Source organism: Streptomyces sp. NPDC054932, from assembly GCF_053610205.1.
In genome coordinates this window covers 1-51,002 of record NZ_JBSGXU010000042.1, presented here as the reverse complement: position 1 = coordinate 51,002, position 51,002 = coordinate 1, and the positions used below count along the sequence as shown (strand labels likewise).

General features: G+C 72.2%; 49 protein-coding genes, 2 tRNA genes and 1 riboswitch. Of the genes, 15 read left to right on the top strand and 36 right to left on the bottom strand.

Annotation, left to right across the window (positions count from 1 at the left end):
• The 5 genes from ACWGE1_RS14795 to ACWGE1_RS14775 form a co-directional block, all read right to left on the bottom strand.
• Nucleotides 1-809, bottom strand: an 809-nt coding sequence (locus ACWGE1_RS14795) for an amidohydrolase family protein (RefSeq protein ID WP_453420886.1), incomplete at its 3' end; no start/stop codon positions are given.
• Nucleotides 810-856: 47 nt separating this feature from the next.
• Nucleotides 857-1,567, bottom strand: coding sequence for an urease subunit gamma (ureA, locus tag ACWGE1_RS14790; protein ID WP_453420882.1), 711 nt, complete (start codon nucleotides 1,565-1,567; stop codon nucleotides 857-859).
• A 579-nt stretch (nucleotides 1,568-2,146) separates the two neighbouring features.
• Entirely contained in the window at nucleotides 2,147-2,728 is a 582-nt protein-coding gene (locus ACWGE1_RS14785) for a TetR/AcrR family transcriptional regulator (RefSeq protein ID WP_453420881.1), read from the bottom strand.
• A 122-nt stretch (nucleotides 2,729-2,850) separates the two neighbouring features.
• Entirely contained in the window at nucleotides 2,851-4,020 is a 1,170-nt protein-coding gene (locus ACWGE1_RS14780) for an agmatine deiminase family protein (protein ID WP_453420880.1), read from the bottom strand.
• A 115-nt stretch (nucleotides 4,021-4,135) separates the two neighbouring features.
• Nucleotides 4,136-5,803 (bottom strand): serine/threonine-protein kinase, encoded by a 1,668-nt coding sequence (locus tag ACWGE1_RS14775; RefSeq protein ID WP_453420879.1) that lies wholly within the window; start codon nucleotides 5,801-5,803, stop codon nucleotides 4,136-4,138.
• A gap of 114 nt (nucleotides 5,804-5,917) precedes the next feature.
• Between ACWGE1_RS14775 and ACWGE1_RS14770 the strand changes: the two genes are divergently transcribed.
• From ACWGE1_RS14770 to ACWGE1_RS14740, 7 genes are all read left to right on the top strand, one after another.
• Nucleotides 5,918-6,523, top strand: a complete 606-nt coding sequence (locus tag ACWGE1_RS14770; protein WP_453420878.1) for a TetR/AcrR family transcriptional regulator — start codon at nucleotides 5,918-5,920, stop codon at nucleotides 6,521-6,523.
• Between the two features lie 189 nt (nucleotides 6,524-6,712).
• The gene (locus tag ACWGE1_RS14765) at nucleotides 6,713-7,870 is read left to right on the top strand and encodes an agmatine deiminase family protein (RefSeq protein ID WP_453420877.1); all 1,158 of its coding nucleotides are present in this window, start codon (nucleotides 6,713-6,715) and stop codon (nucleotides 7,868-7,870) included.
• A 30-nt stretch (nucleotides 7,871-7,900) separates the two neighbouring features.
• Nucleotides 7,901-8,782: a DUF4436 domain-containing protein gene (locus ACWGE1_RS14760; RefSeq protein ID WP_453420876.1), complete on the top strand. Its 882-nt coding sequence runs from the start codon at nucleotides 7,901-7,903 to the stop codon at nucleotides 8,780-8,782.
• A 119-nt stretch (nucleotides 8,783-8,901) separates the two neighbouring features.
• On the top strand, nucleotides 8,902-9,594 hold the full coding sequence (locus tag ACWGE1_RS14755; RefSeq protein ID WP_453420875.1) for a pentapeptide repeat-containing protein: 693 nt from the start codon (nucleotides 8,902-8,904) through the stop codon (nucleotides 9,592-9,594).
• A gap of 53 nt (nucleotides 9,595-9,647) precedes the next feature.
• Nucleotides 9,648-10,313, top strand: a complete 666-nt coding sequence (locus ACWGE1_RS14750; RefSeq protein ID WP_453420874.1) for a hypothetical protein — start codon at nucleotides 9,648-9,650, stop codon at nucleotides 10,311-10,313.
• Between the two features lie 84 nt (nucleotides 10,314-10,397).
• A complete protein-coding gene (locus ACWGE1_RS14745) occupies nucleotides 10,398-10,859 on the top strand; it encodes a hypothetical protein (protein ID WP_453420873.1) in 462 nt (153 codons plus the stop codon).
• A gap of 257 nt (nucleotides 10,860-11,116) precedes the next feature.
• On the top strand, nucleotides 11,117-11,908 hold the full coding sequence (locus tag ACWGE1_RS14740) for a hypothetical protein (protein ID WP_453420872.1): 792 nt from the start codon (nucleotides 11,117-11,119) through the stop codon (nucleotides 11,906-11,908).
• A gap of 101 nt (nucleotides 11,909-12,009) precedes the next feature.
• Here ACWGE1_RS14740 and ACWGE1_RS14735 read toward each other — a convergent pair.
• Nucleotides 12,010-12,083 (bottom strand) — tRNA-Pro (locus ACWGE1_RS14735).
• A 109-nt stretch (nucleotides 12,084-12,192) separates the two neighbouring features.
• On the opposite strand from ACWGE1_RS14735, the gene ACWGE1_RS14730 reads away from it, so the two are divergent.
• Nucleotides 12,193-12,684: a DUF309 domain-containing protein gene (locus ACWGE1_RS14730; protein WP_453420871.1), complete on the top strand. Its 492-nt coding sequence runs from the start codon at nucleotides 12,193-12,195 to the stop codon at nucleotides 12,682-12,684.
• On the opposite strand, the gene ACWGE1_RS14725 is transcribed toward ACWGE1_RS14730, so the two are convergent.
• The 4 genes from ACWGE1_RS14725 to ACWGE1_RS14710 are packed head-to-tail and all read right to left on the bottom strand — an operon-like array spanning nucleotide 12,681 to nucleotide 15,961.
• Nucleotides 12,681-13,073 carry a VOC family protein gene (locus ACWGE1_RS14725; protein WP_453420870.1) on the bottom strand — a complete coding sequence of 131 codons (393 nt, stop codon included), beginning with the start codon at nucleotides 13,071-13,073 and terminating at the stop codon, nucleotides 12,681-12,683. The two genes, ACWGE1_RS14730 and ACWGE1_RS14725, sit on opposite strands and share 4 nt — an antisense overlap.
• 4 nt (nucleotides 13,074-13,077) lie before the next feature.
• Nucleotides 13,078-13,734, bottom strand: a complete 657-nt coding sequence (locus tag ACWGE1_RS14720; protein ID WP_453420869.1) for a LutC/YkgG family protein — start codon at nucleotides 13,732-13,734, stop codon at nucleotides 13,078-13,080.
• Nucleotides 13,731-15,209, bottom strand: a complete 1,479-nt coding sequence (locus ACWGE1_RS14715) for a lactate utilization protein B (RefSeq protein ID WP_453420868.1) — start codon at nucleotides 15,207-15,209, stop codon at nucleotides 13,731-13,733. The genes ACWGE1_RS14720 and ACWGE1_RS14715 overlap by 4 nt, the downstream gene beginning before the upstream one ends.
• The gene (locus tag ACWGE1_RS14710) at nucleotides 15,206-15,961 is read right to left on the bottom strand and encodes a (Fe-S)-binding protein (RefSeq protein ID WP_453420867.1); all 756 of its coding nucleotides are present in this window, start codon (nucleotides 15,959-15,961) and stop codon (nucleotides 15,206-15,208) included. Before ACWGE1_RS14710 ends, ACWGE1_RS14715 begins: the two co-directional genes overlap by 4 nt.
• An 18-nt stretch (nucleotides 15,962-15,979) precedes the next feature.
• On the opposite strand from ACWGE1_RS14710, the gene cobF reads away from it, so the two are divergent.
• The gene (gene cobF / locus ACWGE1_RS14705) at nucleotides 15,980-16,732 is read left to right on the top strand and encodes a precorrin-6A synthase (deacetylating) (RefSeq protein WP_453420866.1); all 753 of its coding nucleotides are present in this window, start codon (nucleotides 15,980-15,982) and stop codon (nucleotides 16,730-16,732) included.
• Here cobF and ACWGE1_RS14700 read toward each other — a convergent pair.
• Complete coding sequence (locus ACWGE1_RS14700; RefSeq protein ID WP_453420865.1) at nucleotides 16,719-17,909, bottom strand: aminotransferase class V-fold PLP-dependent enzyme; 1,191 nt, start codon at nucleotides 17,907-17,909, stop codon at nucleotides 16,719-16,721. The two genes, cobF and ACWGE1_RS14700, sit on opposite strands and share 14 nt — an antisense overlap.
• A gap of 232 nt (nucleotides 17,910-18,141) precedes the next feature.
• The gene (locus ACWGE1_RS14695; RefSeq protein WP_453420864.1) at nucleotides 18,142-19,809 is read right to left on the bottom strand and encodes a glycoside hydrolase family 71 protein; all 1,668 of its coding nucleotides are present in this window, start codon (nucleotides 19,807-19,809) and stop codon (nucleotides 18,142-18,144) included.
• Nucleotides 19,810-20,232: 423 nt separating this feature from the next.
• Here ACWGE1_RS14695 and ACWGE1_RS14690 point away from each other — a divergent pair, with 423 nt between their 5' ends.
• Nucleotides 20,233-20,694, top strand: coding sequence for a hypothetical protein (locus ACWGE1_RS14690; protein ID WP_453420863.1), 462 nt, complete (start codon nucleotides 20,233-20,235; stop codon nucleotides 20,692-20,694).
• Nucleotides 20,695-20,817: 123 nt separating this feature from the next.
• Here ACWGE1_RS14690 and ACWGE1_RS14685 read toward each other — a convergent pair whose 3' ends face one another.
• The 8 genes from ACWGE1_RS14685 to ACWGE1_RS14650 all read right to left on the bottom strand — a co-directional run bounded on the left by ACWGE1_RS14685 (nucleotide 20,818) and on the right by ACWGE1_RS14650 (nucleotide 29,229).
• Nucleotides 20,818-21,594 (bottom strand): hypothetical protein, encoded by a 777-nt coding sequence (locus ACWGE1_RS14685; RefSeq protein ID WP_453420862.1) that lies wholly within the window; start codon nucleotides 21,592-21,594, stop codon nucleotides 20,818-20,820.
• 211 nt (nucleotides 21,595-21,805) lie between these two features.
• Nucleotides 21,806-24,025, bottom strand: a complete 2,220-nt coding sequence (locus ACWGE1_RS14680) for an NADP-dependent isocitrate dehydrogenase (protein WP_453420861.1) — start codon at nucleotides 24,023-24,025, stop codon at nucleotides 21,806-21,808.
• Nucleotides 24,026-24,238: 213 nt separating this feature from the next.
• A complete protein-coding gene (locus ACWGE1_RS14675) occupies nucleotides 24,239-24,592 on the bottom strand; it encodes a DUF805 domain-containing protein (RefSeq protein WP_453420860.1) in 354 nt (117 codons plus the stop codon).
• 412 nt (nucleotides 24,593-25,004) lie between these two features.
• Entirely contained in the window at nucleotides 25,005-25,820 is an 816-nt protein-coding gene (locus ACWGE1_RS14670) for a chitosanase (protein WP_453420885.1), read from the bottom strand.
• A 129-nt stretch (nucleotides 25,821-25,949) separates the two neighbouring features.
• On the bottom strand, nucleotides 25,950-26,618 hold the full coding sequence (locus tag ACWGE1_RS14665) for a GNAT family N-acetyltransferase (RefSeq protein WP_453420859.1): 669 nt from the start codon (nucleotides 26,616-26,618) through the stop codon (nucleotides 25,950-25,952).
• A gap of 69 nt (nucleotides 26,619-26,687) precedes the next feature.
• Entirely contained in the window at nucleotides 26,688-27,770 is a 1,083-nt protein-coding gene (gene corA, locus ACWGE1_RS14660) for a magnesium/cobalt transporter CorA (protein WP_453420858.1), read from the bottom strand.
• Between the two features lie 128 nt (nucleotides 27,771-27,898).
• Nucleotides 27,899-28,291, bottom strand: coding sequence for a TOBE domain-containing protein (locus ACWGE1_RS14655; protein ID WP_453420857.1), 393 nt, complete (start codon nucleotides 28,289-28,291; stop codon nucleotides 27,899-27,901).
• Nucleotides 28,292-28,320: 29 nt separating this feature from the next.
• The gene (locus ACWGE1_RS14650; RefSeq protein WP_453420856.1) at nucleotides 28,321-29,229 is read right to left on the bottom strand and encodes a LysR family transcriptional regulator ArgP; all 909 of its coding nucleotides are present in this window, start codon (nucleotides 29,227-29,229) and stop codon (nucleotides 28,321-28,323) included.
• Between the two features lie 69 nt (nucleotides 29,230-29,298).
• On the opposite strand from ACWGE1_RS14650, the gene ACWGE1_RS14645 reads away from it, so the two are divergent.
• From ACWGE1_RS14645 to ACWGE1_RS14635, 3 genes are all read left to right on the top strand, one after another.
• Complete coding sequence (locus tag ACWGE1_RS14645; protein WP_453420855.1) at nucleotides 29,299-29,922, top strand: LysE/ArgO family amino acid transporter; 624 nt, start codon at nucleotides 29,299-29,301, stop codon at nucleotides 29,920-29,922.
• Nucleotides 29,923-30,002: 80 nt separating this feature from the next.
• Nucleotides 30,003-31,046 carry an NUDIX hydrolase gene (locus ACWGE1_RS14640; RefSeq protein ID WP_453420854.1) on the top strand — a complete coding sequence of 348 codons (1,044 nt, stop codon included), beginning with the start codon at nucleotides 30,003-30,005 and terminating at the stop codon, nucleotides 31,044-31,046.
• A 57-nt stretch (nucleotides 31,047-31,103) separates the two neighbouring features.
• Nucleotides 31,104-32,294 carry an MFS transporter gene (locus ACWGE1_RS14635; protein ID WP_453420853.1) on the top strand — a complete coding sequence of 397 codons (1,191 nt, stop codon included), beginning with the start codon at nucleotides 31,104-31,106 and terminating at the stop codon, nucleotides 32,292-32,294.
• 149 nt (nucleotides 32,295-32,443) lie between these two features.
• Here the strand turns inward: ACWGE1_RS14635 and ACWGE1_RS14630 are convergent, their stop codons facing one another.
• Nucleotides 32,444-33,889, bottom strand: coding sequence for a glyceraldehyde-3-phosphate dehydrogenase (locus ACWGE1_RS14630; protein WP_453420852.1), 1,446 nt, complete (start codon nucleotides 33,887-33,889; stop codon nucleotides 32,444-32,446).
• Between the two features lie 131 nt (nucleotides 33,890-34,020).
• Nucleotides 34,021-35,649 carry a phospholipase D family protein gene (locus ACWGE1_RS14625; protein ID WP_453420851.1) on the bottom strand — a complete coding sequence of 543 codons (1,629 nt, stop codon included), beginning with the start codon at nucleotides 35,647-35,649 and terminating at the stop codon, nucleotides 34,021-34,023.
• Between the two features lie 238 nt (nucleotides 35,650-35,887).
• On the opposite strand from ACWGE1_RS14625, the gene ACWGE1_RS14620 reads away from it, so the two are divergent.
• The gene (locus tag ACWGE1_RS14620) at nucleotides 35,888-36,334 is read left to right on the top strand and encodes a DUF7144 family membrane protein (protein WP_453420850.1); all 447 of its coding nucleotides are present in this window, start codon (nucleotides 35,888-35,890) and stop codon (nucleotides 36,332-36,334) included.
• A 102-nt stretch (nucleotides 36,335-36,436) separates the two neighbouring features.
• Here ACWGE1_RS14620 and ACWGE1_RS14615 read toward each other — a convergent pair.
• The 10 genes from ACWGE1_RS14615 to ACWGE1_RS14570 all read right to left on the bottom strand — a co-directional run bounded on the left by ACWGE1_RS14615 (nucleotide 36,437) and on the right by ACWGE1_RS14570 (nucleotide 44,424).
• Nucleotides 36,437-36,510 (bottom strand) — tRNA-Pro (locus ACWGE1_RS14615).
• Nucleotides 36,511-36,627: 117 nt separating this feature from the next.
• The gene (locus ACWGE1_RS14610) at nucleotides 36,628-36,990 is read right to left on the bottom strand and encodes an MmcQ/YjbR family DNA-binding protein (protein ID WP_453420849.1); all 363 of its coding nucleotides are present in this window, start codon (nucleotides 36,988-36,990) and stop codon (nucleotides 36,628-36,630) included.
• A 73-nt stretch (nucleotides 36,991-37,063) separates the two neighbouring features.
• The gene (locus tag ACWGE1_RS14605) at nucleotides 37,064-37,642 is read right to left on the bottom strand and encodes a GAF domain-containing protein (protein ID WP_453420848.1); all 579 of its coding nucleotides are present in this window, start codon (nucleotides 37,640-37,642) and stop codon (nucleotides 37,064-37,066) included.
• A 30-nt stretch (nucleotides 37,643-37,672) separates the two neighbouring features.
• Nucleotides 37,673-38,227 carry a GTP-binding protein gene (locus ACWGE1_RS14600; RefSeq protein ID WP_453420847.1) on the bottom strand — a complete coding sequence of 185 codons (555 nt, stop codon included), beginning with the start codon at nucleotides 38,225-38,227 and terminating at the stop codon, nucleotides 37,673-37,675.
• 7 nt (nucleotides 38,228-38,234) lie between these two features.
• On the bottom strand, nucleotides 38,235-38,648 hold the full coding sequence (locus tag ACWGE1_RS14595; RefSeq protein ID WP_453420846.1) for a DUF742 domain-containing protein: 414 nt from the start codon (nucleotides 38,646-38,648) through the stop codon (nucleotides 38,235-38,237).
• Nucleotides 38,645-39,079: a roadblock/LC7 domain-containing protein gene (locus ACWGE1_RS14590; RefSeq protein WP_453420884.1), complete on the bottom strand. Its 435-nt coding sequence runs from the start codon at nucleotides 39,077-39,079 to the stop codon at nucleotides 38,645-38,647. The genes ACWGE1_RS14595 and ACWGE1_RS14590 overlap by 4 nt, the downstream gene beginning before the upstream one ends.
• A 35-nt stretch (nucleotides 39,080-39,114) precedes the next feature.
• Entirely contained in the window at nucleotides 39,115-40,977 is a 1,863-nt protein-coding gene (locus ACWGE1_RS14585; RefSeq protein ID WP_453420845.1) for an ATP-binding protein, read from the bottom strand.
• A gap of 213 nt (nucleotides 40,978-41,190) precedes the next feature.
• A complete protein-coding gene (locus ACWGE1_RS14580) occupies nucleotides 41,191-42,390 on the bottom strand; it encodes an MBL fold metallo-hydrolase (protein WP_453420844.1) in 1,200 nt (399 codons plus the stop codon).
• Nucleotides 42,391-42,488: 98 nt separating this feature from the next.
• On the bottom strand, nucleotides 42,489-43,274 hold the full coding sequence (locus ACWGE1_RS14575) for an SGNH/GDSL hydrolase family protein (RefSeq protein WP_351148926.1): 786 nt from the start codon (nucleotides 43,272-43,274) through the stop codon (nucleotides 42,489-42,491).
• A gap of 163 nt (nucleotides 43,275-43,437) precedes the next feature.
• Complete coding sequence (locus ACWGE1_RS14570) at nucleotides 43,438-44,424, bottom strand: M23 family metallopeptidase (RefSeq protein WP_453420843.1); 987 nt, start codon at nucleotides 44,422-44,424, stop codon at nucleotides 43,438-43,440.
• A gap of 2 nt (nucleotides 44,425-44,426) precedes the next feature.
• Nucleotides 44,427-44,602: riboswitch (cyclic di-AMP (ydaO/yuaA leader) on the bottom strand.
• Between the two features lie 315 nt (nucleotides 44,603-44,917).
• On the opposite strand from ACWGE1_RS14570, the gene ACWGE1_RS14565 reads away from it, so the two are divergent.
• Nucleotides 44,918-45,709 carry a tyrosine-protein phosphatase gene (locus tag ACWGE1_RS14565; RefSeq protein WP_453420842.1) on the top strand — a complete coding sequence of 264 codons (792 nt, stop codon included), beginning with the start codon at nucleotides 44,918-44,920 and terminating at the stop codon, nucleotides 45,707-45,709.
• 38 nt (nucleotides 45,710-45,747) lie between these two features.
• Here ACWGE1_RS14565 and ACWGE1_RS14560 read toward each other — a convergent pair whose 3' ends face one another.
• Genes ACWGE1_RS14560 through shc form a run of 4 tightly spaced genes read right to left on the bottom strand, consistent with a single transcriptional unit; the run spans nucleotide 45,748 to nucleotide 50,781 of the window.
• Nucleotides 45,748-47,166 (bottom strand): aspartate aminotransferase family protein, encoded by a 1,419-nt coding sequence (locus ACWGE1_RS14560; protein ID WP_453420841.1) that lies wholly within the window; start codon nucleotides 47,164-47,166, stop codon nucleotides 45,748-45,750.
• Complete coding sequence (gene hpnH, locus ACWGE1_RS14555; RefSeq protein WP_453420840.1) at nucleotides 47,163-48,194, bottom strand: adenosyl-hopene transferase HpnH; 1,032 nt, start codon at nucleotides 48,192-48,194, stop codon at nucleotides 47,163-47,165. Before hpnH ends, ACWGE1_RS14560 begins: the two co-directional genes overlap by 4 nt.
• 5 nt (nucleotides 48,195-48,199) lie before the next feature.
• On the bottom strand, nucleotides 48,200-48,865 hold the full coding sequence (locus ACWGE1_RS14550) for a phosphorylase family protein (protein ID WP_453420839.1): 666 nt from the start codon (nucleotides 48,863-48,865) through the stop codon (nucleotides 48,200-48,202).
• Entirely contained in the window at nucleotides 48,865-50,781 is a 1,917-nt protein-coding gene (shc, locus tag ACWGE1_RS14545; RefSeq protein ID WP_453420883.1) for a squalene--hopene cyclase, read from the bottom strand. Before shc ends, ACWGE1_RS14550 begins: the two co-directional genes overlap by 1 nt.
• Nucleotides 50,782-51,002 lie beyond the last annotated feature (221 nt).

Below are 51,002 nucleotides of genomic sequence, written 5' to 3'. Positions count from 1 at the left end.
CCCTCGATGTGGAAGGCATGGATGGTCCGCCCCTCCAGCACCCGCAGGGTGTCCTCCACCGAGAGACACTCGTTCAGACCGTCACTGTGCAGAGCCACCTGCACATCGAACTCCTCCGCCACCCGCAGCGCCGTGTCCAGCGCCCGGGTATGGGCCCCGAGGTCCTCGTGCACCTTGAACCCGGACGCACCGCCCTCGGCCAGGGCCTCCACGAGGGGAGCATCGTTCGAGGAGGAACCGCGGGCCAGGAACCCGATGTTGACCGGCCAGGCGTCGAAGGCGTTGAACCCGTGCTTGAGGGCCCAGGGCGAGTTGACGCCGACACCCCAACTCGGCCCGATCTCCTGGCCGATGATCGTGGTCACGCCGCTCGCGAGGGATGCCTCCATGATGCGTGGGGAGAGCAGGTGGACGTGGGTGTCGACGGCGCCGGCGGTGGCGATCAGCCCCTCGCCCGACACGATCGTCGTACCGGTGCCGACGACCACGTCGACGCCGTCGAGCGTGTCGGGATTACCGGCCCGGCCGATCGCATGGATCCGGCCCTCACGGATACCGATCGACACCTTCCGGATGCCGAGCACGGCATCGATGACCAGCACATTGCTGATCACGACGTCGCACGTCCCGCGGACCGCGGCCGCCTTCAGGTGCAGACCGTCACGCGCCGTCTTCCCGAAACCGGCCAGGAACTCGTCCCCCGGCCTCTGGGCGTCCGACTCCACCCGGACGGTCAGCCCCGAATCCCCGAGCCGCACCCGGTCCCCCGCCCGCGGACCGAACACGGCCGCGTACTCGTGCGGATCGATGTGCCGACTGCCCGGCGCACAGTGCGCGCTGTGCGGAATCTTCTTGCTCACGACCGGTCTCCGTCCTGGTGGTCGGCACTGACGCCGAGGTAGCCGCAGGCCGCGGCGCGCCGAAGGGCCTCTTCCTTGGCCCCGGGCGCATCCAGGGGCCCGTCGACCAGTCCCGCGAAGCCGATCGCGATGCGGTCGCCGCCGACCGGGACCAGGCCCACCTCGACGGTGGCTCCGGGATCGAAGCGGGTGGACGAACCGGCGGCGACGGCCAGCCGCAGCCCGTAGGCCGCGGCCCGGTCGAAGTCGAGCCGCGGGTTCGCCTCGAAGAAGTGGAAGTGCGAGGTCACGCTCACCGGCACGGCGGCGGTGTTGCGCACGCTGAGGACGACGACCGGTTCCGGCGCGGTGACGGTGTCCGAGGCGGGCAGGACCGCGCCCGGCGCCGAGTCGTCGCGCTCCAGGGCGCCGAAGGGCTCACTGATCGCGGCCAGCCGGGTGCCGTCCTCGAAGACGGCCTCGACCTGGATCTCGGTGACGATGTCGACGACCCCGGGGAGCACGTCGTCCGGCCCGAGGACACTACGGCCCCGCTCGAGGGCGTCGGCGAGGCGCATGCCGTCGCGCGCCGCCTCGCACACCGTGTCCGCGATCAGCGCGGTCGCCTCCGGGACGTTGAGCCGCAGACCGCGGGCGTGCCGGGCCCGTGCCAGTTCGGCCGCGGTGAAGAGGAGCAGCCGGTCGCGTTCGGTGGGGGTCAGGGACATGACGTCCCCCGGCCGTCCCGTCCGGCGTCCGGGCCGGTCGAAACCATCATGATCATTCCTTCCTCCGGAAGGCGGGCGAGGGTAAGGCCGGGGCCGGGGCATCGCCGTCCGGATGTGTGGTGCGCGAGGCGGCGGCCGAGGGCCGGTGGCGCGCCGGGGGACGCCTCAGGAGTGCGTCGAGGAGTGCGGGCCGGGCACGGACCGTGCGGTGGCACGGGCCGGCCGGCGGTCCGGAGGGCGGAAGGTTCGGTCCGCCCTGCTCGGAATCCTCACTCTGGCATTGACTGAAAATTCAGTCAAGAGCCTGAACGGGGTCGGGTCCGCAAGGAATCACAGGGGAAGCTCAGGCGGCTCGCAGGAGGCCCTCAGGGGTCACGGAGGAGCCGAGCGGGGGCCTGCGCGGCAGGAGGGAAACCGGGGGTGAGGGAGAACGGGCGGAACAGGCGGGACGGCGCCGGGGCGGAGTCGGCGACCGGGGCAGGACGCGGCGGGCCCGGACGCGGCGGGGGCCGGGCAAGGCGGCCGGGGACCACGGGCCGGGCCGCGGGGCGTCTCCGCTCCCGCTCCCCCGTACGTCCGTCAGCCCTGCCGGAGCCCCGCCAGCTCGGCGTCGATGGCGCCCCGCATCAGCTCACGGGCATGGCCGATCTTGATGCCGCCGCTCAGCCAGCGCATGCTCAGGCCCTCGAGCAGGGCCGTGAGCCGCTCGGCGGCAGCGGCGAGCGCGGAGGCCGGCGTCATCGGCTGGACCTGGCCCAGCAGCGCGGCCACCTCCTGCACCCACACCAGCGTGGCCCGTGCGAGGTCCTCGCGCAGGACCTCGTCGAAGACGGCGCTCGCCCGCAGTTCACCCCAGGCCGAGCTGTTCTCCCGTACCTCCACGGTGTCCTGGAGTTCCAGCAGGAGGGTCTCCTCCAGCTCTTCGCGCGGGGTGAGCGGCGGGTCGTCCGGATCCCGGTCGGTGGTGTAGCGCTCCGCCCGGTCGTTGATGAACTCGAGCGTCTGGCGCAGGACGCCCGTACGGTCCTTGAAGTGGTAATAGATCAGGGCGGTGGAGACTCCGGCCTCGGCCGCGAGTTCCTCCACGCGCAGCCCGCGTACACCGCGCCGGGCGATGACCCGGGCGGCGGCTTCGAGGATCTGAGTACTACGAGACGCCATGCTCCGCACCCTACCGGGGTGATCGGGCGCGTACGTACGCGGCCCGTCACCAGGAGTGCCGGCCGGCGCGCGGGCCGCCCCGGCGGGCGGTACCGGCCGCGCCGGCCCGGGCGGCCCTGCCATCAGGCGGCCGGCGGCACGGCCGGGTGCGACTGGGTGGCGCAGTGGATTCCGCCGCCGCCGGAGGCGATGCCGTCGATGGGGAGCTGCTCCACCCGGTGGCCCGGATAGGCGTCCTGGAGGATGGCGCGGGCGACGCCGTCGGCAGGGCCGTCGCCGAACTGGGGCGCGATGACCGCGCCGTTCGCCGTGTAGTAGTTGGTGTAGCTCGACAGGAACTCCTCGCCCCGGCCGCGGATCTCACGCCGGTCCGGTCCCGGCAGCTCGGTGATGGCCAGGCGGCGGCCGAGGGCGTCGGTGGCGCTCTGCAGGGCCCGCTTGGTCTCCTCGTAGACGGCGACCCACTTCTTGTCCGCGCCGGGACCGGGCTTGTCGAGGATGACGCGGCCCGGGGAGACGAAGCGGGCCAGGCAGTCGATATGACAGTCGGTGATGTCCTGACCCGCGAGGCCCGGCACCCAGATGACCTTGGAAATACCGAGTGCCGTCTTCATGGCCTGCTCGACCTGAGCCTGGCTCATGCCCGGGTTCCGGTTGGCGTTCACCATCGAGCTGACGGTGACCAGCAGGGTTCCCTCGCCGTCGGTCTCCAGCGAGCCGCCCTCGCCGACGAAGCCCGCCCGGATCCGGTTCACCTCGTACTCGGCGAGGAGCGTGCGGGCCGCCGCCGCGTCGTTGGCGAAGGACTGGGCGTACGAGGTACCGGCCTTGCCCCAGCCGTTGAAGTTGGTGTCCACGCCGGCCACGGCACCCGGGGCCACGACGAAGGTGGGGCCGAAGTCCCGGATCCAGAGGTCGTCGTTGGGGATGTCGATGACCTGGATGCCGTAGTAGGCGCCCATGCCGCACTGGTAGCGGGCCTCGGCGACCTGGCCGGGGCGGGCCAGGACCACGACGGGCTCGTAGCGCGATATCGCGTGCGCCACCTCGGCGATGTCCCGGCGTACCGCTCCGAGGCCGTTGCCCCACACCGACGAGAGGGCCGGCCAGGCCATGTACGTACGGACGTGCCGGTCCGTCTCGGCGGGCATGCGGAGGGTGCCGGTGCCGTTCTGTGCGGCCGAGGCCGACTGCGCCAGGGACGGGAGGGCGGAGCCGAGGGCCGCGAGCGGCAGGGCCGCCGCGCCGAACTGGAGGACCCGGCGACGGGACGTGCGGGGGTTCAGATCCATGGGGACTCCCTGATGAGGAGGGGCAGGATGTCTGGCATCCTCGCGTTAACTGAAAATTCAGTCAACCCTTCCGATGTGTTGCCCTGCCTCACCATCACGGTTCCGCTTCCGGGGATCAGCTCTTGCGGAAGTGCTCGACGGCGATCGTGACGGAGCCTGTCGAGGTCGCCTCGACGAGCCGCACGATCACCACTTCCCGCTGGTCAGGACTTCGCACGCAGAAGGGGCGCTCCTTCGCGAGCACCTTGAAGGGCAGGGCCGTCACCGGCCGGGTCTCGATCCCCCGCGCGCAGTCGTCGGGGGTCAGATCTCCGCTTCCGTCGGCGACGAAGGCATCGGACTCCTCGGACAACAGGAACGCGCCGGAGTCGCGTGCGAGGTACCAGGCGGCCGTCTCGACGGGGACCACCTTCCCCGCGCGCAGGTCGAACTCGTAACCGGAATCCGGTGCGGTGAGCTCGTCCTGTGTGTATCCGGGGACGTACGCGGAGGCCGTCGGCCGGGACGGGCCGGTCGCCGGTTCCCCGGCGGAACCGTCCGCGTCCTCCTCGGGGAAGCCGAACCAGTAGGCGGCTCCGCCGCAGGCCAGCACGGTCGCGGCGGCCAGGGCGACCACCGGCAGGCGCCGCCGTCCGCCCCGCTGGGCCCGGCGCGCCGGGCCGGGCGGGGCGGACGGGGCGGACGCGGGGACCGGGGCGGGTGCGGGGACCGACGCGGCCGGATTCGGATTCGGGCTCGGGCTCGCGGCGTAGGACATGGTCCCGCCGGGCCCGGACGCGGCGGGGGCCGGGGCGGAGGCGGCGGGGTACGCGGCCGCGGCCATGGTCGCCTGCAGGTGCTCCGGTACACCGGCCGGACCCGCCCGGCCGGTGTCCGCCCTCCCCCCGACCTCCTCCAGCACCGGCCGCGGCAGCCAGCCGTCGGTGAACTCCGGCCGCGGACCCACGAGGGGGTGCGCGTGGACGGCCGCGATCAGATCGGCGGTCGTGGGACGGTCCTGCGGACGCTTGGCGAGGCACCACGACAGCAGGTCGTGCAGCTCGTGCGGGATCCGGCCGAGGTCCGGGTGCTCGTGGACCACGCGGTACAGGGCGCCGGACTCCGGCCCGTTCCCGAAGGGCGGAACCCCGCCCGCGACGAAGCCGGCCAGCGCCCCGAGCGCGAAGACGTCGGTCGCGGAGGTCACCGGATGACCCAGCGCCTGCTCCGGCGCCATGAACGCGGCGGTGCCGATGCGCAGGCCCACGCCGGTGAGGGCGGCGGCGTCGGCGGCACGCGCGATGCCGAAGTCGATCACCCGCGGTCCGTCCCCCGCGATCAGCACGTTGGCCGGCTTGAGGTCCCGGTGGACCACGCCCACCCGGTGGATCTCCTGGAGCGCCTCGGCGATGCCCGCGACGAGCAGCAGCACGGTACGCACGGGCAGCGGCCCGTGCCGCTGCACCACCTGGTGCAGCGAGGGACCGGGCACGTAGGCCGTGGCGAGCCACGGGGTCCGGTCGTCCTCGCCCGAGTCGACGACCTGCGCCGTGAAGAGACCGTGGATCCGGCGGGCGCTCGCCACCTCCTGGGCGAAGCGCTCGCGGAACTCGGGATCGGCGGCGAACTCGCGCCGGACGGCCTTCAGCGCGATGGGCCTGCCGCCCGGCGTGTACGCCAGGTAGACCACCCCCATGCCGCCGGCACCGAGCCGGGCGTGGAGGCGGTAGCCACCGATCTCGTGGGGGTCTTCGGCGGACAGGGCCGTGAGGGCGGACTGTACGCCGGGAGGCTGAGCGAACATGGGTGGCTCTTTCAACGATGCGGCAATGACCTGGGGCGCATCGTGCCGCTAACTAAAGTTTCAGTCAATGTGTGACAATGCGAGACGCACACCGCCAGAAGGGAGGATCACCCAGTGTCGGATCGCAGAAGGGCCATCCTGGAGGGCGCCGCCCGGGTCATCGCACGGCGTGGGGTCCGGGGGCTCCGGGTCAGCGACCTGTCGGCCGAGGCCGGCGTGTCGACCGCCCTCATCTACTACCACTTCGAGAACCGGACCGGCATCCTGCGCCACGCCCTGGCCTTCATCAGCGACCGGGCCGACCGCTACACCGGCGCCGCGGACGGCGTGGGCGCCGCGCCCGCCACCACGGACCCGCGCCGGCTCCTGGAGCGCATCCTGCTGCTCGAATTCCAGGACCTGCCCGAGGTGCGGGAGAACAGTACGGCCTGGGGAGAGCTGCGGGCCCACGCGATCTTCGACCCGGAACTGCGCGACGAGCTCGCGGCGGCCGGCGCGGCCTGGGCGGAGGAGGTCGCCGGCCTGCTGGCCGCCCTGTGTCCGGCCGCACCCCCCACCGCCGTCACCGCGACCGCCGAGCGGCTGACCGCCCTCCTGGAGGGGCTGAGCGGCCGCTGGCTCAGCGGCCTGCTCCCGCTGGGGCACGCGCGCGACCTGATGCGCGAGGCGATCGGAGTCGAGATCGACCGGCTCGGTTCCCTCGATTCCCTCGATGCGTAAATTGACTGAATTTCCAGTCAATGCCACAGTGGACTGCATCCGGTCGCACCACTTTCCCGTGCGTACCGGCTGTTTCCGGTGCAAAGCATGCACCCTTTGAGTAGGGCGCGGCCCGCGGGCCTGTGCAAGCCTCCGTGCCCGCCCTGGCCTGGCGCCCCTCGCTCCGCCAGCACACGATCGGAGTCACCCGTGTCGTTCACTCCCCCCACCCGCCGGACCGTCCTCCGTACCCTCGCCGGTATCGGCGCCGCCGTCTTCGGCGCCGCGGCCTGCGGCCCCGCCGAATCCGGCGCACAGTCCGGAGCAAGCGGTTCCCCCCAGCCCGGTGGGGACGGGAAGCGCCGGTTCGGCGCCGAGTGGGAGAGCCACACCCGCACCTTCATGTCCTGGCCGGCCCTCGCATCGGTGTGGGAGCAGGACCTGCCCTACGTACGCGAGGACATCGCGCGGATCGCGCGGGCCGTCGGCGACTACGAAGAAGTGATCATGATGGCGCGGCCCGACCAGGTGGCCGCGGCCCAGAAGGCCGTCGGATCCCAGGTCGAGGTGATCCCCCTGGCCGTCGACGACCTGTGGGCCCGCGACACCGTCCCCGTGTTCGTCGAGGAGGGCGCCAAGGTCGTCGGCGTCGACTTCAACTTCAACGGCTGGGGCAGCAAGCAGGAGCACACGAACGACTCCCAGGTCGGACGCCTGCTGCTGGAGAAGTACCGGATCCCCCGGGTCCAGGCCCCGCTCGTCGCCGAGGGCGGTTCCTTCGAGACCGACGGCGAGGGCACGCTGATGGTCACCGAGAGCTCGATCGTCAACGACAACCGCAACAAGGGGAAGTCCCGGGACACCATCGAGGCCGAGCTCAAGCAGACCCTCGGCGTCCAGAAGGTCATCTGGCTGGCCGGCGTACGCGGCGAGGACATCACCGACGCGCACGTGGACAGCCTCGTACGGTTCACCGCCCCCGGTGTGGTCCTGCTGGACCGCGCCCACCCCAGCACCCCGCCGGACTCCTGGTCCCGCTCCGCCGACCAGGCGAAGTCCGTCCTGTCGAAGGCGACGGACGCCCGCGGCCGCCGTTTCGAGGTCATCGACCTGCCGCAGCCCGACCTGAACCGGATCACGGGCGAGGGTGACGACTTCGTCTCCACCTACGCCAACTTCTATGTCGCCAACGACTCGGTGTTCATGCCCCAGTTCGGGGACCGCAAGGCGGACGACCGCGCCCGCGGCATCCTGCGGGAGCACTTCCCCAAGCGGGACGTCGTCATGGTGAAGATCGACACCATCGCCTCGGGCGGCGGCGGCATCCACTGCTCGACCCACGACCAGCCCGGCAAGCCCGCCGCCTGATCCCCCACAGCCCGCACTACCGGAGCCACCGTGTCCGACTCCCGCCGCCCCGCGCGCCCCGCACGCCCCGCACGCCGCGTCCCGCTGCTGCCGGGCCTGGTCCTGATCGCCATCGTGGCGGCGGTCACCGTCGGAGCGTGGCTCCAGTTCGGGGAACGCCAGGCCCTGGACACGGTGTACACGGCGGGGCGCTCCGACCCGGACCGCATCGACGTCAGCGCCACGATCCAGCGCGTGGATGCCGCCGGCCGCGAAATGACCCTGCGCGTACTGGTCACGCCCCGGGGCGCCCTCGCCGAGCCCGGCGGGGTCTCCCCCGCCGAGGACCTCACCGTCCAGACCTCGACGGCCACCCGGGGCGACCTGACCTTCAAGGCCCACCAGCGCATCTCCACGATGGACGTCCCGGTGGCCCTGACGGGCGGCTCGATCACGGACTACCCGTTCGACGCCTACGGGGCGGACGTCGAGTTCGGAGCGGTGTTCGGCGGCGAGAAGGTCCCGGTCCGCGTCACCCTCTCCAACAACGACGTCCTCTTCTCGGCGGCGGTCGACCCCTCGACCACCCAGGGCATCGCCGTCCTCGACATCCAGCTGGCCCGGTCCAACAGCGTCTTCATCTTCGCGATCTTCATGATGCTCGCCATGTGGGCGCTCGCCGTATCGGTCCTGATCGGCGGCTGGTACCTGGTCACCCGCCGCAAGGGCCTCACCTGGCCCGCCCTCGGCTGGATGGCAGCGACCCTCTTCGCCCTGGCCGCCTTCCGCAACACCGCCCCGGGCGCCCCGCCCATCGGCTGCCTGCTCGACTACATCGCCTTCCTCTGGGCCGAGACGGTCATCGCGTTCTGCCTCATCACGGTGGTCATCACGGGCATCCGCGCCGAACCCCCCACCACCTCGGCGGACTGACCGGGCGGGGTCAAACGCTCGCCGGTCGGGGCGCGTTGCGTTTGCGATCACGTGATCGCAGGCGTAGAGAGGAAGTGAGGCACTTTCTGCCCGGTCCATGCGTATTGGGGATGATCCCCATGCCTGACTCAGGGTGGGCTCTGCTCGGGGTATTGATCCTGCTCGGAATTCTCGGTGCGGCAGGTGCGGCCTTCGCCTGGTGGATGGCCACCAAAGAGCCGGAGCGCGAACCGAAGATCGAGGTGCTCGCCGGTATCGGAGGCGGCTTGATCACCGGGATCGCCGTAGGTGTGTCCGCCCTGTTCCTGGAGCAGGAACTCGAAGAGTCCCAGAAGTACGCTGCGTGGCGCGCCAACGTGGAAATCGCCGCGACCATACCGGGGTTCTCCCCCGGCGATCGCGACATCGCGGGCATCAATTTCAGCGGCAAGTCGCTGCACAACGCGGATCTGACCGGAGTCGATCTGCGGAACGCCCAACTGCGGGACACCGACCTCACAGGGGCGGACCTCACGGACGCCGATCTGCAGGGCGCGAACCTGATCGGAGCCAACTTCTACCAAGCGAATCTGACGGGCGCTCACCTCGACAGGGCCGCACTCCAGAGCGCGAACCTCACCCACGCGGTCATCGACAGCGAGGGCACCAACTTCCACGGAGCGTCGGTCGACGCGCACACCTGCTGGCCCGTCGGCGTTGTCCAGGAGAAGATCGACTCGGTGATCGTCACGAACGACGGTCCGGACCCCTTCCACGGTGGGGAGAAGGCCCCCGACTGCTCCCTGTGGAAGGACGGAAACCGGCTGCGGTGAACGCGAAACCGGGCTCTGGCGCAGGTTCCGTGGTGAGACCCTAAAGTTGCGGCATGCACGACTCCCCCTGGTTCGAGACCGAGGACGAGGAGGACGAACCCTGGGATTTCTCGGAGGACGAGTCCGTCTTCGTCAGAGCCCTCCAGACCCGCGCCGCATCGTGGCGCGTGCCGTGGGCCTACAACAGCGTCCAACGCATGGAGGACGACTCGGCGCTGCTGGTCCATGTCTCTCCTTCTGACAGGCAGCGCACCACGCTTGGCGTATGGGCGGTGCACTTCCACGGCACGCACGTGCGAGCCGGCCAGGTCGTGGACCAGCTCTTCAGCCTCGACCGGATACCCGAGCTACAGGCAACGGGGCCGGCAGAGGAACTCGCAGATGTGTGTGCGACCTGGTTCGAAACCCTGCTCGACAGGCCGGTCAGCCGCACCGAGTGGCTTCACATGGGGCAGGAGAACGCCAGCACCTGGAGCTTCGCCGACTCGGGAGAGGTCCTGGTCGCCTCAGGCCCCCTCTTCCCGTCCTTCGATGCCTCCGCCGGAGGGTGGTCGTACCTTTCCCCTCGCACACGCCACGACCGCTGCACGCTCGTCCGCGGCGCCACACAACGACAGGAAGGCCCTCACTCCCCGCTCTGCCCGTTCGATCCGGAGACCGCCGACCCACATACGCACCGGAACTGGCCATGGCCCTTCGGCTCCCGTCACAAGGGCTGAGCCGGAGCCCGAAACCAGCACCGGAGGCTCCGGGTTCGCCGACCCGGTGCCGCCGGTCCACGGGTGGTGGCAGGATGCCCGGTCATGACAACGAGAGATGCCAGCGACGAGGCGTACGTCGTCGGGTTGTGCGAGCGGATCCTCGGGGAGGACGCCCTGACGCAGCACAGGTTCGACTGGCTGCTCGGCGATCCCGGGTCGGGAGGCCGCCGGGTCCGACTGCCGGTCGACGCCTACTGGCCGGGCCATCAGCTGGTGGTCGAGTACCGCGAACTGCAGCACGACCGGCCGATGCCCCACTTCGACAAGCCGCACCGCCTCACCGTCAGCGGTGTCCACCGCGGCGAGCAGCGCGCCCTGTACGACGCCCGGCGCGAGGAGCAGATTCCCGCGCACGGGCTGCGACTGGTCCTCATCCGCCCCGCAGACCTGCAGGCGGACGGCCGCGGACGACTGCGCCGCAACGAAGAGGCCGACCTTGCGGCGCTGAGGAAGATCCTGGTTCCCGCCGGTGACGAGGACCGGGCAACCGGGCGTGCCGACTGATCGGCTCCGGGTACCGCGTCGGTCTCGACTTCACCACCGAGGTGTCCTGCGAGGCCCACGCGCCGTGCGCTGCCGCCTCGTTGCAGGAGCCGGACACCGGGCGCCGGAGATCGCACCCCGCCCGCCGTGCCCGGATGCGAGAATTGCGGCTCCTGGCCGGAGAGTGCACCGGCTCGGCGCAGGGCACGAGCACCGGCGAAGCGGGGGTTGGCATGGCGTTGGCGATGTGTCCACTGTGCAGCGACGATGAGGACATCGTGGTGGTCCGCACGTCCGACGGCGGACGTCGGATCGTGAAGCACCGGTGCGGTTATGAATGGGAGCACAGGGAGCCCGTCGTCCCGCAGCGGGACCCGCTGCGCTCCTTCCACGACCTCAAGGCCCGTTTCCCGAACGCCGAGGACGTCGATCGCGAGCAGTTGGAGCGCGTTGCCCGGCTGAAGGAGCAGTACCTCGCGGTCAAACCGGACCTCGACCCCGCCGTGGCGGCCTACTGGTCGAAGTACCAGCAGATCTTCTCCCCCGACGGGCTGTGGACCTGCGCCCCCAGGGCCCTCAAGGACTTCGCCAACTCCGAGGTCGGAGCCCGCCCGGGCAATCAGGCCACCTTCAACTCCGCGTGGAACGACATGGGCGAGGCCGCGGCTGCGGATGCGACCCGCCAGACGATCGAGTACCTCCTGCGCGGACCTTCCGACCTGCCGCTCGAAGACCGGCTCCAGCACCTGCTGTCCGGCAGCAAGCCGTTCGCCATGACCGGCTTCAAGGAAGCCCTCCTCACGAGGGTCCTCTGCGTGACGGACCCCGCCCGCTTCCTGACGATCCTGAAGTACACGACCGAGGCCGGCGGCAAGCGCGAGATCGCGCGGATGGTCTACGGCCTGGAGCTGCCGTCCCCCGAGTCGGTGAACTGGACCCGCGGCCGGCTCATCCTGTGGAGCAACGACCTCCTGCTCGGCCTCGCGGGCGAGGGCTTCGCCAACCGACAGCACGCCGCCGCGTTCCTGTGGTGGGCCAAGGACCGGCCCGGAGTGCGACGGGCATCCTGACCAGGTTCCGTCGGGCGTCGGGCAGGCCCGCGTCCACGGACGCACGAAAGGCCGCCCTCTCACGGATGAGAGAACGGCCTCCGACCTGCGTTTCCGCACAGTCGGGACGACAGGATTTGAACCTGCGACCCCTTGACCCCCAGTCAAGTGCGCTACCAAGCTGCGCCACGTCCCGATGTACCTTCGACCTGCGGGTTTCCCCGTGCTCGGCGGCACAAGAAGAACATTACCCCACGCCGAGGGGTGTGCATGCACGGGTAATCGGCGAGGGGCAGGATGGGGTGGTGGACGCACGGGATCGGGACGTTGACGGGCGGGCGCGCAGTGCGCGGCCCAGGGATGGGCTGGGGCGGCCGCTGGCCTACGGCGCGTCCGGGGTGGAGCGGCAGCCCGAGGGGGTGGTGCGGTCGGCCGGGGAGACCGTGCGGGAGGCGCAGCGGTTGCTGGACGCCGGGATGCCGTTCCACGCGCACGAGGTGTTCGAGGATGCCTGGAAGTCGGGGCCCGAGGCCGCTGCCCCGCTCTGGCGGGGGCTCGCACAGCTCGCGGTCGGGTTGACGCACGCCGCACGCGGCAATGCGGTCGGCGGGGCGCGGCTGCTGCGGCGCGGGGCCGCCGGGATCGAGGGGCTGGACGGGGGGCCGTACGGGATCGACGTGCCGGGCCTGGTCCGGTGGGCCGGGGAGCTGGCCGGCCGGGTGGAGGGCGACGGCCCGGCCGTCGATGCCGCGCGGGAGGCGCCGAGGCTGGACGGCGGCGCCCGGGAGCGCCCCTAGCCGGCCGGCTGGAGGAGGTCCCAGCGGTTGCCGTACAGGTCTTCGAAGACGGCGACGGAGCCGTAGGGCTCGTGGCGCGGCTCCTCCAGGAAGTGCACGCCCTCGGCGGTCATGCGGGCGTGGTCGCGGGCGAAGTCGTCGGTGTACAGGAAGTGGCCGACGCGGCCGCCCGTCTGGTCGCCGACCCGGACGCGCTGGGCCTCGTCCTTGGCGCGGGCCAGCAGCAGGGCGGATTCGGTGGCGCCGGGCGGGCGGACCACGACCCAGCGGGAGCCGTCCGGGCGGGCGGTGTCCTCGGCGAGGTCGAAGCCGAGGGCGCGGGTGTAGAAGTCGATGGCCTCGTCGTAGTCGCGGACGAGGAGTGCCGTGAGGGCGATGTGCGATGGCATGCCCTCATTGTGTGCCAACGAGGACCACCTCCAGGGTGCGGGGGCCGTGGACGCCCTCCACCCGGTCGAGTTCGATGTCGCTGGTGGCCGAGGGCCCGGAGATCCAGGTCAGGGGGCGGGTCGGGTCGAGGAGCGGCAGGGCCTGCGGTACGGAGTCCACCACTTGGTCCGGGACGCGGACCACGCAGATGTGGTGGTCCGGGATCAGGGTGATGCGGCGCCGGCCCTGGTCCGGTCCGGCGTCGAGGACGATCGTGCCGGTCTCGGCGACGGCCAGGGCGCAGCCGGTGACCACGCTGTCGACCCGGTCCAGTTCGTGCGCGGTGGAGGAGGCCCGGTCGGGGACACGGGTGGGAACACGGGTGGGGTCCGCGGCCGGGAGCCAGTGCGGGGGCAGCCCGGGCGGGACCAGCACCGACCGTGCGCCCCGCTCGGCGAGCAGCCGCGCGAGCAGCACGGGCAGGCGCTGCTCGTCCGTGCGGTGGACGACGGCCCGGTACTCGGCGAGGTGGGCCGCGAGCAGGTCCACCCGCTCCTGCGGTGTGCGCGTGCCGTGCACGCGGAGGTAGTCCCGCACGATCCCGGGGTCGGGGCCCGCCGCGGGCGCCGCGGGGGCCACGGCCCGCCGGATCCGGCCCAGGATGCGGTCCTTGCTGCTCACTGTGCGTTCCCCCGTTCTCGTGCCCACCAGTCGCGGAAGGACTCCGCCGGTACGGTGGGCAGTTCGCGGCTGTCGGTCCAGGCCCGCCCCGCTCCGGGGAGCCGGCGGGGCGCCAGGCGCCGGGCCCGGGCCAGCAGGCGCTCGCCCGCGCGCAGGGCGGCCGGGTGGTCCAGGAGCAGCCGGGCGGCGCGCATGGCGGCCCGTTCGGCGGTGTGGCCGTCCGCGGGGCGGAGCGTGACCCGGATGCCGTCGCGGGTCACCGGGCCGCCCTGGGCCACCCGCTCGCGGAGGTGGACGAGGACCTCGGGGATGTCGATGGCGACCGGGCAGACCTCGTAGCAGGCCCCGCACAGGGTGGAGGCGTAGGGCAGCGAGGCGTCGATCCCGCTGCCGGTTCCTCGGAGTTGGGGGCTGAGGATCGCGCCGATGGGGCCGGGGTAGACGGATCCGTAGGCGTGCCCGCCGGCCCGTTCGTAGACGGGGCAGACGTTGAGGCAGGCTGAGCAGCGGATGCAGCGCAGGGCCTGCCGACCGGTCTCGTCGGCGAGGGTGTCGGTGCGGCCGTTGTCGAGGAGGACGAGGTGGAAGGCGGAGGGCCCGTCGCCGTCCGTGGTCCCGGTCCACATGGTGGTGTACGGGTTCATCCGCTCGGCCGTCGAGGAGCGCGGCAGCGTCTGGAGGAAGATCTCCAGGTCGCGGAAGGTCGGGACGACCTTCTCGATGCCGACGACGGAGATCAGGGTGTCGGGCAGGGTCAGGCACATCCGGCCGTTCCCCTCGGACTCCAGGACGACCATCGTGCCGGTCTCGGCGACCATGAAGTTGGCCCCGGACACGGCGACCTTGGCGCGCAGGAACTTCTCGCGCAGGTGCAGGCGCGCCGCCTCGGCGAGTTCCCGCGGGTCGTCGCCGAGCGGGTCGGGCGCCGGGCGGCCCCAATTTCCCATCTCGGTACGGAAGATGTCGCGGATCTCGGCACGGTTGCGGTGGATGGCCGGGACCAGGATGTGGGAGGGGCGGTCGTGGCCGAGCTGCACGATGAGCTCGGCGAGGTCGGTCTCGCAGGCGGCGATCCCGGCGGCCTCCAGAGCCTCGTTGAGCCCGATCTCCTGCGTGGCCATCGACTTGACCTTGACGACCTCGCGCTCGCCGGTCGCGCGGACCAGGTCCGTGACGATCCGGTTGGCCTCGTCCGCGTCGGCGGCCCAGTGGACGGTGCCGCCGGCCGCCGTGACCGCTTCCTCCAACTGGAGCAGGTAGTGGTCGAGATGGCGCAGCGTGTGGTCCTTGACGGCCCGGCCGGCCGCGCGCAGCCGGTCCCAGTCCTCCAGTTCGGCGACGGCCCGCGCGCGCTTGTCCCGGATGGTGTGGGTGGCGCGGCGGAGGTTGGCACGCAGCACCCCGTCCCGTACGGCTTCGCGGGCCGCGGCCGGAAAGGCGGGCATGCCCAGGTACGTGTCCGTCGGCCCGGTCATCGCGCGGGTTCCTCCTCGGTCGCGGCCAGGATCTCGGCGAGGTGCAGGGTCCGCAGCGGGCTGTCCGCGCGGCGCAGCAGGCCGTCGAGGTGGGCGAGGCAGGAGTTGTCGGCGCCGCACAGCACCCGGGCGCCGGTGCCGGCCGCGGCCGCGATCTTGTCGGTGCCCATGGCGGTCGAGACGTCCGGGTTCTTGACGGCGAAGGTGCCTCCGAAGCCGCAGCACTCCTCGGCGCCCGGCAGCTCGACCAGGTCCAAGCCCTTGACCGCGGCCAGCAGCCGCCGCGGCCGGTCCCCGAGCGCCAGGCCGCGCAGGCCGTGGCAGGAGGGGTGGTAGGTGACGGTGTGCGGGAAGTACGCGCCGACGTCGGTCACTCCGAGTACGTCAACCAGGAACTCGGTGAGCTCGTACACGCGCGGTGCGAGCGAGGCGGCCGCCTCGGCGAGCTCGCCGCCGCGCCCCTCCGCCGCCGCCTTTTGGCCGATGCGCGGGTAGTGCTCGCGGATCATCGCGGCGCAGGATCCGGAGGGGGTGACCACGTACTCGTGTCCCGCGAAGGCCTGGGCGGTGCGCCGCACCAGGGGTTCGGTCTCGTGCCGGTAGCCGGTGTTGTACTGCGGCTGCCCGCAGCAGCTCTGGGCCGCCGGGAAGTCCACCTCGACGCCGAGCCGCTCCAGGAGGCGTACGACGGCGATGCCGGTCCGCGGGTACAGCGCGTCATTGACGCAGGTGACGAACAGGGCGGCTCGCATGATGGGCACAATAGCCCGGTGAAGAAGTTCTCAGTGATCGGTATCGGCGCGGGCGACCCTGACCATCTGACCCTCCAGGCGGTCAGGGCGATCGGCGCGGCGGACGCATTCCTCATTCTGGAGAAGGGCGAGGAGAAGGCGGATCTGACCGGGCTGCGGCGCGCGATGCTCGACGCGCACGCCCGCCCCGGCCACCGGCTGGTGGAGGGCCGCGACCCGGACCGGGACCGGACCCCCGCCGACTACACCCCGACGGTGGACGGCTGGCGCAGCGCGCGGGCCGGGCTCTTCGAGCGGTTCATCGCGGAGGACCTGGCGGACGGCGAGACCGGGGCGTTCCTGGTCTGGGGCGATCCCTCCCTCTACGACTCCACGCTCGCGATCCTCGACGAGGTTCTGGAGCGCGGCCGGGTGGCCTTCGAGCACGAGGTCGTGCCCGGCATCAGCAGCATCTCGGCGCTGCTGGCCCGGCACCGGACCAATCTGAACCGGGTCGGGCGCCCGGTCCAGATCACCACGGGCCGCCGGCTGGCCGAGGGCTGGCCGGACGACGTGGACGACGTGGTGGTGATGCTGGACGCGCGGCACGCCTTCACCGCCCACCTGGACCAGGACCTCTTCATCTACTGGGGCGCCTACGTGGGCACCCCGGACGAGATCCTGGTCTCGGGCAAGCTGGCGGAGGTCGCCGGGCGGATCGAGGAGCTGCGCACCGAGGCCCGCGCCCGCAAGGGCTGGATCATGGACACGTACCTGCTCAGGCGCGGCTGAGGCAGGACGGGAGGGCGGCGGCGAGGCGTTCGTACTCCTCGGGGCGGTTGTAGATCTGGCCGCAGACGCGGATGCCGCCGCCGCCCGGCCAGGGCCAGATCAGTACGCGGATGCCCTGCTCGGCCGCGATCAGCTCGCGCAGTTCGCGGGCCCGGTCGGGGGTCTCGGCGACGCCGGGCGGCAGGCGCAGGGTGCGCATGGCGAGGGCCTCGCCGTGCGGGAGCGGGGTGATCCCGGGGAGTTCGGCGAGCAGGGCCGCTCCATGGGCGGCCAGCGCGCTGTTGTGGGCCCGGACCTTGGCCGCGTCGAGGCGTTCGAGCAGGTCCAGCCCGTCCGGGGCGGCGAGCCAGCCGGTGTAGTCGGCGGTGGCGCGGTTCTCGACGGAGCGGGGGAATCCGTGCTGGTCCTCCCAGGACGGTACGAGCGCCCGGATCCGGCGGCGGTGCTGCGGGGCGACGGCGAGGACCGCGCTGCCGGAGGGCGCGTAGCCCCACTTGTGGAGGTTGCCGAACCAGAAGTCGGCGCCGCCCGCGAGGGGGTCGGCGAGCATGCCCGGGGCGTGGGCTCCGTCGACGACGGTGGTGACCCCGCGTTCGCGCAGGTCCGCGAGGAGCCGTGGGGAGGCGATGATCCGGGCGGTGGGCGAGCTGACGTGATCGAGTACGGCCACCCGTGTACGGGGGGTCAGCGCGGCCAGCACGGTCTCCCGTACGGCGTCCTCGTCAGGAAGCCGCGGATCCAGGTTGACGGTGGTGACCGGGGCGCGGCGGGCGGCTGCGGCGACCACGGTGCCGTAGCCGTGGTCGGTGACCAGGATCTCGTCGCCGTCGGCGAGCGGGACGGCGTCCAGGGCGAGGTTGGCGCCCTCGGTGGCGTTGGCGATGAAGGCGATCCCGTCGGGGTCGGCGCCGAGGTGCCCGGCGATCCGGGCGCGGGCGGCGGCGAGGCGGTCCGGGACGGCGATGAAGAAGGCGTCGGGGTCGGCGTGCGCCTCGGCGCGGAGCGCGGCCTGGGTCTCCTGGACGGGGACGGGGACCGCGCCGAAGGAGCCGTGGTTCAGATGGGCGACGCGGGGGTCCAGGTGGAACAGGGCGGGCCCGCCGGGGAACTCGCCGGCGGGTCCGGCGGGAAGCCCGGCCGGTCGATCGGCACCGGCGGGACGTATCGGGTCGGTCACTGCTCCTCCGGGGATGCGGGGCTGTTCTCCCCCGGATCATCTCCCGCCGCCACCGATGCCGGTAGACCGCCGCCGCGGGCCCGGCGCCCGTGTGCGAGCGGCTGGCCGTACGGCCGCGCGGCGAGGTCGGCGATCCCGGCCGCGCCCTCCACGGGCGCGGGCCCCGGACCGGCCGGTGTGCACCCGCTCGGCCGCCCGGGTGACGTGCGTCGGGTGTCGCCGTGCCGGGGGTTCAGTTCTCCCGTCCGCTGGTCGCCGCGTAGTACTGGAGGTCCTGCACCTCCACCCTGTGGTCCGCGCGGTACGGCAGATCGACCTGCACCCCTGTCTTTCCGGCCCGTACGACCTGGGCCGAGCTGGTGCCGGCCTTCAGCGGCAGCAGCTGCGAGTGGATCCCGGCGGGGGCCTCGTGGCTGCCCCGGACGGTTCCGACGGTGGTGCGGACGGCTGCGGGTCCGGTGAGGAAGCTGAGCACCTCCACCTTGTCCCGGGGCGGTGCGCTGCCCTTGCGCAGGGACATCACGAGTGACTGGTCGCCCGTCGGGTCGGCGTCCGCGAACTGTGTGCGCGCGGAGAGGTAGAGGGTGTCGCGGACGATCTTCGGCCAGCTGCCCGTCTTGAACCTGGTCAGGTAGTACGAGGTGAGGTCCAGGTACGCGTGGCCGTTGTGCAGGGAGGGGGCGAACTGGCTGCCTTCCGAGTAGTCGTTCCAGGTGGTGAGCTGCACCCAGTCGGCGCCGTCCTCGATGGCGCGCGTCCAGGTGGAGCGCAGGGTCGCGGTGTTGCCCGCCTCATCGTAGATGCCCTGGTTGGGGCGGGCGTCCTGGACGGACACGGGCTGCATCCAGATCTTGCCCATGTCGTGGGCCCGCCGGACGTCGCGCGTGGAGCTCTCCTGGCCGACGTAGCTGCGGCTGCCCCACTCGGAGAAGCCGTGGCTGATCGGGGCGAACTCGCCGCTGTGGGCGCCGAAGTCGAGGAAGAGCGGGACGAAGGCGGTGCGGATGCCGTGCCTGGACTTGAGGAGGGCGATGGCCTCGGTCCACCAGGCCACGCTCTTCTCCTCCGCCTTGAAGGGGGAGACCACGAGCCGGCCGTCGGGGAGCCTGTGTGCGGCGGAGGCGTCGGCGAGCGTGGCGATCGCGTCCGCGAGCACCGCGGGGTCGTCGGTCTTCAGCGAGGTCATGTCCGGCATCAGCATGATCTTGAAGGCCGGGTCCACCGAGCGGGCCGCCGCCATCAGCAGGTTGCAGCGGTCCCAGTTCCTGCCGGAGAGGGAGAGCAGGTCGAGGGTGAAGCCGTCGATGCCCGCCGCGCGGGCCGTGCGCACCTCCTGCTGGAGGTTGGCGTACTCCCAGTCGCCGCTCTTCGGGGGCACGGGCAGCGGCCGGTCGCGCAGCAGGCCGCCGTACCGCCCGTGCTTGCCGCTCTCGCCGTCGGGGTTGAGGTAGTTGCGGGTGTAGTAGTCCCTGTCCGCGGCCGCGTTGTCGAGGGAGAGCGGGTATGGGGTGAAGTAGTGGGCGAACACCAGCTTCTTGCCCGCTTCGCCGGTGCGCAGGTCGGCAGGCCGGGGCATGTCGAAGGGCAGGGCGCCGGTGGGGCGTTCGGCCCCGGAGTCCATCGCGCCCTCGGGGTTGCCCTTGGCGGCCGCGCCGCGGGTGGGCGCCGGGGGCTCGGCGGGTTGCGCGGTGGCCTCGCCGGGTGCGCCGGGCGCTGCTGCGGTTGCGGCGGAGGACGGGAGACCGGCGCCGGGGGCCGAAGCCCCTTGCGCGGAAACCTCGTTGCGGGGGTCCCAGGCGATTCCGGTGGCCGTGCAGACACCGACCAGGAAGAAGGCGGAGAGCAGCAGGGCGAGCAGTGGCCTGCGTCCCCGGACGGCCGGTCGGCGCCGGTGCGACACGGGACCGGCGCTTCGGCCGGTGCGCTGTGCCCGCCGTGCCGTACGACGCTGTGCTCGCCGGTCCGTTCGCCGGTCCGCTGTCATTCTGGTCCCTCCCGCGAATATGCCCCCGATGGGGGCTGCACAGCAGTAGAGCCCATGACCCGGCTCCCCGACAACCGTTCCCGGGCACGAGGGTTCGGGTACGTACGTCACACCGATGACGGGAACTACGCCGCCCGTCCGGCGCGGCGCGCGAGGTCCCGACCTGGGCTGCAGCGAAGCCGTTCGTCGGAATGCGACATTCCCCTAGCCTTACGGCACAAGTGGCGCATAATCGTCGTCACGCGGCGCGAAGAAACCCTGTTGCCGCGCTTGGTCACGCATGCAATGGGGGGCATCGTGCCGATGAGGGAATCCGGGGCCATGGGGGAAGCCGGGTCGATGAGGGAAAAAGGGTCGACCGGAACGCTGCCGGCGACGTCCGCCGAGATGTCCCGGCTGCTCACCGCCGTCCGCCGGGGGCGCGTGCTGACCGTGGCGGGAGCGTTCCGCGAGCCGCGGAGCCTGCTGGTGCGGGAGATCGCGCGGCGGATCTCGTCCAACTTCTACGACGGGGTGGCCGTCGTCGCCATGAACCCGCTCCACGGCGGCTACGGCGTCCGCGAACTGACGGCCGAACTGGGCTCCGTACCCGGTATGCCCGCACGCTCCTGCGGCACGGCGAACGCCGCCTCGTGGCTGGCGGAACGCGACATGCTGCTGGTCCTGGACGGCGCGGAGCAGCTCGGCCCGGACGCCCTGGCCTGGCTGCGGAACCTGCTGGCCGTGGCACCGGGATTACGGATCCTGGCGGCCGGTCGCTCCCCGCTGGCCTTCGAACAGGAACGCATCCACCGGCTGTGATCCACGGGCTCCGGGCCTCCTTGCGCCCGCCGCGGACCGCACTGTTCCCGTCACCCGGGCGGCACACCGCCGCCACAGCCCCGCCACGGCGCTGCAACGGCGCTGCCACACTCCGGTTCTACGTCAGCCCAGCTGTCGGCTGAGCCTGCGCCACACCGGGGCCGGGCATCGGCCCTGCGGCCGGGACTTGAGGAACATCCCGTAGTCGACCCGGCGCGGCGGCCGACCGTACTCCACCCAGTGGGCGCGGCCGGATGCCTTGTCCCAGCCGTCATTCGGTATCCGGATGTGGTCGGTGCGCCCGTCCTTGTCCTTGGTGGTGATCTGGGCGACCTCCGCATGACCGGGGTGGACGGCCAGCACCACGCAGTAGTGCCGCAGCTGCCGGGCCGGGTCCTCGCGCAGCGGCACCATGGCCAGCCAGATCTCTCCCGGTGCCGGCGGGCGGGCGGCGGCGGTGGCGACCGGGCCGCCGCGGGAGGCGTCCCAGCGGCGGACCGCCACGACGAAGGCGAGCGCCACCAGCCCGGCGGCCATGCTCTCGGCCGTGGCCCGGACGTTCCACACCGGGTGGTCCCCGATCCGGCCCTCCGTCCACCACAGCGCCCCGGCCACGAGAGCGAGCAGGGCCGCCGCCCGGGCCGGGACCAGCCACCATACGAAGGCCCGGCGCCGGCTCGCGAACAGTGCGAGCAGCAGGGCCACGACGACCGGGACGGCATGGACGATCAGGTACTGGCCGAAGCCGTGCAACTGCTGCGGCGGAGTCTGTTCCGCCAGCAGGTCGGGCAGCGCGAGCGGCACCGCCAGCAGATAGCCGACCGTGGGCAGCACGAACGTCACGAGCAGGAGCCCCGCGCATCCGATACCGGCGCAGGACGTGTCGGAACGGCGTGCCACAGAACCCCCAGAGCGCTTCGGTACAGTCCCGGCCGGCCCGCGGCGGGGCGCCCGGCACGCCCCCGGGTCACCGATCCCGAACGCTAGCGCAGGGTCCACTCCCGGGCCAGCAGGCCCCGGAGCGGGACACGGCTCCGCCCCGGCCGGGCACGAGGCCGACCGGGGCGGAGCGGATCACGTCGTCACGGACGCGTGGGTACGACGGCCGGCGTCAGCCCAGGAGGGCGAGCGCCTGGTTGAGGGTCGCGGACGGGCGCATGATCGCCGCGGCCTTCTTGGCGTCGGGCTGGTAGTAGCCGCCGATCTCGGCCGGGGAACCCTGCACCGCGACGAGCTCGGCGACGATGGTCTCCTCCTGCTCCGAGAGCGCCTTGGCGACGGGCTCGAAGGCCTTGGCCAGCTCGGCGTCGTCGGTCTGCTTGGCCAGCTCCTGCGCCCAGTAGGTGGCGAGGTAGAAGTGGCTGCCGCGGTTGTCGATGCCGCCCAGCTTGCGGCTCGGCGACTTGTCCTCGTTGAGGAAGGTGCCGGTCGCGCGGTCCAGGGTGTCGGCCAGCACCTGGGCGCGGGCGTTGCCGGTGGTGGTCGCGAGGTGCTCGAAGCTGGCCGCCAGCGCGAAGAACTCGCCCAGGCTGTCCCAGCGCAGGTAGTTCTCCTTGACCAGCTGCTGGACGTGCTTCGGGGCGGAGCCGCCGGCGCCCGTCTCGAAGAGGCCGCCGCCGTTCATCAGCGGGACGACCGACAGCATCTTGGCGCTGGTGCCCAGCTCCAGGATGGGGAAGAGGTCGGTCAGGTAGTCACGCAGCACGTTGCCGGTCACCGAGATGGTGTCCTCGCCGCGGCGGATGCGCTCCAGGGAGAAGGCGGTGGCCTCGACCGGGGAGAGGATCTTGATGGTCAGGCCCTCGGTGTCGTGCTCGGCGAGGTAGGTCTTGACCTTGGCGATCAGCTGCGCGTCGTGGGCACGGGTCTCGTCCAGCCAGAAGACGGCCGGGACGCCGGTGGCGCGGGCGCGGGTGACGGCGAGCTTGACCCAGTCCTGGATCGGCAGGTCCTTGGTCTGGCAGGCGCGGAAGATGTCGCCGGCGGCGACCTCCTGCTCCAGGACCGTGTTGCCCGCGGCGTCGACCAGGCGAACGGTGCCCGCGGCGGCGATCTCGAAGGTCTTGTCGTGGCTGCCGTACTCCTCGGCCTTCTGGGCCATGAGACCGACGTTCGGGACCGAGCCCATGGTGGACGGGTCGAAGGCGCCGTGGGTGCGGCAGTCGTCGACGACGACCTGGTAGACGCCGGCGTAGCTGCTGTCCGGGAGGACGGCGAGGGTGTCGGCCTCGGCGCCGTCCGGGCCCCACATGTGGCCGGAGGTGCGGATCATGGCCGGCATCGAGGCGTCGACGATGACGTCGGACGGCACGTGCAGGTTGGTGATGCCCTTGTCGGAGTCGACCATCGCGAGGGCCGGGCCCTCGGCGATCTCGGCGTCGATGGAGGCCTTGATCGCGTCGCCGTCGGGCAGCGCGCCCAGACCGTTCAGGATGGCGCCCAGACCGTCGTTGGGCGACAGGCCTGCGGCGGCGAGGGTCTCGCCGTAGCGGGCGAAGGTCTTCGGGAAGAAGGCGCGGACCACGTGGCCGAAGACGATCGGGTCGGAGACCTTCATCATCGTGGCCTTGAGGTGCACGGAGAACAGCACGCCCTCGGCCTTGGCACGCTCGATCTGGTCGTTGAGGAAGGTGCGCAGCGCGTCGACGTGCAGGACGGACGCGTCCACGACCTCACCGGCGAGGACCGGTACGGACTCGCGCAGCACGGTGGTGGCGCCGTCGGCGGCGACGTGCTCGATGCGCAGGGTGCCGGCCTCGGCGATGACGGTGGACTTCTCGGTGGAGCGGAAGTCGTTCTCGCCCATGGTGGCGACGTTCGTCTTCGACTCGGTGGTCCAGGCGCCCATGCGGTGCGGGTGCGTCTTGGCGTAGTTCTTGACCGAGGCGGGGGCGCGGCGGTCGGAGTTGCCCTCGCGCAGGACCGGGTTGACGGCGCTGCCCTTGACCTTGTCGTAGCGGGCGCGGATGTCGCGCTCCTCGTCGGTCTTCGGGTCGTCCGGGTAGTCCGGGAGGGCGTAGCCCTGGCCCTGGAGCTCGGCGACCGCGGCCTTGAGCTGCGGGATCGAGGCCGAGATGTTCGGAAGCTTGATGATGTTGGCTTCCGGGGTCTTCGCCAGCTCGCCGAGCTCGGCGAGGGCGTCGGCGATCCGCTGGCTCTCCTGGAGGTACTCCGGGAAGACGGCGATGATCCGACCGGCCAGGGAGATGTCACGGGTCTCGACATTCACACCGGCCGTCGACGCGTACGCCTGGATCACAGGCAGGAAGGAATACGTCGCGAGGGCCGGGGCCTCGTCAGTGTGCGTGTAGATGATGGTCGAGTCAGTCACCGGATGCTCCGCTCCACAGTCTGCGTCTCTCGTCTGCAACATTGCTCGACATCAAGATATCTCGTGATCGGGCCGCTCTGGACAGCCCCCTGCCGCCAGTCCGGGAGACGCATGTCACGCGGGCTCCCGGAATGGCGAAAGCGCCGCCCACGGCTGTTCCCGGCCGGGGGCGGCGCTCAGGCATTCAGGCCATGATCAGGCCTGTACGTCGTATCAGGCGACGAGGGCCTTGGGGTCCGGGCCGTACTGGTTCGGCTGCGGCTGACCCGCGGTGGCCGTCAGGACGAGCAGCCAGATGCCGCCGATGAACGGAACGAAGGCGATGAAGTACCAGGCGCCGGACTTGCCGAGGTCGTGCAGACGACGGACGGTGAGCGCCAGGCTCGGAACCAGGGTGCCGAGGAAGTACAGGCCGACGAGCAGCGGGTAGGTACCCAGCGCGAAGTCGAGGATCGCGAGGACGAGGACGATGCCCACGTTGAAGAGGGTGAACATCCAGTACTCCTGGCGGCGCGCGCGGCCGGAGAAGACGGCGTACTTCTTCAGAACATCGGTGTAGTGGTTCATGAGGGTCCCCCCAGAGGACGATCGTCGGGCCCGTCCTGCTGGAGCAAGCCGGGGCAGAACTTATGCCCCCTTTACGGCGCGGTCAAGCGAGTTCACAAGACGCCAGAATGGGAACTTTCCTTCGCTTCTCCGGCCAAACACACTGGTATCTGGCGTCACTTGACACCCACGGAGCGCCTTTGACCACAAGGCGTGACGAAATGGGCCGCGTTCAGGTGGGACGGAAGGCCCCCTGTGGGGTGCAGGACTGCCTGCAGGTGACGAAAAGCCCTCTATGTCCGGGGTGTTCACGGACCTGTGGCGCAGGAGGCGGCCGGGTCGGCTCACAGATCGTTACCTCACTGCAGCCTGGGCCGCCGCGAACCGGGGCGGAAAGGAGCATTCCGCCCCCGCGCCGCGGCGGCCCGAACCGTCAGCCGATGTGGAAGGAGTCCCCGTAGACCTTCCAGTCGAGCGGCGTATTGAGGTTCAGGTTGCCCTTCTTCAGGAAGACCCGCTGCGCGGTGTCGACCCGGCTGGTGTCGCTGTGCGCCTCCTCCTGCTTCATCGCCCAGACCCGGGCGTCGAGGAAGGCGTTGAGGTAGGCGGTCTCGTTGCCGCCCTGGGACGGGGGCCTGACCTTGGACAGGGCGCGCTTGCGGATGTTGCGGAAGCTGGTGGAGTCGGTGCCGTCACCGTGCATGACGATGGCGTCGTAGTAGATGAACTGACCCAGCACGCCGATCCCGTCGGCCTTGCCCTGGTTCACGGACGGGTTGAAGTAGACCCGGTCGCGCTCGTGATCCTGGGCCTTCCTGAACTCGGCGTCCTGGGCGGCCTTCGCCCAGTCCTTGGTGAAGTTCGGATCGAGGCCGGCGTGCGAGTCGCTGCCGTCGACCCTGCGCAGGGCGGGGAGGTACTTGGCGAGGACGTTGCCCGGCTTGACCTGGGTGTAGTGCTCGACGAGGTCGAGCATGTCGCCGGTGCCGGAACAGAATCCGATGATGCCGGCCGTGTAGCCGCGGCCGTCGTCTATGTCCTCGATGTACTTGTACTGAGCCTTCCAGTCCAGCGAGGAGTTCTCCGCACTGGAGACGATCTTCATGGCGATCTCCTTCTTCGCCGGATCGTCGAGTCCTGCGGCCGCCGCCACCGAGGTCTCCGCCGTGGGGGCGGGGGCCGCGGTGGCGTGGGCGGCGACGGGGACGGCGAGCAGCGCGCTGCCGAGCAGTGCGCCGATCGCCAGCATCTTGCGGTGGGGGGTGAACACAAGGCCTCCATGGGGTGGTTGAGGCGTCCCGGCTTCGTTAGGAAACTTTACTACCAGAGCTGATGACAGCTCAAGACCCGTGCGTCCCTTGGGAATACCGCGATCCGGTCAGCGTCGCCGGGTAAGACGGTCCGTCAGCACCCGCTTGGCGTCCGGCCATTCGGGCCGTGTGATGCTGTAGACGGCGGTGTCGCGGATCCATCCGTCGCGCATCACCATGTGGTGGCGCAGGGTTCCTTCGTGCGTCGCACCGAGCCCCGCTATCGCCGCCCGCGACCTGCTGTTGCGCACGTCGGTGAGCAGCTCGACGCGGTTCATCCCCATCGCCTCGAAGGCATGGGTGAGCATGAGGAGTTTGGCCTCGGTGTTCAGGCCCGTCCCCTGCCAGGACGCGCCGAGGAAGGTGAAGCCGATCTCCAGCCGCCGGAAGGGGGTGCTGATCGCCATGAGCCGGGTCGAGCCGGCGATCCGGCCCGTCGCGGCGTCCACGGTCGCGTACGCGATCTGCGTGCCCTGCGCCCGCGCCGCCAGGGCGTCGTCGATGAAGCCGCGCACCTCGTCCGGGTGCGGGACGATCGTCACGGGGAGCTCCCACAGCTTCCCGTCCCGGATCGCCTCGCACAGACCTTCGTGGTGCCGGTGGGCGAGCGGCTCCAGCCGGACCCGCTCACCGGCGAGCCCGTCCCGCGCCCCGCCGCCGTCCCGCTCCGCCGATACCGGCTCCGCCGATGCCCGTTCCATGTGCGCCCCGCCCTTCCCCAGTTGATCTCCGGCCATGGGCGGACCCTATCCGGGGCCCCGGGACCGCCTCACCGGTGTTTCCGCAGGAGGAGGGAAGGGGGACGGTCAGAGCCAGCCGTTGCGCCGGAAGCCCCGGTGGATGACGAAGCAGGCGAGCACCATGACACCGAGGACCAGCGGGTAGCCGTAGGTCCAGTGCAGCTCGGGCATGTGGTCGAAGTTCATGCCGTACACACCGCAGACCATGGTCGGGACGGCGACGATCGCCGCCCAGGCCGTGATCTTGCGCATGTCCTCGTTCTGGGCCACGGTCACCTGCGCGAGGTGGGCCTGGAGGATGGAGTCGAGGAGGTTGTCATAGGCGCCGATCTGCTCCGTGGCCCGGGTCAGATGGTCGGCCACGTTCCGGAAGTAGGCGCGGGTCTCCGGCGGGATGACCGGTATCGGCTGCGTGGCCAGCTGCTGGAGCGGGCGGCTCAGCGGCCCCACCGCCCGCCGGAGCTCCAGGAGTTCGCGCTTGAGCTGGTAGATCCGTCCGGCGTCGCCGCGGCCGCCGGCCTCGCTGAACACCGCGGTCTCCACGGCGTCGATGTCGTTCTGCACCGCGTCCGTCACGGCCACGTAGTCGTCGACCACGTGGTCGGCCATGGCGTGCAGAACCGCCGCGGGTCCGTGCGCCAGCTGGTCGGGGGCGGCCTCCAGCTCCTCGCGGACCGGGCCCAGCGTGCCGCGGCCGCCGTGCCGGATGGTGATGATGAAGTCCTGGCCGGTGAAGGCCATCAGCTCGCCGGTCTCCACCACCTCGCTGGTCGCGGTCAGCTCCTCGTGCTCCACGTAGCGGACCGTCTTGAAGACCGAGAACAGCGTGTCGTCGTAGCGCTCCACCTTGGGGCGCTGGTGCGCGTTCACGGCGTCCTCGACGGCGAGCGGGTGCAGGCCGAACAGCTCCGCCAGCCCGGCCAGCTCCGACCTCGGCGGCTCGTGCAGGCCGATCCAGACGAAGCCGTCGCCCGTCTTGCGGACCCGGCGCAGCGCCTCCTCCACCTCGGCGCAGTCGTCCTGGCGTACGCCGTCCCGGTAGATCACGCAGTTGACCACCGCGCTGCCGAGCGGCGAGCGGGCCGGGTGGCTGAGGTCGACGGCCCGCCGGTAGCTGCGGCGCACGACCCGGCGCAGGTTGCTGAACATGGACAACGGCGTACTCCCCTTCGGCGGAACAGCGGCCAGTCTGCCATCGCCGCCGGACCGCCTCCGCCCGGGCTCACCGCCACCGGCCTGCGCGGTCTCCGGTCGGGGAGCCTTCCGCGGAGCCCGGATCAGACCCGGTCGATGAACACGCTCGTCGACTTCACCCGCGCCGTGGCCCGCGCGCCCACCTCCAGCCCGAGCTCCTCCACCGCCTCCCGGGTCAGCAGCGACACGACTCGGTGCGGCCCGGCCTGGATCTCCACCTGTGCGTCAACCGTGCCCAGCTTCACCCCGGTGACGATGCCCGGGAAGGCGTTGCGGGCCGAGGTGTACACGGCTTCCTCGCCCTCGGCGCTCTCCTGCGCGGCCTCGACGCAGAACGCGGCCAGGTCGGGCCCGTCCACCATCCGCCGCGTGCCCTCCCGGTGGGTGGGAAACCGTTCTGCGTCGGCCCAGCGGCGGGCCGTGTCGACGCTGACGCCGAGCAGCCGCGCCGCCTGGCCGATCGTGTAGGACTCCATGGTCCGCAGCTTAGGCGGTGTCCCGCCGGTCAGGCCGAAGGGCTGCGCAGCGCCTCCCGGGCCGCCGCCGCGATCACGTGCGCGACCGTCGCCAGAGCCGGCGAGTCCAGCCGCCACTGCTGCCAGTACAGGGGCACGTCCATCGGCCGCAGCGGCTCCAGCAGCACCAGCTTCCCCGAGCGCACCAGCGGAGCCGACTGCTGTTCCGGCACCAGTCCCCAGCCCAGCCCCGCGACCACCGCGTCACGGAACCCCTCCGACGTCGGTATGTGGTGCCGCACCGGCCCCGCACCGGACGCGGCGCCCCCGGTCAGCGCCCGGACGAAGGCGTCCTGGAGGTCGTCCTTCCGGTCGAACACGATCGTCGGCGCCTCCCGCAGGTCCCGCTCCGGGTCCCCCGTCAGGTACCGGGCCGCGAACGCGGGGCTCGCCGTCGGCAGGTACCGGGCCAGGCCCAGCAGACGGACGCTGCACCCGGCCACCGGATCGGGCGAGGAGGTCACCGCCGCCATCACCTGCCCCTCCCGCAGCAGCGCCGTCGTGTGCGACTCGTCCTCGCGGTGGAGCTCGATGCAGACCGGCGGATCCTGCGGCACCCGTGTCAGCGCGGGCAGGAACCAGGTGGCGAGGGAGTCCGCGTTCACCGCGATGGGCAGCCGCACCGGACCCATCCCCTCGGCCATCCCCAGCTCGGCGCGCGCGTCGCGCTCCAGCCGGGCCAGCTGCCGGGCGAAGCGGACCACCACCTCCCCGGATTCGGTCGCGCGCACCGGCTTCGTCCGCATCAGCAGCACCCGACCGGTCCGCTGCTCCAGCGCCTTGACCCGCTGGCTGACCGCGGAGGGGGTCACGTGCAGGGCCGCCGCCGCCGCGTCGAAGGTGCCCTCGTCCACCACGGCGAGCAGCGTGCGCACCTGGTCCAGGGGAAGCTCGTCCATCACGAGCGCTAATGGTACGTAAAAATCTTTAGCTGTACTGAACATGCATCGCTGCCTACGGTCGGAGCCATGAACTACGGCATCGTCACCGCGGCCCTCGCCGGCTTCGGCACCGGACTCTCCCTCATCGTCGCCATCGGCGCGCAGAACGCCTTCGTCCTCCGCCAGGGCGCGCGCCGCCACGCGGTACTCGCCGTGGTCGCCATCTGTGCCGTGTCCGACGCGCTCCTCATCGCCCTCGGCGTGGCGGGCGTCGGCGCCTTCGTCACCGCCTGGCCGGCCGCCCTGACGGTGGTCGGCCTGGCCGGGGGCGGGTTCCTCGTCTGCTACGGGGTCCTCGCCGCGCGGCGGGTGCTGCGGCCCGCCCCGGGCGCCGCCCTCAGCACCGAGGGAGCCACGACCGGGTCCGCCCGCCGGGCCGTGCTGACCTGCCTGGCCATGACCTGGCTCAACCCGCACGTCTACCTGGACACCGTGCTGCTCGTCGGCTCCCTGGCCGCCGACCGCGGCGACCTGCGCTGGGCCTTCGGCGTCGGCGCCGGGCTGGCCAGCCTCATCTGGTTCGCCGGGCTGGGCTACGGGGCCCGGCTGCTCAGCGGCCTCCTCGCCCGCCCCGCGGCCTGGCGGATCATGGACGGGTTCGTCGCTGCGACCATGGTCACCATGGGCGGCCTGCTGCTGGCCCGCGCCTGAGCCCGCATGTCGGCGCCGGGCCACCCGCCGCGGCCCGGCATAGTGCTCGTGGCCGACGACCCGATCCCCAGGAGCCCGCCGTGCCCGACCATCCCTCTCCCGGCGCGGTGCGCACGGACCGCGCCGACCGGCTTGCGCCGCTCGTGGCCGCCACCGCGATCGTTCTGGACCCGCGCGGGCGGGTCCTCGTACTGACCGCCCCGGACCGGGCGGACCCGAGGCTTCCGGGCGGCCTGGTCGAGGACACCGAGACCCCGGAGGAAGGTCTGGCCCGCGGGCTGCGGCAGGAGCTGGACCTGGCGCTCCCGGCGGGCCGGCTGCTGGCGGTGGACTCCCGGCCGCCCGGCCGGCCCGGCCTGCCCGGCCGCGCCCTGATCGTGCACGTCCACCTCGTCGGGCCGCTGTCGCCGCAGCAGGCCGGGGCGATCTCCTTCGCCGACGGCGGGGCCGGCGGGGCCCGCTGGCTCACGCCGGACGAGGCCGCCGCGGCCTTGCCCGCCCGGATCGCGCCCCGGCTGCGCGCCGCTCTGGCCGCCCTGCACACCGGGTCCTTCGCCCACCTCGTCGGCGGTGTGCCCCAGCCGGGCTCCCCGGCCGGTCTGGACCCGGCCCGGCGCGCCGCCCTGGAACACTCGGGCGCCCTCGACCCGGCCAGCCACCGGGCCAACCGTCCCAAGGCCGTGACCGCGGCGAGCGTCCTGTTCACCGACTCCGAGGGCCGGATCCTGCTGGTCCAGCCCGCGTACGGCCGGACCGACCGCTGGAACCTGCCCGGCGGCGGCATCGACAGCGACCTAGGCGAGATCCCGCGCGCCGCCGCCCGCCGGGAGGTCCACGAGGAACTCGGCCTCGACCTCGCCCCGGGCCGCCTGCTCGCCGTGAACTGGTCCCACAAGGCGGGGCGGCCGGCCCGCATCCGCTTCCTCTACGACGGCGGCGTCCTCGACGCTCCCGCCCTCGCCCGGATCCGGCTGGACCCGACCGAGCTGCTCCAGTGGCGCACCGTCGCCCCCGCGGACCTCCCCGGCCTGGTCAAACCGGCCCTGCGGCGCCAGATCACCGCCTGCCTCACCGCCCGCGCCACGGGTACCGGCCCGCTGGAACTCCACGCGGGCCGCCCCTGACCGGCGGGCCCGGCCGCCGCCGTGCCGGGCCGCTGCGGCGGGGCTAACGTCGGCGGCATGGACGGTGATCGCCGAGGGTGGCGCCAGTGCTTGCTCAGCGGGGCGGTGTTCGCCGTGTGCATGGCCGGCACCACGCTGCCGACCCCCCTCTACGGGCTCTACCAGGACAAGTTCGGTTTCTCCGAGCTGATGGTGACCGTCGTGTACGCCGTGTACGCCTTCGGGGTGATCGGCGTACTGCTGCTGGCGGGCAACGCCTCGGACACCGTCGGCAGGCGGCCCGTGCTGCTGGCGGGTCTGGCCTTCTCGGCGGCCAGTGCCGTCTGTTTCCTGTGTGCCACCGGGCTGGGCTGGCTGTACGCGGGCCGGCTGATGTCGGGACTGTCCGCGGGGCTGTTCACCGGGGCGGCCACGGCCTACGTGATGGAGCTGGCGCCCGCCGGCGGCGCCGCCCGGGCCACCTTCGTGGCGACGGCCGCCAACATGGGCGGGCTGGGCTGCGGTCCGCTGCTCGCCGGAGTGCTCGCGCAGTACGCCCCCTGGCCGCTCTACCTGCCGTTCGCCGTGCACCTCGCGCTGGTGGCCGTGTCGGCCGTCGTGCTGGTGCGGCTCCCCGAGACCGTGCGGGAGCGGCAGCCGCTGACCGCCGTACGACCGCAGCGGCCCGGCCTGCCCCCGCAGGTGCGGTCCGTGTTCGCGCCCGCGGCGATCGCCTCCTTCGTCGGCTTCGCACTGTTCGGGGTGTTCACCTCGGTCAGCCCCGCCTTCCTCGCCGAGTCCCTGGACGTGCACAACCACGCGGTGACCGGGCTGATCGTCGCGCTGGCCTTCTTCGCCTCGACCGCCGGGCAGCTGGCGGTCGGCAGGGTCGGGGTCAGCCGGTCGCTGCCGCTGGGGTGCGCGGGACTGCTCGCCGGGCTGGCGCTGCTCGCCGGCGCGCTGTGGTGGGACCGGCTGGCGCTGGTGGTGGCGAGCGCGCTGGTGGGCGGGGCCGGGCAGGGGCTGGCGTTCCGCGGGGCGCTGTCCGCGGTGGCCGCGGCCTCGCCGCCGGACCGGCGCGCGGCTGTGATCTCGATGCTGTTCGTCGTGGCGTACACGGGCATCTCGGTGCCGGTGATCGGTGTGGGGCTGCTGGTGGGCCCGATCGGCCTGGAGGGTGCCGGGCTGGTGTTCATCGCCTGCATGGCCGTGCTGGTCGGGGCCGCGGCCGGCTACCTCCTGCGCCGTCCGGCCCGCGCCCGTGCCTGAGCGCGTGCCCGCGGCGGGGCGGCCCGGACGCACGACGGGCGGGGGACGGCGGGCGGGGCGACCGGATGCCTGTCGGCACCGGTTGCCCGCCCACCGCCGTCCCCCGCCCGTCATGGCAAGCCGGTCGAACGGTGTGGCTGTCCGAAGGATCAGACGGCCGGCACCGGGTAGGTCGGGTACTCCACCCCGGACACGTGCTGGACCACACGGATGACCTGGCAGGAGTAGCCGAACTCGTTGTCGTACCAGAGGTAGAGGATCGCGTTGTCGCCGTCCACCTTGGTGGCGCCCGCGTCGACGATCGAGGCGTGACGCGAACCGACGAAGTCCATGGAGACGGCGTCGGGGGCGGTGGTGAAGTCGATCTGACGCTTGAGCGGCGAGTGCAGCGAGACGTCGCGGAGGTAGTCGAGGACCTCTTCGCGGGTGGTCTCACGGCCCAGGCGCAGGCTCAGGATGGCGATCGAGACGTCCGGGACGGGGACGCGGATCGAGCTGCCGGTGATCGGCGCCTTCAGTTCGGGCAGCGCCTTGGCCACGGCGGAGGCGGCACCGGTCTCGGTGATGACCATGTTCAGCGGCGCGGAGCGGCCACGACGGTCGGCCTTGTGGTAGTTGTCCAGCAGGTTCTGGTCGTTCGTGAACGAGTGGACGGTCTCCACGTGACCGCGCAGGACGCCGTACTCGTCGTCCATCGCCTTCAGCGGCGGGACGATGGCGTTCGTGGTGCAGGAGGCGCAGGACAGGATCTGCTCGTCCGGCTTGATGGTGTCGTGGTTGACGCCGTGGACGATGTTCGGGACGTCGCCCTTGCCCGGAGCGGTCAGCACGACCTTGTCGATGCCGGGGCGCAGGTGCTTGGACAGACCCTCGCGGTCGCGCCACTTGCCCGTGTTGTCGATGAGGATGGCGTCCTTGATGCCGTGCTCGGTGTAGTCCACCTCGGACGGGTCGTTCGCGTAGATCACCTTGATGGCGTTGCCGTTGGCGATGATCGTGCTGTTCGCCTCGTCGACGGTGATCGTGCCCTGGAACTGGCCGTGAATCGAGTCGCGGCGCAGCAGCGAGGCGCGCTTGACGATGTCCTGGTCGCCGCCCTGACGGACGACGATGGCGCGCAGCCGCAGACCGTTGCCGGAGCCGGCCTTCTCGATCAGCAGACGGGCGACGAGGCGGCCGATGCGGCCGAAGCCGTACAGGACGACGTCGCGGCCCTCGACGCGCTCGATCTTGTTCGCGCCGGTGGCACCGGACACGGCCTCGGCGGTGAACTCGGCCACGGAGAGCCCGCGGTCGTCGTTCTTGTACTCCGCGGCGAGCATGCCGATGTCGATCTGGGACGGGCCGAGATCGAGCGTGGTCAGAACCTGCAGGAACGGCAGCGTCTCGGTGACCGAGAGCTCCTCGCCGTCGATCTGCCGGGCGAATCGGTGGGTCTTGAGGATGCTGACCACCGACTTGTTCACCAAGGAGCGGCTGTGGAGCAGGATCGTGACGTCCCGCTCCCGGTGCAGCTTCCCGATGATCGGGATCATCGACTCCGCGATCTCCTCGCGGTTCTTCCAGCTGGTGAACGAGTCCTCATTGACAGTCACAGGATTATCTTTCGAGCTAGGCGGTGCTCATATGCTAACCCGCCGCCATTTTGGTCACTTAAGGGGTACCCACCGTGTCGGGAACGGGCACTATGTGACATGAATTTGTACGGATTTTCAATGGTTCGCCGTCAGAACCCGCCCCGGATCCTCATGCCGAGCGGGCGGCCGTCCGGGTCGACCAGCAGGTGGTGCAGAGGGGTCGCGAGCACCCGCTGGGTCATGGCCAGCTCCTGGGGAACGTACCGGCGCAGCCGGCCCGGCGGCCGCGGACCGCGGCAGCCACCGCCGTGCCAGGCGTCCAGCTCCGCGGCACTCCTCGCGAAGGCATCGAAAGCGGACACCGGGTCGCACAGCACGTCCGCAGCCCCGGACCCGCCCCCGACCTCGGCCCCGACGCCGCCCCCGGTGTGCTCGCGCATGAGCTCCAGGCGCAGCTCCCGGGCGAAGGGACGCGCGCCGTCCCCGAGACCTCCCGGGTCGGCCGGCCCCCGCGGGTCCGTTCGCTCGTCGTACACGACGCAGCTGAGCTCGGAATCATGGGTCCACGAACGGAGGTTGACGTTGTCGGAGCCGACGGAGGCCCACACGTCGTCGATCACGCACACCTTGGCATGGACGTAGACCGGGGTTCCGGACCGGTTCTCCAGGCCGTACACCGCGACCCGGTCGCCGCCGGCCCGGTGCAGCTGCGCCAGTGCCTTGATCCGCCCGATCAGGTTCATGGGCAGCGTGAGCGGACCGGTCTGCTCCGGCACCGTGGGGACGACCGCGATCAGCCGCAGCCGCGGGTGCTCGCGCAGCGCCCGGGCGAAGCAGGCCACCACTCGCGGGGACCACAGGTACTGGTCCTCCAGGTAGATCAGCGCCCTGGCCCGGCGCAGCGCCTTGGTGTACCCCCGCGCGATGCTGCGCTCGCCGTCGGGGGCGAAGGGGTAGCCGCGCAGCAGCCGGTTCGGATACGTCCGCAGCAGCTGGACGGTGTGCGTGCCGCAGGGCACCGGGTCGGGCGTCTGCGGCGGCAGCCGGTCCGCACTGATGTCCTCGTGGTGCATCCGCTCCCGCAGTCGGGTGAGCGGGCTGCGGCTGAGCGGAGCCGGATCCTCCCACCGTTCGCGGAAGACGGCCTCGACGTCGCCTACGACCGGCCCGCGCAGGGCGAGCTGGACGTCGTGCCACGGCGGGTGCGGCCCGTAGGCGGGGGCCAGGCGCAGCGACTGGCGGTCGCCCACATGAGTGGCGTCGTCGTTGCGGTTGTGACAGAGGTCGATCCCGCCGACGTAGGCGACGTCCAGGTCCGGGCGGCCGCGGTGGCGCAGCACCACCAGTTTCTGGTGGTGGGAGCCACCGGGCCGCACCCGCATGTCCAGCAGGCACTCGCCGCCGGCCCGCGCGATCTCCTTCCCGAAGCGGAGGTTCTCTTCTTGGCTGAAGTGAAGACCGTCCAGGTGGGAACGCCACAACAGGCCCTTGACGATGACGCCGCGCTCGGCCGCCCGGCACAGGACGGCACCGACTTCCGTGCCGGGCCCGTCGAGCCGCTCGTCCGGGTCCCCGCGCCAGTCGGTGAACAGGAGCAGGTCGCCCGGACCCGTCGCGCGGACGGCCGCCATGAGCTCCGCGAAGTACACGGCGCCGTGGACCAAGGGCCGTACGTGGTTCCCCCGGGACCAGGCCGCGCCGTCCGGGCGGCGCCGGTCCAGGCGCGTCGCGGGATTGCCGCGTTCGCCGGGAAGCAGAAGCCAGTCGGCGTGCGTCACGGCACCGGCCCTCCGATCGAGCTTGCCACCGCGCTCCCAGGCTAGCCGCAGCCGGGGAAGGCGGCTCCCGGAGCTTCGGGTACGGGCAGTGCGCGAGCCCGCCCCCGTGCCCACCTCTCCCGGCACTCAGGCCCGGGAAACCCGGCCGGAGTGCCGACGGAGGGTGACCGTGCCACGCTGAATCGGGGGATCGCCGACTCTGGTGCGCCGGGTCGGCTCTGCCACCGAGGAGACCGACATGGCCAGTGACGCCAGTAGATCCCGGACCAGCCGACCGCAGCCCAGCGCCTGGCACGCGCCCACATCGGGCACCACCCTCGCGGCAGGTGCCCTGATGGTCTTCGGCGGCGCGATGGCGATCTTCGAAGGGATCGCGGCCCTCGCCAGGGACGACCTGTTCGTCGTCACGCGGCACTACGTGTTCGAGTTCAGCCTGACGGGCTGGGGCTGGATCCACCTGATCGTGGGCATCGCCATGGTCGTCGCCGGCTGCGCCGTGTTCACCGGAGCCCTGTGGGCACGCTTCTTCGGTGTGGCCGTCGCCGGACTCGGCGCGATCGCCAATTTCCTGTGGATTCCGTGGTACCCGTGGTGGGCCCTGACCCTGGTCGCCGTGAACCTGTTCGTGGTCTGGGCGCTGTGCGCGGGCATGCACCGGGAGGCCGACGCGGAACCGACCGCCTGACCTCGGCCGGAGCAGGCCCCGGAAGACCGGTGAGGCGGAAAACGATCGAGGGGCCGCTCCGGATTGCTCCGGAGCGGCCCCTCGATTCACGACTCTTACGAGTCGGGACGACAGGATTTGAACCTGCGACCCCTTGACCCCCAGTCAAGTGCGCTACCAAGCTGCGCCACGTCCCGATGCACGCTGACCTGGGCTTTCCCCTGGTTGAACGCGCAGGAGAACGATACCGCACTTCCCGGGGTGGTTGCGCGCACCTTTACGTCACCGGGTCCGCGGGGACCGTGGCACGGCCCTCAGACCACGCCGCCGGTGAGCTCCGGGTGGGCGGCGATCAGGCGCTTGGGGGCCGCCTGGAGCCAGGAGTCGGTCAGGATGGAGCGCAGCTCGTCCTCGCTCTGCACCGCCGCCAGCCGGACCCGGATCCAGGCGTAGTTGTCGTCGTGACCGGCGCGCAGGAAGAACTTCTCCGGCTCGGCCGCGATCAGCTCGGCGCGTTCCTCCTTGGGGCACTTCACCCCGATCGAGGTGTCGTCGTCGGCCAGCGAAACGAAGATCTTCCCGCCCACCCGGAAGGTGGGCATCCCCCAGGCGGGCTTCTCGCTGCTGTCCGGGAGCGACAGCGCGATCAAGCGGACGTCCTGTGCGGTTGTGGCCATCCCCGGGACTCCTCTCCGGCCTCCGGTGAATCCTCTTGCGACGACCGTAGCCCCCGGCACCGACGATCCCCGCTCACCCCCGCCGGTCCTGTGCCACCGCGCCCGGGACCCGCCCCCGGTCCTCCCGCTCGTGCACCAGCTCCACCAGCTCCGCCGCCAGCGCCTTCACGGTGGCGAGCCCCTCCGTACCCCACCGCCGCGGCACCACGTCGACCGCGCACACCGTGCCCAGGACGATCCCGCGCCGGTCCGTGACGGGCGCTCCCGCGTACGTGCGGACGCCGCTCTCGTCCACCACCGCGTTGCCCGCGAAGCGCGCGAAGTCCCGTACGTCCTCCAGCACCAGCGCCCGCCGCCGCACCACCACGTGCGGGCAGTAGCCGTGGTCGCGGGCCAGGACCCGTGCCGGGTAGCCGCTCGCCGGGGCATCGGCGGCGTGGTGCAGCCCCGCGAAGAACTGCCGCTCCTCGCCGACGAAGTTGACCCCCGCGTACGGTGCGCCGAGCGTGTCCGCGACGCGCCTGGCGAAGGCGTCCAGCTCGGCGTCCGTACGCTCCCCCAGGCCCAGCTCACGGAGCCGGACGGCGCGCGCGGGCGCTTCCCGGTCCACCGGCGTGAGCAGCAGGTGTCCGGTCGATTCGTAGTACGTCATGGCGGTTCCCCCGACTCCGAAGACGAAGAGCTAGCTGGCTGTGGACGTGCACAACAGGTGGCGGACGAGGGCGGCCAGCGCCCCCGTCCCGGAGCTCGCGAGGCGCGCGTCGCACCGTACGACCGGCACCTCGGGCCCGAGCCCCACCGCTTCGCGGACCTCGTCGGGTCCGTAGCGGTGACCGCCGTCGAACTCGTTGACGGCGACGATGAAGGCAATCCCGCGCCGCTCGAAGAAGTCCACGGCGGGAAAGCAGTCGGCCAGGCGGCGGGTGTCGGCGAGCACCACCGCACCGAGCGCGCCCGCGCACAGCTCCTCCCAGAGGAACCAGAACCGGTGCTGCCCGGGCGTGCCGAAGAGGTAGAGCACGTGACGCTCGTCCAGGGTGATCCGGCCGAAGTCGAGGGCGACGGTGGTCGTGGTCTTCGCCTCGACGCCGTGCAGCGGGTCGGAGCTCGCGCCGAGGTCGCTGAGCAGTTCCTCGGTGCTCAGCGGTTCGATCTCGCTCACCGCGCCCACGAAGGTGGTCTTGCCCGCCCCGAACCCGCCCGCGACCAGGATCTTCAGCGTCGCGGGCGCGGCCACGGGGGCGTCACAGTCGTTTGCGCAGGCCATCGAGCACCGCCAGGAGCAGGGACCGGTCATCGGCGGCGAAGGACCCTCCGACCGGGAACCGCGGCGCCTGCACCATGACGGCCCCGTGTTCCAGCAGGTCGGACAGCAGCACCTTCACCACCACGGCCGGCAGCCGCAGCTGCCCGGCCACCTCGGCGACCGTGACCGTGGCGGCGCCCGCGCACATCCGCAGCACGAGGGTGTGCTCCGCGCCGAGCGGGATCCGCGGCCGTACCCCCGTCGTGCTCACCAGCGAGAGCAGGTCGAGCGCGACGCCCGGCCTGGTCCGCCCCCCGCTGGCGGTGTACGGGCGCATCACCTTGCCCGCCGAGTCGTCGACCCATGGTGTGTCCCGCCCCTTCGCGTACGCCCCCCTCCCGTGGACCCTCATCGCTCCGCGTCGGCGACGGGCCGCCGCGGCGCGGCCGCCAGGTACGGGCGCACGCTCTTGACCAGCATCGCCATCTCGTAGCCGAGCACGCCGGCGTCGGCCTCCCGGTCGGCGAGGACGGCCAGGCAGGTCCCGGATCCGGCCGCGGAGACGAAGACGAGCGTGGTGTCGAGTTCGACCACGACCTGCCGCACCTCGGAGCCGTCCCCGAAGCGGGAGCCCGCGCTGCGGCCCAGCGAGTACAGCCCGGACGCGAGGGCGGCCAGGTGGTCGGCGCTGTCCGCGTCCAGCCCGTGTACGCAGGTCACGAGCCCGTCGGCGGTGAGGATCACGGCGCTGCGCGTGTACGGCACGCGCTGCACCAGCCCGCTGAGCAGCCAGTCGAGATCCGAGAGCCGGCCGCCGGTCTTCATCGCCACTTCGCCGCCCATGGGGGTGCGCTCCTTGCTGAGGTGAGGGGTCGGGGTCATACCTGGTTCTCCGACTGGGCGAGGCCGAAGCCCCGCTGGAAGGCGGCCATCAGGCCCGGGTCGTGCAGGGGCGGCTCGGGGTCCGGTGCCCGGCGCGGGGCGGGTTCCTCGCGCAGCTGGGGCGCGAGGTGCTGCTGGGCGCGGCGCCTGGGAAGCAGCGGCCGGTCGCCCGCGTCGGGCTCACCGGGTACGGAGCCGGCCGCGGGCCCGGGCTCCGCGGCCGAAGCCGCATCCGGAGCCGGGGCCGGGGCCGGGGCCGGGGCCGGGGCCGGGGCCGGGGCTGACCAGGACACCGCCCCGGCGGGCGCACCCGGCGCGGGCCCGACCCGCGGGTCGACGGGCGCGGACCAGGCCACCGCACCCGTACCGGGCGCGGGAGCGCGGTCCGGATCGGTCCGCGGGGAGGGGACGGGTCCGGCCGTCGCAGCGGACCGGGGCGCCGGCAGGGTCACGGGGTCGGTCAGGGGCACCGGTAGGGGCCCGGGTCGGGGTCCGGGGTCGTACGGGGCGGCCGCCTCCGGGCTGCCGGGCGCCTGCCAGGTCTCCGGCGCGGGCCCCGGCAGGGGCATCCGTACCGGCTCCAGCGGCGGGGTCGCCGTCCCCTGCCCGGTCCCCCACGAAGTGGCCCGGGATCCCCCCGCCGCGTCGGCCGCGCTCGGGGCCTCCGCGCCCAGCAGCTCCTGCGGCAGAACCAGCACGGCGAGCACGCCGCCGTAGATGTTGGACTTGAGCTCGACGGCGATCCCGTGCCGGCGGGCCAGCGCCGACACCACGAACAGGCCGATCCGGCCGTCCGCGAGCAGGTGCCGGACGCTGATCTGGTCGGGGTCGCCGAGCAGCGCGTTCATCCGGTGCTGTTCCTCGGCCGGCATGCCCAGCCCCCGGTCCTCCACCTCGACGGCGATCCCGGCGGTGACCCGCTCGGCGCGCAGCACCACATCGGTGTCGGGGGCGGAGAACACCGTGGCGTTCTCGACGAGCTCGGCCAGCAGGTGCACCACGTCCGCGACCGCGTGCCCGCGCACGCTGCCGCCGGCCGGGGGCACGACCTTGACCCGCGTGTACTGCTCGACCTCCGCGACCGAGGAGCGGAGCACCTCGCTCAGGTCGATGGGCCTGGTCCACTGGCGGCGGGAGGCGGCGCCGCCCAGCACGGCGAGGTTCTCGGCGTGGCGGCGGATGCGGGTGGCGAGGTGGTCGACGTGGAAGAGCTCCTTGAGCAGCTCCGGGTCCTCGACCGTGTCCTCCAGGTCGTCCAGCAGCGAGATCTCGCGGTGCACGAGGGACTGGAGACGGCGCGCGAGGTTGACGAAGACCTCGACCTTGCGCTCGCTGTCGGACGGGGCGGCCGGTCCGGCCAGCCGCAGGAGGGTCGTGTGCGCCTGCTCGCGGGCACCGCGCAGCTCCTGGGAGAGCAGCCAGAACTCGTCCATCCCGGCCGGGTCCGCGCCGGGCGGCGGGGAGCTCGGACCGCCGCGCACCGGGCGGGGCGGGGTCTCGCCCCGCTCCAGCCGGTCGGCGGCCGTGCTCAGCTCGCCGCGGCCGCGCACGCTGGAACGGCGCAGCGCCTCGCACCGGTCCCGTACGGCCTTGGCGGCGCGCTGGGCGCCGAGCAGGGCCGCCGCGAGAGCGCCCACGACGAGGAGGGCGCAGCCGGTGAGCACCGGCCACAGCCGGGCGTCGCGGTCGCCGACTCCCCCGCCGAGCTGGAGCGTGAAGATCACCGCGGCGGCGCCGCTGAGCCCGGCGGCGAGCGTGGGCAGTACGGCGGCGCGCACCAGCTGGGGGCGTATCTGCCGACCGGGACCGGTGACGGCGTGTCTCGACGGGGCGTGGCGGGCGGCGCGGAGTCCGGACATCTGCGTCCTCGGTACGTGGGGCCCGGCCCCCAGCGTTCCCGGGGCCCGGTGTTGATCACCGAATACCCACGCTAGACCCCATCGCAGCACCCCGGACCGCCAGTTGGTGAACTTCGCGGGGGTGCTTCCCGCTCCCGGTGGAGCGCTCGCACTGCAGCCCGAATGCGCCGGTCGGGCCCTGCGGACCGCCCCGGCGCCGCCCCGGGGCCGCCGCTACGAACCGACGGCTTCGGGCTCCTCGCGGCCTACGGGGGCCGCCCGGTCGGGAACCGCCGGCCGCGGCGGAGCGGGGGGTACGGGTGTGCCCGCCGCCACGAACGGACGCCACCACGGCCCGCTCGGGGCCCCGGCGGCGCCGGGCTCGAACGGCTGGCCGGGGATGGGCAGCGCGATGGCCGTCCCGGCCCCGCCGGCCGCGGTCAGCGTGCCCTCGCCGGGCTCGTCCCACGGGTGCAGGGCCAGGTTGAAGGTGCCCCAGTGGATCGGCAGCATCGTGCCGTGGGGGGTGCCGCCCTGCAGGTCGAGGTGGGCGCGCACGCCCTCCTCGGGCGTCATGTGGATGTCGGGCCAGTACTCCGAATACGCGCCGATCTGGATCATCGTGGCGTCGAAGGGTCCGTGCTCGGCGCCGATCTCCTTGAAGCCGGGGAAGTAGCCGGTGTCCCCGCTGTGGTAGATCCGGTGTTCGTCGCCCGCGACGACCCAGGACGCCCACAGGGTGTGCTGCTGGTTGCGCAGGCCGCGGCCGCAGAAGTGGCGGGCGGGGGTGGCCGTGAGCGAGAGCCCGGCGATCTTGGTGCTCTCGTTCCAGTCGAGCTCGCGCAGCCGGTCGGCCGGTACGCCCCAGCGCTCCAGGTGCGCGCCGACGCCCAGCGGCACGGCGAAGACCGTGTCCGTACCGGCCAGCTCCTTGATCGTCGGCAGGTCGAGGTGGTCGTAGTGGTCGTGCGAGATGACCACGACGTCGACCGGGCCCAGCGAGGCCAGCGGGACCGGTACCGGGTGCAGCCGCTTGGGTCCGGCGAAGGGGAAGGGGGAGCACCGCTCGCCCCACACCGGGTCGAACAGGACCCGGCGCCCGTCGATCTCCGCGAGCACGCTGGAGTGCCCCATCCAGGTCAGCCGCAGGCCGCTCACGGGCGGCTTCGCCAGGTCCGCGAGGGTCGTCGGGTGGACCGGGATCGGCGCGGCCGGGCTGCGCCGGACCCGCTGCTCCCGGTGGAAGTAGATCTTGGCGAACTCCGCCATCGACCCCGAGGGCCTGTTCCGGGCCCCGACCGGGTTCTGGAAGACGCCGTCGGCGAAGTTCGGCGAGCGGCGGATCCGCTCCAGCCGGGCACCGGACGGGTCCGCACCGAAGGCTTCGGGCCGCAGGGCACGCAGCCGCGGACGCAAGGGACGGGAGCCGGTCAAAGCGCCTCCAGGGAGGATCGGGTCGGGATGGTCGTCGCTCTACGACCATCCCAACGCACACCGGCCCCGAAGGATTCCGCTTCCGGCTCCCGCGCCCGCTACAGCGGCAGCAGGTCCGGCCGCTTCGCCTCGACGTGGTCCCCGGAGGACTCCCCGCGCAGCCGTCGGCCGATCCACGGCGCGAGGTGCTCGCGCGCCCACTGGATGTTGTCCCGGGTCACGTCCACCGAGCCGCGCGGCCGCTGCGGGGGCCACGGCTGGTCGGGGTCGGCGGGTACGTCCAGCCCGAGCACCTGCGCGGCGCGCAGCGCGACCCGCGTGTGCCCCTCGGGAGAGAGGTGCAGCCGGTCCGTGTCCCACGCCCGCCGGTCCTGTACGGACTTCAGCGACCAGAGGTCGAGCACCGGGCAGTCGTAGCGGTCGGCGATGGCGCGGACGTGCGCGCTGTACGTCGCGACCTTGCCGCGGAGGTGCTTGAGCACCGGAACGCCGCGCGTGTCGAAGCCCGTGGTGATCATGACCTGGCCCACGGATCCGGTGAGGTCGGCCACGGCCGCCTCGAACCGCTCCGCCACGTCGTCCGGGTCGGTGCCGGGCCGGATGATGTCGTTGCCGCCCGCGCAGAAGGTCACCAGGTCCGGTGCGAGGGCCTTGGCTCTCGGAAGCTGGTCGGCCACGATCTGGTCCAGGAGCTTCCCCCGCACCGCCAGATTCGCATACCGGAAGTCATGCTCTTCGCGCTGATCGGCCAGGAGCACGGCGAGCCGGTCCGCCCAGCCGAGAAATGAATCCCCGGGTCCCGGGTCCCCCACGCCCTCGGTGAAGCTGTCCCCGATCGCCGCGTACGAGCCGATGGTCTTGAGTTTCGTCGTCGTCGCTGCCACGAGAACCCATCCTTCACCCCCGAAAGCAACCTACGCCAACGTAATGAGGGGTTGACGGACCGTGATCTGTACCACGCGAGGGATAAGGAATAAGTACACGTGAGGCCGGGACCCCCCTCGGGTCCCGGCCTCACGCGTGTCGGAGTTCCGACGGCGGGTGCCGTCAGAGGCTCGCGCCCTTCGAGCGGAGGTACGCGATCGGGTCCATGTCAGAGCCGTAGGACGGGCTCGTACGGATCTCGAAGTGGAGGTGCGGGCCGGTGGAGTTGCCGGTGGAACCGGAGAGGCCGATGGTCTGGCCGGCGGTGACGCTCTGGCCGGAGGAGACGGAGAGCTGGGACAGGTGGGCGTACTGGGAGTACTTGCCGTCCGCGTGCCGGATGACGACCTCGTTGCCGTACGAGCCGCTCCATCCGGCGGAGACCACGGTGCCCTCGCCGACCGCCTTGACGGTGGTGCCCATGCTCGCGATGAAGTCGACGCCGGTGTGGTAACCGGAGGACCACATGCTGCCCGCGACCTTGTACTGGGTGGAGATCCCGCCACCGACCGGGGCCACGAAGCCGCCGGCCGACTGCGGCGCGGCGGGAGCCTCGGCGGCCGCTTCCTGCTGCGCCGGGGCGGCCTGCGCGGCCTGCTTGCGGGCCTTGTTCGGGGAGGACTTCGCGACGGGCTTCGGCGCTGCCTCCGCGGCCGGCTTCGCGTCGGCCTCGGGGGCGGCCTCGGGGGCGACCTCGGGGGCGGGCTCGGCCGGAGCCGCCTCGCCCGGACCACCGAGGGTCAGCTTCAGGCCGGGGTGGATCAGCGACGGGTTGCTGCCGACGGCCTCGCGGTTGTCGGCGTACAGCTGCTCCCAGCCGCCGGACAGCCGGCGCTCGGCGGCGATCTTGGAGAGGTAGTCGCCCGGCACGACCGTGTAGACGGTCGGGACTGCCTGCACGGCGGCGACGGGCGCCGTCCGAAGCGCGGCCGGGGCCTGCGGGGCCACCGCGGGAGTCACGGCCGTCGCGGCGGCGGGGGCGCCGGCCGCGTGGGCGCCGGCGGCACCGATCAGCGGGAGCGCGAGGGCCGCGCCACCGGTTCCGGCGACGGCGAAACCGCGCGAAAGGGAAAGGGACTTGGGGCGGCGGTGCTTACCCTTTGCAGGCATGACGAATTCCTCTCCGGCGCCTGCGAGGTGAGCTGTCGGGTTCGGACTGGAGATGTCCGGCCGTACATGTACGGGACATGAACGGCTTCACCCCGAGCCGTCCCGGCGAAAAGATCTCCGGGACAGCGGCTTACCTGGTTCCCCCGCTCCTGCCGCACGAATAGGTCGGGTGCGGTTTCCGGGAGGCGGCAGGATTTGGCGGTCCACCCGGATCGATCGCGAAGGTAATCCCTTGCGGCTGCACGGAACAAGCCATGAATTCCCTGACGGAATCACAGACATGAGGGACCGACGAAATTCCGGTCACCCTCCGTCCATTCCCCACCGTCAACAGCCGCTCCGACTGGGCCATTCGCCTTTAGCGATCAGGCACTCACGGTCACCGTATGATCTGGCTCACGGGGACGTGCCCGATCTCGCCTCCGGATATGGCAAGTTGGCGCCAAGCAGTGCAATTCGGACAGAGGGCCCACGACGTGGCGGAGGAGTTGCTTTGACCCAGCAGATACAGGAGCCGGAGCTGACCGGAGTGCGCAATTTCCGCGATGTGGGCGGATTGCCGACTTCTGACGGCCGAACGGTCAGGACGGGACGACTGTTCCGAAGCGGACATCTCGCACATGCCACCGAAAGCGATGCAGAGTTCCTCGCCTCGCTCGGCCTCCACACCGTCTTCGACTTCCGCAACGGCGCCGACCACGCGCTGGAGGGGGCGGACGTCGAGCTGCCCGGCGTCCTGAACGTCAACATCCCGCTCTCGGACCCGGCCGACGGGCGGGAGTTCTGGCGGCTGGTCCGCGACGGCGACCTGGCCCAGCTGCGCTCACTCCTGGGCGACGGCAAGGCCGCGGCCCGGATGTCGAACTCGTACCGCGGGATCATCCGCGACCGCACCGCCGAGCACAGCCGGGTCGTGCACGCCCTCGCCGAGGACAGCGTCCCCGCCCTCATGCACTGCGCCGCCGGCAAGGACCGGGCCGGCCTGTCGATCGCCGTCACGCTGCTCGCGCTGGGCGTCGAGCGCGAGGCCATCGTGGCGGACTACCTCGAGTCGAACGCCCCGCACCGCCGCTACCGCGTCCGCCGCAGCGGCGAGTCGCCCGAGGCCCGCTCCCCCGAGGTGATGGAGCTGCTCCAGCCGCTCTTCGACGCCCGCGCCGAGTACCTGGTGGCCGCCTTCGACACCATCGACGAGATCTGGGGCGGGGTGGACGCCTACCTGGCGGAGGGCCTCGGGCTGAAGCCCGAGACCCTCGACCGGCTGCGCGACCGGCTCCTGGTCTGACGCGCCCGGGACCGGTTCCCCGCAGGGGCGGCAGGCCGTCAGCGCGCCGCGACGGCCTGCTTCACCAGCGTCCTTCCGAAGTCCCAGATCAGCCCGGACCCGCCGTGCGCCTCGTCCATGACCTGACGGAAGGCCCCGACGAACCGGTCCACGTCCCGCTCGTCCACGATCAGCGGCGGGATCAGCTTGATCACCTCCAGATGGTCCCCGGAGACCTGGGTGAGGATCCGGTGCTTCTGCAGCAGCGGCACCACGACCATCTGCGCGAACAGACCCTTGCGGGCCGCCTGCAGCATGGTCCACCGGCTGCGCAGGCCGAGTGAGGACGGCCGGCCGAATTCGATGCCGATCATGAGCCCGCGCCCGCGCACCTCGTGCAGCAGCTCGTACTCGTCCACGAGCGCGGCCAGGCGCCCGCGCAGCAGGTCACCCGTCGCCCGGGCGTGCGCCACGAGCTCCTCGTCCTCCATGACGGACAGCACCGCCAGGCCCGCCGCCATCGCCTGCGCGTTGGAACCGAAGCTCGCGGAGTGCACGAGCACCCGGTCCATGGACGAGTAGACCTTCTTGAAGATCCAGTCCTTGCCCAGGGTCGCGCCGACCGGCACGTAGCCGCCCGACAGCGCCTTCGCCACGCACACCAGGTCCGGCTCCACGCCCGGCTCGTGCTGGTACGCGTAGAAGTCCCCGGTCCGTCCGAGGCCGGTCTGCACCTCGTCCGCGATCAGCAGCGCCCCCCGCCGGTGCAGCGCCTCCTGCGCGGCGAGCAGAAATCCGGGCGGGGCGGCCAGGACCCCCTTGCCCTGGATCGGCTCGACGACGAAGGCGGCCACATCCCCGCGCTTCAGCTCCCGCTCCAGGGCCGCGAGGTCCCCCATCGCGATCCTCGTGTCGGGGAGCAGCGGTGCGAAGCCGTCCCGGAAGCCGCCCTCCCCGTTCACCGAGAGGGAGCCGGTGGTGAGCCCGTGGAAGGCATGGTCGCAGTAGAGGATCCTGGGCCGCCCCGTGGCGTACCGGGCGAACTTCAGAGCGGTCTCCACCGCCTCGGTGCCGCTGTTGCCGAAGAACACCCGGTCCAGGTGCGGGCTGTACGAGAGGAGTTTCTCGGCCAGCAGTCCCGGCAACGGCTGGCAGTCGAAGCGGGTGAGGTCGGCGAGCTGGGCGTCCAGGACGTCGTGCAGGGCCCGGCGGACGACCGGGTGGTGCCGGCCCAGGCCCATCACCCCGAACCCGGCCAGCATGTCGAGGTAGTCGTTGCCCTCGGCGTCCCAGAAGTGGGCGCCCTCGGCCCGCTCGTAGACCTTGTCGAAGCCGATGGTGTGCAGCATGCGGGGCAGCTGGTGGTTGAGGTGCCGGGCGTGCAGCTCGTACCGCTCCGCGCCGCGCTCGGCCAGCAGGGCGCCGAGGTCGAAGCCCTTGCCCCGGCCGCCCCCTTCCTCCTGTGGCCGCGCGGTCATGCCGACTTGTCCCGGTTGCCGCCGATCGTCTCCCGGGCCGCGCGCAGGGATTCCTTGAGGGAGCCCATGGTGGCGAGGACGGCGGTGGGTTCGTAGCCGCAGTGCGCCATGCAGTTCGCGCAGCGCGGGTCCTTCCCCCGGCCGTACTTGTCCCAGTCGGTGTCGTTGATGAGCTCGCGGTACGTCGGTACGTAGCCGTCGCTCATCAGATAGCAGGGGCGCTGCCAGCCGAAGAGGGAGTAATTCGGAATGGCCCAGGCCGTGCAGGGGAAATCGGCCTTTCCTTCCAGGAAGTCGAGGAAGAGCGGGGAGTGATTGAGCCGCCAGCGTCGCCGGTTGCCGCCCGCGAAGGCCTTCCTGAAGAGATCCCGGGTCTGTTCGACGCCCAGGAAGTGCTCCTGGTCGGGCGCCTTTTCGTAGGCATAGGCGGGCGAGATCATCATCTCGTCGACCTGGAGGTCGTCATTGAGGTAGTTGAGCACCTCGATGATCGTCTGCGGAGTGTCGGTGTTGAAGAAGGTGGAGTTGGTGGTCACCCGGAACCCACGCTTCTTCGCCTCCTTGATGGCCGCGACCGCCTCGTCGAAGACGCCTTCCTTGGCCACCGACTCGTCGTGGCGCTCGCGCAGCCCGTCGATGTGCACGGCGAAGGCGAAATACGGGGAAGGGGTGAACTTCTCGATCTTCTTGCGCAGCAGCATCGCGTTGGTGCAGAGGAATACGTACTTCCGCCTCGCCACCAACTGACGGACGATCTCGTGGATCTGCGGGTGCATCAAGGGCTCACCGCCCGCGATGGACACCATGGGCGCACCGGACTCCAGCACGGCACCGACCGCCTGTGCGACCGGCATGCGCTGCTTGAGCACCCCGGCCGGGTGCTGGATCTTCCCGCACCCCTCACAGGCCAGGTTGCAGGCGTAGAGCGGTTCCAGTTCGACGATCAGCGGGAACTTCTCGCGCTTGCGGAGCTTCTGTTCGAGAAGATATGTCCCGACCCTGATGGACTGGCGCAGCGGCATGGCCATCTGGCTCACCTCCTGGGGAGCAGCAACGAACGGTGCCATTCATAGAACGCGGGCAGTACGGCACGCAGGACACGGAAGGCCGATATTCCCCCGCGAACCGTGCCGATACGGACGAGCTCGTGCTCCGGAGCGTCCACGATCACCCGGACGGCCGCAACCGGACGTCCGCCGCCCCGGGTGGCGGTCCACAGGGTGGCCGCGGATTCCATGTCGACCGCGACGGCTCCGGTGGCGCGCAGCCGGGCGCGCTCCTGGCCGCGGACGACGTGGTCCGATCCGGTCAGCGCGCCGGTGTGCACGGTCCGGCCCGGGGCGGCCCGGGCCAGTGCCTCGGCGAGCAGGGTGCTCCCGGTGCAGCCGACGGTCCCCTGCGGGGCCCGGGTCTCCTCGGCGACGACCAGGTCACCGGGGTGCATGCCGGGGACCAGCCCGGCGCAGAACCCGGTCGCGAGGACGGCGGCCCGGTCCATCCCGGGCCGGTCCAGTGCCCGGCCGACGGCCCGCTCGGCCGCGCGGGGACCCATCCCGGTGCGCAGCAGGACGTGCCCGCCGGCCGGTCCGCTCCCCGGGCCGCGGCCCGCGCTGCGCAGCGCGGCCTGCTCGATGCGCAGCGCGCAGGCGACCAGCAGGGGATCGGGGTGGCGGGGACGGTCCCCGCCCCCGGCCGGCATCACGCCTCCCCGGCCGGGGAGAAGGGCTCCCCGTACAGATAGCGGCCGAGCGCCGTGAGCGGGAACACCTGCCGGTACAGGTGGTAGTTGATGGAGAAGTCCCAGGGGAAGCCGGTGCCGGTGAAGTACGGCTCGTCCCAGGTGCCGTCCTCCTTCTGGGTCTGCACCAGGTGGGCGATGCCGCGCTCGACGGCCTTGCCCTCGCGCTCGCCGGCCGACAGCAGGGCCATCAGCGCCCATGCGGTCTGCGAGGCGGTGGACGCGCCCTTCCCGGCCCAGGACGGGTCCTTGTAGGAGCGCTGGTCCTCGCCCCACCCGCCGTCCTCGTTCTGTACGGACTCCAGCCAGCGCACGGCCCGCCGGATCGCGGGATGCCCCGGGGCCAGACCCGCGGCGGTGAGGGCCGGGACCACCGATCCGGTCCCGTAGACGTAGTTGGTGCCCCAGCGGCCGAACCAGCCGCCGCTCGGCTCCTGTTCGGCGAGCAGCCAGGCGATGCCGCGCCGGGTCCGGGCGTCCCCCGCCCGGCCCTCGAAGGCGAGCATCTCCACCACGTGGGCGGTGACGTCGGCCGACGGCGGGTCGATGACCTCGCCGAAGTCGCAGAAGGGCAGCTTGTTCGGGAAGGGGCTGGTGTTGTCGGCGTCGAAGGCTCCCCACGCCCCGTTCCTCGACTGCATGCCGAGGTTCCAGGACACCCCGCGGGCGATGGCCGCCTCGACCCGGGCGGGGTCCGGGTGCTTGATCCGGCGCAGTGCGAGGACCACCTCGGCGGTGTCGTCGATGTCGGGGTAGGAGTCGTTGTGGAACTCGAACGCCCAGCCGCCGGGGGCCAGCCCGGGCCGACGCACCGCCCAGTCCCCGCTGCGCACGATCTCCTCGCCGAGCATCCAGTCGGCGGCCCTGACCAGCGCCGGATGGTCCGGGGGCAGGCCCGCGTCGGCCAGCGCGATGGCGGCGAGGCAGGTGTCCCAGACCGGGGACTGGCAGGCCTCGATCATCCGGGCGCCGTCCTCGCGCCACACCGCGAACCGGTCCAGGGACTCCAGTCCGGCGCGCATCACCGGATGCCGCAGGTCGTAGCCGAGCAGGTGCAGGGCGATGACCGAGTAGACGGCGGGCGGCTGGATCCCGCCCCAGCAGCCGTCGTTCTCCTGGCGTTCGATGATCCAGCGGCCGGCGGTGGCCATCGCGGCCCTGCGCAGCCGGCGCGGGGCGAACCGCCGGTAGACGTGCAGCGCCTTGTCCATGCGCTGGAAGACGCCGTCCCAGCTGGCCAGCGGGGCGAGTCTCCTGGCGGGATTCGGCACCCGGGCGTCGGCGTGCAGCTCGTCCAGGGTGAAGGGGGCCGGGCGGACCGGCCGCAGCGCGGAGACCACGGTGAGCGGGACGATGGTCTGGCGGGCCCAGCAGCCGAAGTCGTAGATGTTCAGGGGCACCCAGGGCGGCAGGAAGACCAGCTCGGGCGGGAGTTCGGGCAGGTGGTCCCAGTTCCACCAGCCGAAGAGGGCCAGCCAGATCCGGGTGAAGACGCGGGCGGCGGCGATCCCCCCGTGGGCCCGGATCCAGGCCGAGGCGCGGGACATGTGCAGGGCGTCGGGCGCGTCCCCGGCGAGGCGCAGCGCGACGTAGGCCTCGATGGTGGCGGACAGTTCGGGCGGTCCGCCGTGGAAGGTGGCCCAGGTGCCGTCCTCGCGCTGCTCGCCGCGGATGAAGAGGGCGGCGGCGCGGGTGGTGGCCTCGTCGCGGATCCCGAGGAACTGCCGCAGCAGCAGGTCCTCCGCGTCCATGGTGACGTTGGTCTCCAGGTCGCCCTTCCACCAGCCCTGGGGGTCCTGGCGCTCCAGCAGGTTCCGGGTGGCCCGCGCGGTGGCCTCGTACACCGCCGCCCGGCCGCCGGCCGGCGGCCGGGGCAGGTCCGCGGTGGCCCGTACCGGGTCCCGCGCCGCCCCGGGGGGCGCGGCCGCGGCTGCGCGCCCGACGACCGGGCCCGCGCCGGGGCGCGGGGGGCGTCCGATGAGGCCGGGCAGGCCCGGCGGGCCGTACTCGGCGCGGGGGCCGCCCCGTCCGGGGCCGGGCCGAACGGGGGGGGGCGGGTGCCCCCGGTAGGCGGGCACGGCCGCGGGAAGGCCCCCCC

Coding starts and splice junctions, on each gene's coding strand:
- ureA (WP_453420882.1), bottom strand. CDS start 1,567: ATGTCCCTGACCCCCACCGAACGCGACCGGCTGCTCCTCTTCACCGCG.
- ACWGE1_RS14785 (WP_453420881.1), bottom strand. CDS start 2,728: ATGGCGTCTCGTAGTACTCAGATCCTCGAAGCCGCCGCCCGGGTCATC.
- ACWGE1_RS14780 (WP_453420880.1), bottom strand. CDS start 4,020: ATGGATCTGAACCCCCGCACGTCCCGTCGCCGGGTCCTCCAGTTCGGC.
- ACWGE1_RS14775 (WP_453420879.1), bottom strand. CDS start 5,803: ATGTTCGCTCAGCCTCCCGGCGTACAGTCCGCCCTCACGGCCCTGTCC.
- ACWGE1_RS14755 (WP_453420875.1), top strand. CDS start 8,902: ATGCCTGACTCAGGGTGGGCTCTGCTCGGGGTATTGATCCTGCTCGGA.
- ACWGE1_RS14750 (WP_453420874.1), top strand. CDS start 9,648: ATGCACGACTCCCCCTGGTTCGAGACCGAGGACGAGGAGGACGAACCC.
- ACWGE1_RS14745 (WP_453420873.1), top strand. CDS start 10,398: ATGACAACGAGAGATGCCAGCGACGAGGCGTACGTCGTCGGGTTGTGC.
- ACWGE1_RS14725 (WP_453420870.1), bottom strand. CDS start 13,073: ATGCCATCGCACATCGCCCTCACGGCACTCCTCGTCCGCGACTACGAC.
- ACWGE1_RS14715 (WP_453420868.1), bottom strand. CDS start 15,209: ATGACCGGGCCGACGGACACGTACCTGGGCATGCCCGCCTTTCCGGCC.
- ACWGE1_RS14710 (WP_453420867.1), bottom strand. CDS start 15,961: ATGCGAGCCGCCCTGTTCGTCACCTGCGTCAATGACGCGCTGTACCCG.
- ACWGE1_RS14690 (WP_453420863.1), top strand. CDS start 20,233: ATGAGGGAAAAAGGGTCGACCGGAACGCTGCCGGCGACGTCCGCCGAG.
- ACWGE1_RS14675 (WP_453420860.1), bottom strand. CDS start 24,592: ATGAACCACTACACCGATGTTCTGAAGAAGTACGCCGTCTTCTCCGGC.
- ACWGE1_RS14670 (WP_453420885.1), bottom strand. CDS start 25,820: ATGCTGGCGATCGGCGCACTGCTCGGCAGCGCGCTGCTCGCCGTCCCC.
- ACWGE1_RS14665 (WP_453420859.1), bottom strand. CDS start 26,618: ATGGCCGGAGATCAACTGGGGAAGGGCGGGGCGCACATGGAACGGGCA.
- corA (WP_453420858.1), bottom strand. CDS start 27,770: ATGTTCAGCAACCTGCGCCGGGTCGTGCGCCGCAGCTACCGGCGGGCC.
- ACWGE1_RS14655 (WP_453420857.1), bottom strand. CDS start 28,291: ATGGAGTCCTACACGATCGGCCAGGCGGCGCGGCTGCTCGGCGTCAGC.
- ACWGE1_RS14650 (WP_453420856.1), bottom strand. CDS start 29,229: ATGGACGAGCTTCCCCTGGACCAGGTGCGCACGCTGCTCGCCGTGGTG.
- ACWGE1_RS14645 (WP_453420855.1), top strand. CDS start 29,299: ATGAACTACGGCATCGTCACCGCGGCCCTCGCCGGCTTCGGCACCGGA.
- ACWGE1_RS14635 (WP_453420853.1), top strand. CDS start 31,104: ATGGACGGTGATCGCCGAGGGTGGCGCCAGTGCTTGCTCAGCGGGGCG.
- ACWGE1_RS14620 (WP_453420850.1), top strand. CDS start 35,888: ATGGCCAGTGACGCCAGTAGATCCCGGACCAGCCGACCGCAGCCCAGC.
- ACWGE1_RS14610 (WP_453420849.1), bottom strand. CDS start 36,990: ATGGCCACAACCGCACAGGACGTCCGCTTGATCGCGCTGTCGCTCCCG.
- ACWGE1_RS14605 (WP_453420848.1), bottom strand. CDS start 37,642: ATGACGTACTACGAATCGACCGGACACCTGCTGCTCACGCCGGTGGAC.
- ACWGE1_RS14595 (WP_453420846.1), bottom strand. CDS start 38,648: ATGAGGGTCCACGGGAGGGGGGCGTACGCGAAGGGGCGGGACACACCA.
- ACWGE1_RS14590 (WP_453420884.1), bottom strand. CDS start 39,079: ATGGGCGGCGAAGTGGCGATGAAGACCGGCGGCCGGCTCTCGGATCTC.
- ACWGE1_RS14585 (WP_453420845.1), bottom strand. CDS start 40,977: ATGTCCGGACTCCGCGCCGCCCGCCACGCCCCGTCGAGACACGCCGTC.
- ACWGE1_RS14570 (WP_453420843.1), bottom strand. CDS start 44,424: ATGCCTGCAAAGGGTAAGCACCGCCGCCCCAAGTCCCTTTCCCTTTCG.
- ACWGE1_RS14560 (WP_453420841.1), bottom strand. CDS start 47,166: ATGACCGCGCGGCCACAGGAGGAAGGGGGCGGCCGGGGCAAGGGCTTC.
- hpnH (WP_453420840.1), bottom strand. CDS start 48,194: ATGGCCATGCCGCTGCGCCAGTCCATCAGGGTCGGGACATATCTTCTC.
- ACWGE1_RS14550 (WP_453420839.1), bottom strand. CDS start 48,865: ATGCCGGCCGGGGGCGGGGACCGTCCCCGCCACCCCGATCCCCTGCTG.